Source organism: Staphylococcus massiliensis CCUG 55927, from assembly GCF_000298075.1.
In the GTDB taxonomy this organism is placed as follows: domain Bacteria; phylum Bacillota; class Bacilli; order Staphylococcales; family Staphylococcaceae; genus Staphylococcus; species Staphylococcus massiliensis.
The window spans coordinates 495,371-553,041 of sequence record NZ_JH815593.1; the positions used below are offsets into that span (position 1 = coordinate 495,371).

Consider the following 57,671-nt stretch of genomic DNA (forward strand, 5'->3'; position numbering starts at 1 on the left):
CAAAAAACTAGGGCGATGACACCACCCTAGTTTCGATACACTATTATTATCTACCAATCTTACTGCGAACAGCTTGGTATTTGTTATAAATCCAGTATTTAATCGGTTTAATTGGCTTGTAGAAATCACCAATTAACTCTTCAATTTGAACATTAAAGCCACGTTTAAAGCGGTAAACACCATAATCTTCGCTATCCTCAGTGAAGTCACCTGATAAACCATAGAAATTATAGCGTTCATAGCCGTGCTCGAAACAATAATTAATCATGTGCCAATGCATCATATAAGGGCCCATGTAATTATTGTATTTAGCAGATGAACCACCTGAGAAGTAGTTCACTTCGTAAGCATTCGTAAAGAAGACACCACTTGCTAAGTTTAATACATCGCCGTCTGTTTGACGCAGCTCGCTAGCTGCAAGAAGTTCTTTCTGAGCATGACTAATTTGCTTGTCTAATTCAGCAATCTTCTTAAGTTGTTTATCAGATTTATTTTCTTTCGCCATCATTTGATCACGCTTAGACTCTTGTTCAGTTAATGACTTCTGAAGATTCTCGATATACTCACTTAGATCAATGTACGCTAGTGGCATTAACACTTTATCGCCGTAATTGTGAATAAAGTTCTTGAAATACTCATCGGTCTTAGACGTAAAACCTGTACGCGCTTCTGTTTCACGATACAACTCAAGGAAGATGTCGATTTCATCTTCGTCTAGCATACGAATCTTAACACCATAATTCTTAGCTTTGTTGATATTACGTTTACGCTGACTATCAAATTGCTTCTTAAGTGATTGTGGTGTTTCACCTTTTAGGTTTAATACACCCATCCATCTTACCTGACTTGAATTGTCATATTGCGTCGTAAACCCGTGGTGCGTATAACCATGTGACTTAAATAAATTCACTAACTTATCGTTCTTTTCAAAATCAGGAAACGGATTAATATCCTTATCATAAAGATTGTACATCCAGTAAGGGTCAATCTTTACATAAAGACATTGATGTTGCTTTAGATACTTATCAAGTCCCTTTAGATAGTAATCAACAAGACCTAAATCACTATAATCCATGACTGGACCGCGATTTGAGTAATAAACATAACTTCCAATTGTAGGAATCTTAGAAAATAGACTCGCAGCGATGACGCGATTTGCTTCATCTTTAACCCCGAGTAATACAACCTGGAAACCATCGTCTTCTCTTGTCTTAATACTTTCTTTCATTTGAAAGTAATGACTTTCCAATGTGGAATTTTGAACAAATTGGTCATATTCTTCAACTGTTAATTCTGTAAATTTCATACCAATCGAATTCCCTTCTTCTAGATAATACTATTATAACACTGTGTGAGACATAATAAATTACCTCTTAATTCTATCTTTTGCTTTTTTAAGCAATTTATAAACATTGTATGCCGGTTTGTTTATTGGTTTAACAAAGTCACCAACATATTCTATAACATCAGCATTGAATCCTTTTTTAAATTTAATTACGCCAGCATCTTCTGCCTCTTCTGAAAAGTCACCACTAATGCCATAGAAATTATAACGATCAATACCATGGTCTAGTGCGTAATTAATCATCTCCCATTGAACGGCGTAACTGCCTGCAAAGTGCCTAAACTCATTAGACGTTCCACCTGCGTAATAAACCACTTCAAAAGGATTAATAATAAAGAATGCTGCTGAAATTGGTAGCTCATTACCATGTTTCGCTTGTAAGTCTTTCGCTTCTTTAAGTTTGTTTTGGTTCGCTTCAAGTTGCTGTTCAAGATTCGCTTTTTTATTATGAGATTTCTTGTTATCTGGACGTTTCTCGATATCTTTCTCGGCTTTAGCAATCTCTTTATGGAAACCTGCTTCTTCTTTCGTTAATTCTTCGATATACTCATCGAAATTAATGTAAGCAAGCGGTACCAGTACACGGTCACCGTAATGCTTCATACGGTCGTAGTAGAAATCATCATCTCGGTCGTCGAATGCTTTCGTTTCAGCAGTTTGTTCCATAAACGAACGGAAGATATCTAATTCATCTTCTTTTAAGAAGCGAACTTTAACACCGTTCTTCGCAACTTTCTTAGTATTACGTTTGCGAAGGCTATCCATACCTTTAAGCACGTCTTTATCTGTCTTGTCTTTTAAATCAAGAACCGAGTGGAAACGAACTTGGTAAATTGAACTGAAACCAGTCGTAAATCCATCATGCTCGAAACCTAATTCTTGCATCTTATCAAATAACCAGTCGTTCTCATAATCCTTAATGACTTCACCATCATGATTACGCATCTTATATGGTAAATAAGGATCAACACGTAAATATAAACAGTTATATTGTTTTAAATACTTAGATAATTCGTTAAAAAAGAAGTGCACAAGCTCTTTATTGTCATAATCAATCACAGGTCCGCGATTCGAATAAAAGTACTTGTAAAATTTCATAACTGGTACTGCAGTTAACAGACAGGCTGCAAGTACATGATTATCTTTGTCTTTAATACCTACTAAATGTGTTTCAGTACCTTCAGATACTTTCAACTCATAGTTTTGTTCCATTTGTGTAAAATGGCTATAAGGCATTGCATCCGCAAATTGCCCAAATTCTGCAGTCGTTAAATTCGTAAATTTCATTTTCATTATGCTCCTATATCTCTAAATACGTCATTTACTAAAACTTTAGTGTTTCGAAATATATGACCCTTTAACTTTGGCTATTATACAATAAAGCTTAGCAAAACTAAAAGTGTAAAGAACGTTAAATTCTTAATTTAAAATCGTTTTTGTATGTATGTCATTGATGCAACTTATATGTCTAATTTAAAAATGACTAAGAGGCATCAAAAAAACACCTCAATATTATATTAACATGTATGAAACCGTAAATATAATAATTGAAGTGTTATTAAATGTTTATTTAATTGATAAGATTACCCTTTTAACGCATTTTTTAAAGCAACGCCAACGCCTTCACTTGATTGAGGGTTTTGTCCTGTTATAAAAGGCTTGCTCTCAATAACATGTTCAGAAAAATCATCTTTAGATTCAAATTCTGCACCTTGCTTACGTAATTCAGTTTCAAGCAAGAATGGAACTTTGTCATCAAGCTTCATTGCTTTTTCTTCACTATCCGTAAAGCCTGTTATTTTAATATCTTTCACAAGGTATTCACCATTATCATCTTTCGCACCTACAAATGCACTAGGTCCGTGACAAACAGCTGATACCCATTTATCTTCTTTAATAAATGCTTGAACAAGTGCACTTACTTTCTCATTGTTCGCGTAATCGAATACTGTACCGTGTCCGCCTGGGAAATAAACTGCATCATAATCACTACTATTCACTTCATCAATTGATTTTAATTGCTGAAGTAATTTTGAGAAACCTTCATACTTTTCAAGTTCATTATTTGCTACAGAATTAGGGTCAACAGGTGTGCTACCACCTTTAATTGAACTTAATTCTACTTCAATACCAGCATCATCTAACACATGGTAAACCGCCGCAGCTTCTTCTAACCATAAACCAGTTGGCGTACCATCTTTAAATTCATCCGTACTCGTTAAGACAAATAATACTTTAGTCATGATATATCTCCCTTCTTTATGGTACCTCGTAATCTTATTATATCACATGCGTTATCGAGATTCATTTAAAGCGGCTTGTATTGAAGCCAAATACTGATACGTCGTTTCGTCAGGTCCTTCCTTGAAACGTTTAACAATTTCACTACCGATAACGACACCATCAGCCGTAGCTGCGATTTCTTTGACGTCTTTCGGTGTCTTAATACCAAACCCTGCCATCACAGGTACTTTGGCATGACGCTTAATAAATTCAATTTTTTCTTTTAGCTCAGGGTGAAAGGCCCCGTCCTGCCCTGTAATTGCATTCATCGTTACCGTGTATATAAAGCCCTCAGCTTCTTTCGCAATGTTTTCAATACGTGCTTCATTCGCTGTCATCGAGATTAACGAAATTAACTTTAGCTTACGATTCGGATGGCGTTCTTTAAGTTGCTTCAGTAGTTCATACGGTAAATCAGGTATAATTAATCCATACACCCCTGCTTCCGTACAAGCTTTAAAAAATGCATCTTCACCATACACTTCGATCATATGATAATACGTCATCAAGATATATGGGACCTTAATATGATCACGGTGTTGTTTCAAAGTCTCTAAAATCTTATCCGTAGTTTGTCCTTCGCGAATCGCCTCTTGGCCAGCTTCCATTATAATTGGCCCGTCTGCTACAGGATCTGAAAATGGAATGCCAATTTCAACATAATCCGCACCGTAATGTTCTAAGAGCTTCAAATTTTCAATCATCTTCTGATTACCCATAATATAAGGTACAAATAATTTACCCATCACGACGCACCTCTTCTCCAAAGTAAGTTCGAATCGTGTCCATATCTTTATCACCACGTCCAGATATCGTTACGACAATGATGTCATCTGGATTCATTTCTTGTGCTAAACGCTCGACATAACTTAGCGCATGCGCACTTTCTATTGCCGGGATAATCCCTTCAGCTTCCGTAAAGCGTTTCAATGCTTGCATAGCTTCATCATCAGAAGCCATTTCATATTGAACACGTCCAATATCGTGGTAATAGCAATGTTCCGGGCCAATTCCAGGATAATCCAGTCCAGCAGAAATAGAATGCGCTAAATCAATTTGATTATGTTCATCTTGGATGATATACATCTTCGTACCATGTAACACACCCTTTTTACCTTTATTAATTGCAAGCGCGTGACGTTTCGTATCTGGCCCTTCTCCTGATGCTTCTACACCGTATAACTTAACCGATTCATCTTGTATGAAGGGATAGAATGTTCCTATCGCATTCGAACCACCACCTATACAAGCAACAACCGCATCAGGTAAACGGTTTTCGCGTTTCATTAATTGTGACTTGATTTCCTTACCGATAACACTTTGGAAATCTCTTACCATAGTTGGAGACGGATCTGGCCCTAAAGCTGATCCTAATAAGTAATGCGTGTCATCAACGTTCTCAACCCAGTATTGGAGTGCCTTGTTTACGGCATCAGATAACGTACCTTGCCCATCCGTAACACTCACCACTTTAGCGCCTAACAATTCCATTCGAAACACATTTTGCTTTTGACGACGAATATCTTCCTCACCCATAAATACAATTAAATCCATATCGAATAAAGCTGCAACAGTCGCACTCGCTACACCATGTTGTCCTGCACCCGTTTCAGCGACAAGCTTCTTTTTACCCATTGCTTGAGCAACGAGCGCTTGACCGAGGGCATTATTAATTTTATGCGCACCAGTATGATTCAAATCCTCACGCTTTAAATAAATCTTCGCCCCACCTATCGCCTTCGTATAGGATTCAGCATAAGTCAGCGGTGTTTCACGTCCTACATAGTGCTTCAAATAATCTTGATACTTCTCTTGAAAAGCCACGTCCGTTTTCAATCTTTGATAAACTGTCTTTAACTCTTGAACAGCAGGCATTAACGTTTCAGGTACAAATTGCCCACCATATTCTCCAAAGAAGCCTAATTCATCAGCTTCAGTTTGTATATATGTCATGTTAAACGCTCCTTTTTATTGTATTTATAAAAGCTTCCATTTTTTCTTGAGATTTATAACCATCTACTTCAATACCACTTGATAAATCAAAACCAATAAGACACTGAGATATATGTTTCGCCTGTTCAACATTGTCACTGTTTATACCGCCTGCTAGTAGAAATGGTGTATCTTTAATGGCTTTTACTAAAGACCATTTAAAAGTTTCACCTGTACCACCACGCTGTGAAGACGGTGTATCAATGATAAATACATCTACAAGCGACTCATATAACCTCATGATGCGCGACGTTTTAGTTGAAGCGGGTATCGCTTTAAAAATTTTCACATCAGGATACTTGTCTTTAATGTCCTTGATATAACCCGGTTCCTCATTGCCATGTAATTGAATGGTATTAATAGAAGTTTGCGTTAAAATCTCGTCTATAAGCGCCATTTTTGGATTAACTAACACTGCCACACGGTCGATTTTAGAAGGGATCGCTTGAGATAACGTTTTCATTTCTTCAATCGAAACATGTCGTTTACTTTTCGGATAATGAATAAAACCAATCGCATTAACCCCTAATTCAACAGCTACTTCAACTTCAACTAACCTTTTAAAACCGCAAAATTTGATATACATCGTGATCAGATCCTTTGCCTTAATTGAGGTATCAATGCGTCGAGTCGTTTTGAACGCATTAACGCTTCACCCATCAATACACCAGAAATGCCTGAGTCTATGATTGCTGCAATATCTTCAGGCGACTGAATGCCACTTTCAGATATATAATACGTATGACTGTTCAAGTCTCCATTTAAGATATGTTTCGTATGTTGCACATCCGTTATAAAGGTTTTTAAATCCCTGTTATTCACACCAATTAAACGAGGATTCAATTGATGCGCACGTTCAAGTTCTTGTTTATCGTGTACTTCAACAAGTACCTCTAAATCTTTTTCAAGCGCATAGTTGTATAACAACTCCAATTGTGCATCAGTTAAGATATGAACGATCAGTAGAATGATGTCAGCTCCTGCTTGGTGCGCAACATCAATTTGAGACGTATCAACGATAAAATCTTTGCATAAAATCGGTAAATCGGTATGTTGTCTTAATTGCATGAGACGCTCGAAACTACCTGAAAAGTACTTTTCATCGGTTAAAATAGATATTGCTTTCGCACCGTGCGCTTCATAAACTTTAACCTGTTCAACAAGATTACGCGTTGGAATATCTTTGACGCTCGGACTCTTAGATTTGATTTCAGCTATAACTTCGATGTGATTGCTCGCTTCTAGTGCGCTAATAAATGAGCGCTTAGAATGAGAACGCTCAGACTTAATTTCAGTTAACTTTCGCTTATAATAGCCGTCTTCAATTAATGTGGTCTTATATTCAACAATGTCGTCTAAAATCGTCATACGCTAACACCTCCTAATTGTTGATACAATTTCAAAGCGAATTGTTTGTCTATGATCTTTCGCGCTTGATGTACGCCTTCCTGAATCGATGCTGCTTTTTCGCTTACATACAAAGCAATGCCTGCATTTAATAAAACCACATCACGCTTTGGTCCTTGCTCCGTGCCATTTAAGATACGTAGCGTGATTGCTTTATTGACGTCAACATCCCCACCTATCAACGACGCATTATCCGCATAATTCAAACCGAAGTCCTTAGCATTTATCGTATATTGTTTAATCTCGTTCGGAGTGACTTCATAAATTAAGTTATCTCCGGATAACGTAGCCTCATCCATACCATTCGCACCATGTACGACGATTGCACGCTTACGTCCAAGCGTTTGAATTGTCTTTGCAATCATCGACATCTTACTAGGTTCGTAAACACCCATAACTTGGTAATCTAATTGAAACGGATTAATCATCGGCCCAACAATATTGAAAACAGTGGGCATTGGAATACGTTTTCGAATCGGTTGAATGTACTTAAACACTGGATACGTTTCAGTGGCACTTAAGAATGATATTCCTTTTTCATCAACGTCTTGTGTAGCGTTTTGAACGCTCAACGTTTCAACTTTTAAAGCTTCTAAAAGGTCGACGCTACCTGACTTGGAAGTAATGCTTCTGTTGCCGTGCTTTATAATAGGCACGCCTGCAGCCGCAACTACAAACGACACGGTTGTTGAAATGTTAAAGCTATTCGAGCGATCGCCACCTGTTCCACATACGCACATCGCATTATTGTATGTGGGCTGCGTTTGATACATCGAAGCGATTAATGCTTTTGTTAAAGCTGTTAACTCCTCAGTTGTTTCGCGCTTCATCGTAAAAGCAATTAAAATGTGCAGTTTCTCTTGCTCATCCACATTTTCATCTAAAAAGAAGTCAACCATCCACTGTACTTCAGCCTCTGTTAAGTTTTGAAATTGCATAAGCTTTTTTAAGATTTCCATGGTTTTTGACTCCTTTCTTTTGTTAGGTCAACAAAATTCTTTATGATTTGAGGTCCTACATCACAAGCGAACGATTCTGGATGATACTGAATACCGAAATGTGGTTTACTTTGATGCTCGAAAGACTGAATACAGTCTTTAATAGTGCCAGTGATAACCAACCGATGTGGAAAAGATTCAAACTGACAAACTAATGAGTGGTAACGCATAATGTCGAAATATTCTGATAAACCTTTGTATAATCGAGACGGATAATTAACCTTCATTCGGTCTACTTTTCCATGTAAGACCTTCTCACCTTCCACCACTAAACCGTTGTAGTAACAATTAATAGCTTGAGCGCCTAAGCATACGCCTAAGATTGGTTTATGGTCATATCGAGAAATAATCTTCTCTAAATCATTTGTATCAATCGGATGTCCTGGACCAGGTGAAATGACCACCCCATCGCATTCAATTTGCAGAACATCATTATCATCTGGGTAACGAATAATCACATCGTCGTGCTTAGCTATTAAATCAATCAAGTTGTAGGTAAATGAATCGTAGTTGTCGATGATTAAAATCATGGTGTTACCTCCAATAAACTTTTAGCTTTAAGTTTCGTTTCATTCAATTCATTCTCAACCTTAGAGTCATAGACAACACCACATCCTGCTTCCACACGCACAAACGTGTCATCAATAAGCATCGTGCGAATTGCTAAAGCTAAATCGAGATTCTGATTACAATTGATATAACCAACGCCACCACTATAAACGCCTCGTTTATAAGGATGCGTTTCATAGATACGTTGTATCGCACGTAACTTTGGTGCTCCTGAAACCGTTCCCGTAGGTAGTAAACTCGTTATGACTTCGATTGGCGATATGTCATCCTTCAACTCGCCTTCAACTTCGCTGACGATATGCATGACATGTTCGAAACGCTCAATGTCCATCAACTTTTTAAGTGACACTGAACCAACCTTTGAAACGCGATGGACATCGTTACGCCCTAAATCTACCAACATGCGGTGTTCACTTAATTCCTTCTCATCATTCATGAGTTGCTTGGCATTCTGACAATCTTCATGTTCATCTCGACCTCTTGAAATCGTTCCAGCAATAGGATTCGTGGTAACCTTGTTATTCGTTACCTTCACAAAGCTTTCAGGTGAACTTCCAACAATAATGTCATCCTCTAAGTTAATGTAGTACAAATAAGGACTCGGGTTACGACGCTTTAACTTCCGATAAAGTTGGTAACTTAAACTATCTAACTGATCCTGAAATCCATGCTTATATTGATAAATACGCGATGGAACCACCTGAAACATATCCCCAGCCTTAATGAGCTTCTTGAAGGTATTAACGCGTTCCTTGAACGTTTCTTCATCAATATTCGCCGTGATTGTTTTGTCTTCATTTTGAAAAGCCACATCGTTCTTGAATACGGGTACAGACTGTAATGCCTTTACCATTTGATCAACCCTCATATCAAGTTCATATTCAGAAAATTCAGAAAATAGATTTGATGAAATGACGTATAAAAGCTCTTTATAGTGATCAAATACATAAACACTTTCAATCATATAGAATTTTAAATCCGAACTATCTCCCTCAATAGGTATGTCCATTAATTTAGGAAATGCATGTCTCACTAAGTCGAAACTACATGTACCAATAAATCCTGAAACAAATGGTAAATGTGCAAGCGAAGGATCTTTGATGTCCTCATGATACTGATTGATAAACGTTTTTAACTTTTCATAAGGTGATAACGTCTCTTTAATGATTCTAGAAGGAAACCAAATTCGTAACAACTCATGATTTAACTCCACTCTGCCATATGGCTCGAATGCGACAATTGAATATCGACCTTTTTGTTGGTTATTACTTGAACTCTCCAAAATGATTTTTTTATCTCTCAAATAACCGAGTGCTTCTGGTGTGATATCTGCTGGTAAAACTTTGTAACTTATCTTCAATTTGGTTTCCTCCTTTTTAAAATAAAAACGCGCGTATGCAATCCTTCGAAAAGGACGCTTACGCGCGGTACCACCTTAATTAATTGCATAGATGCAATTCACTCTTACATATTCAATTCGTTGTATCCTTGATAAAACCCAATTCATTATTTGAAGGTGTTAGTTTACATCAACCACTAACTTTCTTATGCTACCGTCTCAAATAACTACTTCATTCTATCTAACAAAAAACACCACAATAACGCGAAAGATAAGGACGCGTTACCGTGGTGCCACCTTAATTAACAATTTCTTGTTCACTTTAATGATTTATTGATTTATGAAACACACTGCCCAATTCACATCCTGATTTGTGCTAATTTCCATCAACCATTAGCTTTCTGATTGCTACAAATACATATGCTACTTATCAATGCGTTATCAACATACGTTTACGTCGTTGAATTAATACATACTATACATCGGTCATTTTAAGATGTCAACAAATTTTTTTAATTTTTAAAAGTTATTTTATGCGTCATCCATTTTTGATAAACAATATACTTTTAATAATTGCATCGTAGCATTTAATGAATCAACATGCGTACGTTCTAAGGCATGTGAGGATTCGATGCCTGCACCGAATAAACCGTGTTTAATATCTGCGCCTGCTTTTAACGCTGCTGATGCGTCTGACACATAATATGGATAGATATCAACTTTATACGGAATCTTATTTAGCTTACATAATTGAATAAGTTGTTCTTTAAGCTTCTTGTGATAAGGACCTGAACTATCTTTCGCACATATAGAAACGGTATATTCATCTGAGTTCTGTCCATCACCTAGAGCCCCCATATCAAATGCAATAAATTCTTCGATCTGATCTGATATATTTGAGTTAGCCCCATAGCCAATTTCCTCATTATTTGAAATATAGAAGTAAGTCTGATGAGGTAACGTGATTGATTCTGAACGAATTTCTTTTAGGAAAGCCATAATCATGGCTACGCTAGCTTTATCATCCAGATGTCTAGACTTAATGAAACCTGATTGAGTCACAACTGTTTTAGGATCGAAACTTACAAAGTCTCCTACTTCGATACCTAAATCTCTAGTTTCTTCTGCTGAGCGAACTTTCTCATCAATTCTCACTTCCATATGAGCTTGGTCACGTGGAATTTTATCATTATCTCGATAGACATGAACACTTGTCTCATGTAAGCAAATCGTGCCCGTGTACATTTCGCCAGTCGCCGTTTCTATTTCGACGTAGTCTCCTTCTACTGCGTTATAGTTAAAACTACCAATAATATCTAAAGCCAAGCGGCCGTCTTCTTTGATTTCTTTAACCATTGCGCCTAACGTATCCACGTGAGCAGTAATACAACGTTGGCGTTCTTGATTATCGCCTTCTACCTCGATAAACAATCCACCTTTAGTCGTTTGATAAGTTTTGAAACCAAGTTCCTTCGCATAGTCTTTAACATATTGGATTGCCTTTTCAGTATGGCCAGATGGACTATTAATAGCCGTTAGAGATTTTATTAAGTCTAAGATCGTATCTTGCATGCAGATTCCTCCTAAAATTTACATGTTTGAATTGTCTCTATACAAATATATCATTAAACAAAATATTTTCATTGATTTTAGCATTTAATCGTTGTAAAATTCAAAATATTATAAATTAAGGTGGGATACGATGACTCATATACTTTTTGTTGGACTTGGTTTAATTGGAGGTAGTTTAGCAAGTAATATTAAACATCATCACAACGATGTGATTATTTCTGCATATGATTATAATGCATCGCAACTTGATAAAGCATATAGCATAGGCATTATAGACCACAAACAATCTCATTATGAACAAGCAGTTGCAAAAGCAGATATCATCTTCTATGCAACGCCTGTTAGCCAAACTGTTACGTATCTCAAAACATTACCTTCTTTAGAAACCAAGCCTGGCTTAATCGTCACTGACACAGGTAGTACTAAGAATTCCATTCTTGCTTTCGAACAAGAACTACTTGAACATGATATTCATTTAGTTGGTGGTCACCCTATGGCTGGTAGTCATAAATCAGGTATATTAAATGCTAAAAAACACTTATTTGAAAATGCTTATTATATGTTTACCTATAATTTAGACGCTAATGCGAACGCAGCTAAGCGTATCGAACATTTATTGCAACACACATTAGCTCAATTTATTACGGTTAACGCAGATGAACACGACTTTGTAACAGGCGTTGTAAGTCACTTTCCACATATCATTGCCGCAAGCCTTGTTCATTTAAACAAACGTTATGCAAATGAATCTCAACTCGTTCCCCTTCTAGCTGCAGGTGGCTTTAGAGATATTACACGAATCGCGAGTAGTAATGCTGAAATGTGGCGTGATATCACGCTTGAAAACAAAAATCACCTGATTAAGCTCATGAAAAATTGGCAACAACAGATGGCTGAAGCAACGCAAATGCTTGAAGATACTGAGCCTGAAGCACTCTACCAATTCTTTGAACAAGCCAAAACTTATCGCGATGCGCTTCCTTCTCAGAAAAAAGGTGCAGTTTTATCGAGTTTTGATCTCTTTGTAGACATCCCTGACCGCCCGGGTATGATTAGCGAAGTTACTAAACTCTTAAGTTTACATAATATTTCTATAAGCAACTTAAGAATACTTGAGACTCGAGAAGACATTTACGGCGCCTTACGGGTTAGCTTTAAATCACCAGAAGACCGTCAAAAAGGGATTGAAGCACTTCACCAATTTGAAACCTACTTACCTTAGTTCTATGTAAATAATTTAATCACTATATACACTTGGATTTATGGCTTTATGCTATTATTTATATCAATTTCCTTACAGCTGACTCCTAGGGGAGTAGCGTGCGTCCTGAGACTACAGGCTCAGGCCACACCCCAGGAAAGCATGCTGTTAAGGAAATTGAGTAATTTGTTCTAGCTTACATTTTATGTCCTGCCATCAGTCCTAAACGATTATGTTTCGTACCAGCATCTGTATACGAAATCGCTTTCGATATAATACCTTTTCCATATTTAAATTGTAATTGGTCGATTGTTTTAGCTAACTTTTCATCTCTTCTACGTTGAAATTCATCTGAGAATAGATTAAGTTGACGTTCAGTATCATTCGAAAATTGCGTTAACGACACACTTAATGTTCGATATAATGCAGACTTATCGCACATCTTATCTGCATGCTTTTCAATAATTTGGAAAATCTCTTCATCAAGGTTAGTACCTTCAGGTATTGTATATTGCTTGTGAACACCCCCACCATCTTTATATCCCATGGAGAAATGAATCGTTTTAGCGAATTGGTTACGCGCACGTAAACGACTCGCAGCATCTTCTATTAATTCACGCATTACGATTTTAGATTCTTCATATTCGTAATCTCTCATCAAGATTTGACTCTTACAGATTGAGGGATTATTCACTTTGTACTTTTCACGCACTAAACTTTGATCGATACCATTAGCATGTAAATGTAAATCAACCCCAATTACACCAAAGTCACGCTTTAGATATTGGTGTGGGTACTTCGCTAACTGCCCCATTGTAAAAATACCGCGTTTATTTAATTTAGCTTCAGTTCGACGGTTAATTCCCCAGAATTCTCTTAAAGGTTCAATAGGCCACAGTTTAGTCGGCACATCATGATAACGCCATTCTGCTATCATGGATGGTTGATGCTTAGCTTCATTATCTAATGCGATTTTACTTAACAACATGTTTGAACCAATACCTATTGCACATGTAATCTTAGTTTCGTCATAAATTTCTTTAATTAAACGTTCGCAAAATGAATGTAGTGTTGTATTAAAACGATGATAACTATTCGTAACATCCATAAAGAATTCATCAATACTGTACTGATGTAAATCCTCAGGCGGAACATATTGCAAAGCGATTTTAGAAATCTGAACAGATACATTTAAATACTTACGCATACTCGGGTTAATAATATAAATATCATTACGGTGAGGTATCTCAAATAAACGTGACCCTGTTTTGATACCTAACTTCTTAAGTGGCGGTGTGGCTGCTAATACAACAGACCCCTGCCTTTTTGTATCTGCCACAACAGCTAATTTCGTCTTCATTGGGTCTAATCCCTTTTCCCTACATGAAACACTCGCAAAGAAACTCTTTTGGTCAATACACAAGACATCCCGATTTTCTAATAAATTGTAATCGTACATGTATATCACACCCTTTCTTAAACTACTAAACTCTCGATCGATTATGTCTCTATTATATACGAACACCTGTTCCTATTCAAGAGTTTTAAGAACGAATGTTCTGTTTTTACATAAAAAAAACGACAAGCCATACGACTTGTCGCCTCGAAATATTTATCTTTCAATTTTAATTGTTTCTTGTCCTTCAGTATCAATACTATTTTCAATATAAACGTGAGTTTTAATTGATATGTCACTAATGTCTGATTTAAATTCGAGTTGCTTAGGTTTGAATTTAAATGGCACATCTCTAACTTCGTGCGCATCAATAATGATGTCATCTTCCATCACAAACTCATCAAGTTCATGTTCGATTGTGTTAATATCACTTGTTTCATCAGTGTTTTCAAATTCTTCCATAAGCTTCAATGACATATGTGTAATCGTTTGCTTGCTTTCTCCTGCTTTTAAAATAATCGTACCGTGAATTTCTTCATCTTTAGCAAAAGAAGTTTTATCAAGCTTTGTTTCAACAGTCATACCCTTGATGCCTAATGAAGTAAGTATTTCTTCAAACATATATGTTCACTCCTCAAATCGGTATAATACGCTTAATCTAAATTTATCATAAGAATCATCATTACGAAATTAAAATATCAAAAGTGATATAATAAATTTACAAACATTAAAGGGGGTCATCACATGCCAATCGTAACGGTTCAACTCATTGAGGGTAGAACGGACGAACAACTTAAAGCAATGGTGTCTGAAGTAACAGACGCGGTTGAGAAGACAACAGGTGCTAACCGAGAAGCAATCCAAGTGGTAATCGAAGAAATGAAGAAAACGCATTATAGCGTAGGTGGCGTTAGAAAGTCAGATCAATAAGTGCTACAAATGAAAAAGGTTGGAACAATCATCGTTCCAACCTTTTAATTGAGTCCGTTAGAATTTAGGGAATGGAATGCGTTTCTTAGAATCATTCGGACCTAAAAATTTACGAACCTTTTCTTTATTTTGTTCTTTATCTATCTGTAAGGCAGAGCCATCGCTTTCAGTTTGAATATCGCTATACGTGCCTTTTGCAGGAACGCTTAACGTATCGATATCTTTACTACCTCTTAAAACGAAACTTAAACCTGTTTGATAAATTGTCGTATCAGGCATATCCGTGTTCACGTAGCCACGCATGATACCAGCAAGTTTTGGTCCTTTATAAATCGTTTTCGGACTAATGAGCTCTTTTTTAAGTGCCTTCATAACTTGTTGCTGTCGACGCACACGACCGAAGTCGCCTTCTTCATCATTTCTAAAACGTGCATAACCTAGAAGTTCTTTACCATTTAGACGATGATGTCCTTTTGTTAAAGAGACACCTATTTTTTCAGACATGTCCTTCTCTACGTCGATAGGAATGCCTTTAGGGCTTAATTCGTCTATCATTTGCTCAAACCCTTTAAAGTCGAGTATCGCATAATATTCAGGATCTATATCTAAATTCTTTTTAAGCGTCTGTCTAAGTAATTCTGGTCCTCCCAGTGAGTATGCTGAATTTATTTTGTGTTCGCCGTAACCTGGTATCTCAGCATAAATGTCTCTCATTACTGAAACGACTTTCATATCTTTATGAATGTAATCATATTGTGCAATCATGATTGAATCGGTTCTTGATATGCCACCGTCTTCACGGTCAGCACCAAGAATCATAACTGTAGCTTTACCATCATTTTTTACTTTACCATTAAATTTTTCAATTTTATGTTCGTAATTATTAGACTTAGCGGCTGATAATCCTTTTTGATATCCTTTAAAGATAAAAGCCATAACCAGTGCTCCTAATATTAATAATGCTAAAATAACAAAAGGCCATTTTTTTAAGCGTTTTCGTTTTTTCTTCCTGCTATAGTTACCATTTTCTATTTCTGTTCGTTCTTGTTCTCTCATGTTAATCAACCTTATATCTTCAAAATTAGGGCTTCTTGTACTATAATAAATACATATTAAAGTTAAAGAAAAACCTTTTAAAAATCAAGCCTTTATATAACAAATCATACAAAGGTCCAATAAAGAGAGGGAAGTTTATGAATATCAATACAGCATACTTTGCTGGCGGGTGCTTTTGGTGCATGACCAAGCCTTTTGACACAAATGAGGGCATCGAATCCGTCACTTCAGGATACATGGGTGGTCATAAACAAAACCCTACATACGAAGACGTTAAGTCCGGTGAAACAGGCCACTTTGAAACCGTACGCATTGAATACGATGTGGCCCTATTCTCGTATAATAAATTACTTGAAATCTTCTTCTCAGTCATTGATCCTACTGATGCTGAAGGTCAATTCCAAGATCGAGGTTCACAATACCGTACAGCCATCTTCTACACAAACGAAGATCAAAAACAGCAGGCAGAGGCTTATATTGAATCACTTAAATCAACGCTTAATCATGACAAAGCAATAGCAACACAGATACTTCCTGCTCAAACGTTTTACGAAGCTGAAGATTATCATCAAAATTTCTATAAGAAAAATCCTGAACGCTACCAAGAAGAAGTTGAAGCGCGTCAAGCTTATAAAACTTCCCACTAAATACTATTATCAGAGTTTAAAGTTCCTCACAGCTTACTCCTAGGGGATAAGCATGAGTCTGGAGACTACAGGCTCCGACCATGCCCCAGGAAAGCATGCTGGGAAGGAACTTTTTTATTTACGATGAATAGCTGAAATCACCTTCAAACAAGCTTGCCAGGACGTATATTCCGCATGATAGATCAGATACCGCGACTCAAACGACGGTTTAAACTTCTCCTTATACTGACGCAGCCCCTTAAAACGATAAATCCCGTTAAAGTGATCATACACGCGACGCGCAAATTTCTCACGACTATACGCATATTTTAAATGTCCTACATTCGATAACGTCGCCATACCCATATTAAATCGCTGAAAGCCCTTTTCTTTATAATAAAGCATACTGTGAATATAAAGCGCATCCATGAATGGTAGCTTTATCTCAGGATTCCATCGTATTAAATCAACTGAAATCGCATCATTATTATTCGACGGCATCTCAGTACAAAACGCCTGAATAACACCCTCTTTATCTCGCAAGACGAGAATGGCTGCTTTAGATACATACATATAAGTGAAATGACCAATCGAAAAGTATTTTTCCTTACGACCTTCCAACCATCTATCACTCACTTTTGTTAACGCTAACCAATCATCGTACGTATATGGTGGCTCTAAATATTCAAATTGATAACCAAGTGCCTCCAGTTTATTTAACGTTGCACGCATGCCACGTTTTTTCTTCCCACTTATTGAAAAGTCATTTAGATTTATAAGCGCTTCCTCACCCAATTTAAAAAATTGATTGCCAAAACTATGTTACAAAGACAAGTACCTTTCCGAAACTTGATAAAACACGATATCATAACCAAGGTACTCCGCATGTGCATAGAATGAACTCAACATCTCTTCAAAAACGTCTCCATTTCCGATTGGGTCTCCTAGTACAACAATCGTATTACGTTTCATTTTATAGATGAGAAACGCCTCTTGATAAATGAATATTTGTTTATCACCTGTAAACATTAAATGACTCAAGTGATGCCCACCATATCGTTCTAACAATGGTTCACATTCCCTTATCGAATGCTTACTCAGTTGCCCTTTATATCTCCTTTCGAAAAGCCAAACCACAATCATAACTAAAAAAGATATAACAACAAACGTTGTTAAAAAGCTATAAGATACCGAATATGTGAACATCTCAATGTTTTGAAGCCTGATCGTTACTAATGCTTCATTAATACTAAGTTGAATCATACCGATAATACATAGTAATGTCGTCATACCTATTACAAAACGTTTTAATCTAAATGTACGCTTTAAGACTTTGGCCTTTTTAAAAAGTTTCAATAATATAAACAAGTTAACCGCTATGATGACAATTTGAAAACTTGTTGCAAACGTCATCAAGGTCGTAAATAATATTGTAGCTTCAGACACAATACTAAATAATATAGCGCGTTTACTCCCTTTAAAGACACCATAAAAGTTCAAGAATAATAACAAACAAGCACTTATGTGAATCGATAATATAATGAGATAAAACTGGCGATCGTTATCATAAATACCATCGATAAAAATTGAAACACTATAGATGAAATAAATGAAAGTACTAAAGCTTAATACAACCATTTGAGCGACGTGAGGCAAGTTTCGTAAAATGTCCTTTTGAAACGAGCGAATAAAAGATGTCGTATCTTTCGCCGGGATATAGTATTTCGAAGCCTCGAGCAAACGCTTCGCAAATTGACCTAATTCAAATGTCATTAGGATAACAGCAACACATAAAGGTGCAATATAATAAACAAATCGGTATAAAAGTAAACCAAGGACAATCAGTTCCTCATCGATGCCTAGAGATTTAAGTCCGAGTACCATCACTAAATCGAAAGCACCAAAGCCACCTGGCACAAAACTAATTAGACCCGAAATAGAAGCAATAATGAATAAACTTAGTAAATCAATTAGGTCTATGTGTACATTTAATACAATAAAGCAAAAATATAATATGAAAAATGCACTTAACCACTCTATGCATGAAATAAGCATACAATACAAGCCTACTCGTCTGCGCCCTTTTATAACAGGTTTGATAAAGGTGTAAATAAGATAAAACGGTAGAAACAAAATGACAATGATATACATCCCTGCTAACCAAGGGCGATCAAATAACAAATATTGATTGTAGAAGAAATGATATATCATGAATAATCCAAGAAAGCTTAAACCGGTCATCATTGAAACTAAAATATAACTTATAAATCGAATGAGTGTAGGTCGATCTTGTACATAAGACTTGTAAAACATCATTCGGACGGATGCACCTATTATACCCCCAAAACCTAATACAGCATTGAACGCATTTATAATGTAACTAAACCTCATCACATTCTGAAGTGGAATCTTAATAGATAAAATTCTTGTTAGTAAAACATCATAGAGACATAAAATAAGGAGTGCTAAACAACCTGCTAGTATAAGAGGTATAAGCGTAAAACGGTCAATTTCAGTAAATAAATGAAGTACTTTGGAGATATTTATATGCTGAAGTTCTTGTTTTAATATGAAAAATACACAAATAAATAACGTAATTCCAAATATCAATTTTGCAAATTTAAGTATGGTCTTCTTCGATTGATAATTCATGTTGCGCCTCTTTATTGAATGATGTTGAAAAAAATATAGCACATATTTCATAAATTTGGTAGAAAATATACTTAGAAATTTATGATAAATTAATACGATTCAACAATTTTAGTAATGATTAGACATAAAATTTGCGTATTGTCGTGGCGTGGCTTTTCAAATAGAAAAAAGCTACCAACCTATACAGGCGGTAGCTTAAATGATCAAAACGCGATATTATTCGTAAGACACATTCTTGCGATCTTCTTCGATTTCATAAGCGCCAGCATCATCGCTGTAATATTTATTGTAACGACGCTTGAATATTAAGAAGAAATGCGTAACAAGTACTTTAATCACTGCGTATGCAGGAATACCGATAATCACACCGATAACACCGAGTAAATTACCTGCAGTTAATAACACGAAGATGATTGTTAATGGATGGATTTGTAATGTTTTACCCATCACATTGGGTGAAATAAAGTGACCTTCGATAAATTGAACCAATGTCCAAACCACAACGAGTTTTAATAACATAATTGGAGACATTGTAATAGATATGATAATAGCTGGCGTTATCGCAATTGTTGGACCGAGATAAGGAACGACGCTTGTCACGGCCGCGATACATGCAAGTACAACTGCGTATTTCAAGCCAATAACGCTATACCCAATAAATAGTAAAATACCGATACATAACGAAACGATAATTTGACCTTGAATGTATGAACCAACTTGATGACTCATCTTCTCAGTTAAATCATGGTAATCTTTACGGTATTTAGGTGGCATTAATTTCGTCGTGTAATCTTTAAACTTATGACCATCTTTAAGTAAGAAGAATAAAACGAATGGTGCCGTTAGAACGATTACCGTAATATTCGAAAGCGTATCAGCTAAGCTCTTAAGTGTTTGGCTAATGCCGCCGCCACCTGAAGATTTTTGAAGCATTTGTGGAATTTTCTTACTGAATTCCGTTGCTTTCGTTTGAACTTCATTATAAATGCTCGCAAACATACCATCGCTAAAGCGGTTATCTAAGAATTGATTGAACTTATCCATTAACTTAGGTACGTTTGTCGCTAAACTTTTAAGTTGATCACTTATTAATGGAATTAAGATATTTACGATAAATCCGAAACCAGCGACGATGAATACGAAGAGTATAATGATCCCCCAAAGTCGCGGTATATGGTAACGTTCCATTAAATTCACTAAAGGATTAAATAAGTAATATAGAATGAGTCCTACAAGAACAGGACCAACGATTGTGTTAAAGATAATCACTAGTGGCGTGAATATAAAGGAAACTTTATCAAAGATAAATATAAAAATTCCGATTAATATGAGCGCTATCAACGCAAATATTAAATTCTTGCCACCGAAGAATTTCATGAAGTGTGTCTCACGCATTGGAATGCGTTTTGAAGGTTTAGTCTCTTTCTCCGACATGCTTACACCTACTTTCTTATCCTTGTTTATCCCCTTATTGATATGGTTCTAAACAACAAATTTTACCAATACCTAGTTTACATAATATAATTATTGTTTTCTCGTTTCCACATAAAAAGACCAACCATATCAAATGGTTGGTCGTTGGAAAGATTATCGTTTCTTAGATTTTGCTTTTCAATTTGAATAATTGATATAAAACCGGTCTTACAGGCTTAATAAAGTCACCGATATACTCTTCTACTTTAGCATCGAAGCCTTTCTTAAACTGTTGAACACCAAAGTCTTCCGCTTCATCTGAAAAGTCTCCTGTAATGCCATAGAAATTATATTTGTTAATACCATGCTTCTTACCAAACTTAATCATTTCCCATTGCAACGCATACGCACCCATAAATTCATTATATTTAGGGTTAGAACCACTTGATAAGTAGTAGACCTCATGGTCATTGTATACATAAAGTGCAGCGGCTAAATCTAGAATCTTACCATCTGTTTGGATCAGTTCTTTAATATGTGCTACTTTCTTCTCTGTACTAGTAACAGTTTGTTCAGTTTGCTTGAACTTATTTTTATTTTTCTTAGAGTTTGGATTTTCACTTAAAACTTCTTCGATTTGTTTAAGTGCCTCTTTACCTTCGCCTAATTTAAACTCTAATTGAACGAGATATTTCTCTAAATCGATATAAGCAAGTTTTAAGAAACCATTATCCTTGTATACCTTTTGCATCTTTTCAAAATAAGGTTCGTCACGGAAGCTGAATCCATGCTTTTCTTCCGCCATTTGAAATAATTTGAAGAAGCGATTCGTTTCTTCAATTGGTAAGGTTTTAACTTTAACGCCCATTTCATCTGTCTTTTTAATATTACGACGCGTTTGGTAGTTCATATTCTTAAGTAATTGCTTTTCACTTTTACCTTCTAGATCCAGCACGGATAACCATCTAATTTGACTAATCTTATCATAACCAATGTCAAAGCCTTGATGAATGTATCCATGACGCTTAAGTTGAGCCATTAAAGGTTTGTTATTGAACGATTGGATAATATGCCCATCTGCGTCACGTAAGTTTTCCATAATATGAGGATCCAAACGCACATATAAACAATTATTAGCTTTTAAGAATTGGTTTAAATTAGAGAAGAAAAAATCGACAAGTTCGACATTATCATAATCCATTACTGGTCCACGATGTGTATAGAAGTAGTTGAAATATTTTAAGGCTCTTGTTTTATTTAATAAACAAGCAGCTAAAACATTGCCGTCTTCATCTTTAACACCTAATAAATAAGCTGTCTTACCTTCATTGTTAAGAAATTCGTAATTTTGAAGAGACTGCGTATAATGTGAAAAGTTCTCTTTCATAAATTGTTCAAACTCATGTAATTCTAACTCTTGAAAAAACATAACAATTACTCCTTATTCATCGTTAATATTAAAAATTTATCCTTATCATCTATAATATCATTATTATTTAAATTAAATATTAAGAACCCTTTAAAATTGTCGTGTACATTTATCTTTGAATATTCTTATTTAAAATAGCGATAACATATAAACCAAGAAACACTTCTACAGGTAAGCTTGCTGCAAAGAATTCGATTTCATGTTTTTCACCACGTTGCTTCGTTAACTTATGCTTACTCATATCTAAGAATGAGCGTCTTGCTTTCATAACAACCTTATCCGCTTCATCTTTAATATCTGTCGTTTGAGACATATAAGGGTTATGTAGGTTGTACGTGAAGTCCTTACCACAAAACTGATAAGGTAGTTGTTGTTTAATACCACTATCCTTACCTATCAATTTCTTCATTTTAAATGTACCGATTTTTTCATCATCTAAGTATACATCGTAGCCATAATGTACGGTGAAAAAGTGTGACTTTAAATATACTTTATGTTGAGGTGACTCAATTTCTAAACTACAACCAACAAATATCGTTGAAAGTGCCGACGCATACTTGTTAAGAATCGTGTCGTATTTGATCTCATAAGACAACGGTGTATGGTCGTTATTAAAGATAGGAATCTTTAAACTATGGAATAAATAAATAGGTGTTTGTAAAAAATACTCATGCTCGCCTAAATTCAAATCAACTTGCGCCTTATCTGTAATACTTTGTTGAAGTTGCTTTAATAACCTTTTACGAATATTTATAAATACGATAATAAAAATAAACAAACCTAATACGATAAGCCACATAACCCACCAGGGACCATCAATTATGAGAGGGGCATCAGTGAAATACAAATATGTATTATAAGTAGCAAAAATAGTCACTGCAATTAATAATATAATTGGGACTACTACTTCCATGAGTCATCCTCCTAAATTAAATTGTATAACTATAGAATAACAAAACTTTTTGAAATTATATATAAGAACTTCTTATTTTGAAAAAGAAAAACACTTAGCATGTTAAAACTAAGTGTTTATAAATAAAAATTAATTTTTAAGTTACCTCATTCGAAGTTTATAATACGTTAATATACCAAAGAAAATGATTAGACCAACTAATTGAATGATCCATACGATATTCATTTCACCAAATGTAATTTGTTGATAGAAATTATAAAACGATAGTGCTATAAAGAAGAATGCTACAGTGAATTTTGAAGCGAGATTAAATTGCAATTTCTCCATTTCATCTTGTTTTCGCATGTAAATCCTCCTCATCATTTATTCATATTTGAAAAGCTCATCTACAGTCACATTAAACTGTTTCGCCAATTTAAAAGCCAATACTAATGTCGGGTCGTACTTATTATTTTCAATCGCATTAATTGTTTGTCTTGAAACACGCACATTCTTACTTAAAGTATCCTGTGACATACCAATCTTTTTACGGTAAGCCCTAATATTATTTTTCATTAATCCTTCATCCTTAGCTATATTTACGGTTTACTTTAATATAGCTTAATACATATATAATGATAAAGATAGGAATATAAAGAATTTCAGGATTATAATAAACCGTTTGTGCCACAACATGCTTATCCGGTTGATATAGACCTATCCATTTAAAGATTAACCATAGCGCTATCGCTCTAAAGCTATAATTAAGCGTATAGGCCAAAGTTTCTAAGCGTATCTTCCTTCCTCGTTCATCTATGCGCCATTTACGTTTCATATTTTTGGTATCGATAGCTAAATATTTATTCTGGAATGTAAATAAGAGTATGATCAGTATCAACGCTGCAAGGTACTTCAACTTCTTTACCTCCTCAAAATGTAAAATACTTTTGACATTTATTACGATAATCGATTTCCATATTTATGTCAAATACTTTTTACATTTTTGTTCATTAAAAAAGCTCGAGCCTAGATAGCTCAAGCTTTTTAACGTTTATTCAATTGACATAAGGTATGCACCTTTTTCAATTTCTTTTGCTGAAGTGGTTTCAATCTTACGTTCACTACTATTTGTAAAGATGATAGGCGTAATATCGCTCTTCGCATGTTCACGTATATATTCAAGATCAACGCGAAGTAACGGTGTACCTACTTCAACCTTAGAACCCGCTTCAACTAATACTTCAAATCCCTTACCTTCAAGCTGCACTGTTTCAAGACCAAAGTGAATTAATAACTCAACGCCACTATCAGACTTTAAACCTATTGCATGTTTTGTTGGAAATACGAGCTCGACAGTACCATTAAATGGAGCAACCACTTCCCCAGTTATTGGTTTAATGGCAATACCTTCACCCATGAGCTTGTCACTAAATACTTGGTCAGGTACGTCACTTAAAGGCACAATTTGACCTTCAATTGGCGACATAACCTCCGTCTTATCTGTGATGTAAGTTGCCTCATCATCGTCAGTTACAGCCGTTTCTTCAGGCGAAGTAATACGTCCAGCAATAATTTCTGCGATATCATGTTTTAATTGATCCGATTTAGTACCAAAAATAGCTTGCATACTATTTCCTACTTCAAGAACGCCAGATGCTCCAAGATCCTTTAACGCTTGTACATTAACTGAAGGTTTATCTTTAATTTCAACTCTTAGTCTCGATATACAAGCATCAAGATGAACAATATTAGTTTTACCACCAAGAGCAGTTAGTATTTTGAACGGTAGATCATTTATTTTAGCATTTGAAGATGATCCACTGTCATCCTCTCTTCCAGGAGTTTTTAAATTAAATTTCTTAATTGCGAACGTAAATACAAAGTAATAAATAACTGAATAACATAAACCTACCGGAATTACGTATAGAGCATTACTTCTATCAAAAGTTAGTAAGCCATATAATATATAGTCAATTAGCCCACCTGAGAACGTCATGCCTATTTTTACATCTAAAAGATGCATGATTAAGAAAGATGATCCAGCAAGTAGAACGTGAATTCCATATAAAATTGGAGCGACAAACAAGAATGTAAATTCGATTGGTTCTGTGATACCTGTCAAGAAAGCCGTTAAGCCAGCTGACAACATTAACCCACCTACAACTTTCTTACGCTCAGGTCTTGCTTGACGATACATTGCATATGCTGCTGCTGGTAAACCGAATATCATAAATGGGTATTTACCTGTCATAAACGCCCCTGCAGTAAATTCAACCATATCTTTACTTTGAGCTTGCCAGATTGCAGTATCTCCGTGTACCACATTTCCAGCTTTTGTCGTATATTCTCCAAATTCAAACCAGAAAGGTGCGTAAAAAATATGATGTAGTCCAAATGGTATTAGTGATCTCTCAATGATGCCAAAAACTAATGTAGTTAATGTTAAGTTTTTATCAATCAAGAAATTTGAAAGTCCATTTAAACCACTTTGTATAGGTGGCCAAACAAAACTCAATGTAATACCTACCAAGATAGCTACAACACTCGTAATGATAGGCACAAATCTCTTACCTGAGAAGAAACCTAAAAATGGTGGTAACTCAATGTTGTAGTATTTGTTATAACACCATGCTGCGAGTGATCCCATTATGATACCACCAAACACCCCACTTTGAAGTGTAGGTATACCTAGAACTAAAGCATAACTTTGCGGTTTATTACCTTGATTCAGTGTTTCTTGACCTTCAGGGTACGAGAAAATATCATCAATCGTAATTCCCAAAATCTTGCTTATAGTTATATTCATAATTAAGTATCCAATTACAGCTGCTAATGCGGCTACACCATCTCCGCCTGCTAAACCTATAGCTTTACCTATAGCGAATAATAATGGTAAGTTACTAAAAATAATATCTCCAGCTGATTCCATTATTGAGGAAATCATCAAAATTATATCATTTTCTAACCATGGCATTATATTCACTAACTTTGGATTATGTAAAGCGTTACCAAGCGCGAGCAATATCCCTGCAGCAGGTAAGATAGCTACTGGTAACATTAATGCTTTACCAATTCTTTGTAATAATGCAAAAGCCTTTTTCCACATATATGTAACCTCCTAAATCTAAGATGACTTTGACAACAAAAAAAGGCATGAGTAAATAACGAGATTGTTTACTCGCTATCACTCATGCCTGATCGAATCAGTTACACGTTTATTGTTGCGTTAGATTATGTATATGTAATGTGAGGTACATAACCTCAGCCTCATAAATGTCAACATTCAATTGTTGTTGCATCATCTTCATTATCTTAACGGCTATATTATAGCACCTCGGATAATGGTTTTGCAATACATTTTCAAATTCGCATTGTTTTTTTACAATATCACCATGACGTAGTCGCTTTATTAAGAAATTGATATGCCTAATGAACCTATGATATGGAATACCGAGTTTATCAACTTCAATTTTAAAGTCACTTTCAATGATTTGAACACAGAGTAGGATGAGCTCATTCGTCTGACTCAATTCTTTTAATGATTCTGATTGCTTATTAGAAGCGATATGTAAAGCAATAAACCCAATTTCATCATCTGGAAAGCGTAGATATAACGACTCACTAAGTTGTTTAATTAATTTATCAGCGATTTGGTAATCATCTGGTTACAATTGCTTAATTTCATTTTGAAAAGGATTATAGATAATCTGCCCTTCTTTAATACGTTTTATAGCGAAGATTAAATGATCGGTTAAAGATAACATAAGCGCATTCATTTTAGATGCATCGCAATAGTCCTTAACTATATTCACCGCATCAATAATAGCGTGAATAATATAATCCTCAGTTATCTCTACCAATGCTTTATAATGCGCTTTGTCACGTTCAGTTTTAAGCGTATAGACTTTTTCAATCAAGGTCGTATCAGATAACACCATGCCCCGTTTCTTATTAAAACCTATGCCTTTACCAATGAGAACCACTTCTTGATCCTTGAAAGTACATATTAAGACATTATTATTGAGCACCTTTTGAATATTATACTTTCTCAAAGCGGTCACCTTCTTTTTAGATATCAAGCAAAATTATATATGGTTTCACACGATAATAAAAGCACTTTTTTAACAAACATGTTCCAATAGATTGACGATTATTAAATTTAAGTGTATTTAGACATTAAATCACTAGTTTTTTATATAAATAAATATATTTAGTGTTATAATACTTAATAATTATATATCTAAGGGGTATGTATATTGAAAAAGTTAAGCATCTTTATTATTATAACTATATTTGTATCAGGATGTTCAAACTTCTCTAAAGAAGACCTAGATGGCTATTGGGAGGAAAAATTCAACACAATGTATCATGAGGAAATAGATGATTTACACTTTGATGCGGAAAATGATAAATATCATCTTATCTCAGAAGCTATGACGATTGATGAAGGCAAATTTGAAATTAAAGGTGAGAAAATCATTCTTAAAAGTCATCGCGGAAAAGAGCGTCAAGTTATCCTTATTAAAGATAATGGTAAGTACCTTCAATTCAAGGATAAAAAATATAAGAAATTTAAATAAGTTAAAAAGCCTAATTTCTACATCCAATGTGTCACTCTAGTATGACACGATATAGAAATTAGGCTTATTATATGAGTTTTATTTTTTCTTCTTGTCTTCATCGCTACCGATAGCTATACCAATTGCTAAACCAGCACCTATTCCAAGCGGGAATGGCATTAGCATACTAAATACAACTGAGAACAGAAATGAAAACGTAATTAAGTTTTGATTGTCTTTAATGAACTGTTTCATTTTGAATCAAAATTATTTCTTTTTATCTTTCTTTTTCTTCTTCTTATCTTTTTTCTTTTGCTTGTCTGGATTTTGATCAATTTCATTTTGTTTTAATCCAGCTAAAGTACCGATAATCGCTGCTAATACAGGAAGAACTAAAATGAATACAACATTAAAAGGAATTGTGTCTTGAATAGGTAATTCATTTTTTCTTCTCATATTAGGATGCGTGTCATTAGAGAAAGCATCTGTGTTCGTATTCGTAGCTGGTCGATTATCTTCCTTATTTAATTCATTATTAAACTTTTTTTCTTCACTCATATATATCGTCCCCTTTTATGTGTTATTTCACCAATACCCACTTTTAAATAAAATGACACGTAAAAAGTAAAAAAAGATGAAATCCATATAGGATTTCATCTCATCGTTTAATGCTTTTTAAGTTTATTTTCGTATTCTTCAACAGTTTTAGCATCTTTACCCCAACATTCAATACCGAATAAATTAATTTCTAATTCTTCTGGTCTAAATATAGGGCGTTTGCCAGCTTTTCGTTGACGTTGATAGTCTTTCATTACTGAAAAAGCAATGTTAGATAGACCAATAATCGCGATAATGTTGACGATTGCCATAAGACCCATGAATAAGTCAGCAGTACTCCATACCGTTTCAGTCTTAACGACTGCACCGACAAATACAAGTACGACAACTAAACAGCGGAATACGAATAGAATCGCTTTATTACGTGATAAAAATTCGATATTAGACTGGCCATAGTAGTAGTTACCTACTAAAGATGAAAATGCGAATAATGTAATCGCAACAGTTAAGAATATGCCACCGAAACTACCTAGATGCGCATTTAAAGCAGTCTGAGTTACTTCAACACCTTGAGGTGCCTTTTCACCAAACTCTAAACCAGAATAAAGTAAAATCATGATTGCAGTAGCTGTACAAACAAGCATCGTATCAAAGAATACGCCTAATGATTGAATTAAGCCTTGTTTAACTGGGTGAGATACGGCTGCTGTAGCGGCTGCGTTTGGAGCAGAACCCATACCTGCTTCGTTTGAGAATAAACCACGTTTAACACCTTGCAGTACCGCAAAGCCAACGCCACCGCCAATGACTTGATTCATACCAAAAGCACTTTGGATAATCATGACTAACATTGGAATGACTTTATCAATATTTAAAATTAAAATGATGAATACGATAGCGATATAAATCAGTGCCATGATAGGTACGATAGTAGAAGACAATTTCGCTATGCTTCTCACACCACCAAAGATAATCACACCTGTAAGTATCGCTAACACAATCCCTGTAATAATAGGACTAATATGATACTGAGTCTTAAGTGATTCAGCAATCGTATTAGATTGCACTGTATTAAATACGAATGCGAAAGTCACGGTAATTAATACCGTAAATACAATACCTAACCACTTTTGATTTAAACCTTTAGTAATGTAATAAGCTGGTCCACCTCTAAAGCCACCGTCTTTATCTGGTACTTTGTAGACTTGCGCTAACGTTGCTTCGACAAAAGCACTTGCTGCACCGATGAATGCAATGATCCACATCCAGAATACAGCACCTGGTCCACCGAGTACGATTGCTGTAGCTACCCCAGCAATGTTTCCAGTACCTACACGTGACCCAGCACTAATCGCAAATGCTTGGAATGGCGAGATACCTTTTTTACCAGTATCTAACGTTTCAGGTTTTTCTGTTAAAGCACGGAACATTTCTTTAAACCATCGGAACTGAACGAATCTTGAACCGATTGTAAAGAAGAAGCCAACAGTTAATAATAAACCTATGAGGTACTGTGACCATATTAATTCATTCCCGACTTCAACAAACGTTTTAAACCAGCCAGGAATGAAATCATCAAAATTTTTCAATGTTGATCCCTCTCATCCATGTAAAATCATACTAAAATTTATCATTTATTATAATATGATATACATTTTATCATCAATTACATAAAGTGACTATTATTTTTTTAATTATGATCACTAATAATCATATATGATATATCACCAAATTCTTTTATATCAACGATAAATGTACCATTTGTATATTGTTCAGATAAATGAATATCTTTATTAGCACCTTCATGGACTTTTCCTGAAGTGGACACGATTTCATAAGATGTATCCGCTTCACGACATGTTTTCGCATCTACAATACGATGCGGTTGTTTCTTCAATTCTTTAAGCAATGTTAAACCACGTTGGGCGCGCTTGGCTTTTGCTAAAGTGTTATAACCAATACGCTTAATTGCACCACGTTGCGTCACCATTAAGATAGTATCCGCTTCACTAACAGCGTCTGTCATTACGACGAAATCCTCGTCCTTAAGGTTAATCGATTTCACACCAGCTGCTCTTAGACCTGTATCAGAGAGCTCAGATGCGTCATAAGTTAACGACATGCCCTTGTGTGTGAGCACTGTTAATGTCTTGTCTGAAGTAATCTTAAAGACGGAAATAACATCATCCTGATCTTTCATACGCATTGCGATGAGTGGCTTCGTATAACGAGATGACTTGAATAAACCGATATTACTCTTCTTAATCATGCCGTTACGCGTCGCAAGCACATAATAACCGTCGTCTTTAAAGTCGTTCTCGGTATACATATTAATCATTTTCTCATCATCATCGATCGGAACAATTTGAGACACGTGTTGACCTAAATCTTTCCACTTGATGTCAGAGAGCTTATGAACAGGAATATTTAGGTAACGCCCTTTATTCGTAAACACAAGTAGTGTTTGTTGCGTGTGACCTTCAATATATTTGAGAAGCGTATCTTCATTCTTAAGGCCAACTTCAGTAACACCACTTGCATTAAAGCTTCGAATTGATGTGCGTTTAATGTAACCGTCGTGCGTTAAGCTTATGATAACGTCCTCTTTCGGCACAAGGACTTCTTTATCGATTTTGATTTCTTCGATTTCAGCCTCAATGACTGATAGACGATCTTCTTTATAAGTTTTTTGAATGTCTTTTAACTCAGACTCAATCACGCTAAGTAATGCGTCGTGGTTATCTAAGATTTCACGTAAGCGACTTATGAGGTTCTCAAGCTCTTCATGTTCATTCTCTAAAGCAACGATATCTGTATTCGTTAAACGGTAAAGTTGTAACATGACGATGGCTTCAGCTTGTGCTTCCGTAAAGTCATAGGTTTCTACAAGATTGTCTTTCGCGTCTTTCTTATTTTTAGAGTTACGGATGAGTTGAATGACTTCATCAAGTATCGATAACGCTTTCATTAAACCTTCAACGATATGCATACGCTTTTCAGCTTGGTTTAAATCGTAACGTGTACGTCGTGTCACAACTTCAATTTGGTGGTTTAAGTAGCTATCAATCATCGCTTTAATACCCATTAACTTAGGACGACCTTCACTGATTGCAACCATATTAAAGTTATAAGCTACTTGTAAATCCGTATTCTTATATAGGAAGTTAAGGACAGAAGATGGATTCACATCTTTCTTAAGTTCAATCGCGACACGTAAACCTGTACGGTCTGTTTCATCACGAACCTCAACAATACCATCGACCTTTTTATCAGCGCGTAATTCGTCAATCTTCTTAACTAACGCACTTTTATTCACTTCAAAAGGTATCTCTGTCACAAGTAATTGCTTACGACCGCTGCGTAACTTGTCCACTTCAACTTTAGAGCGTACAACAATTTTACCTTTACCTGTTTCGTAGGCTTTCTTAATACCGTCTATCCCTTGGATTATACCACCTGTAGGAAAGTCCGGTCCCTTTAACGATTTCATAAGTTGGCTAACCGTAATATCCGGGTTCTTAATATATTTAAGTGTCGCTTGAATAACTTCATTTAAATTATGAGGTGGAATATCCGTCGCATAACCTGATGAAATACCTGTAGAACCATTTACAAGTAGGTTTGGAAATCTTGATGGTAATACCATAGGTTCTTCTTCAGTATCATCATAGTTCGGCATGTAATCGACAGTGTCTTTATTAATATCTCTTAAAAGCTCTTCAGATAGTTTACTTAATTTAGCCTCCGTATAACGCATCGCAGCAGGCGGATCATTATCAATACTACCGTTGTTACCATGCATTTCGATTAAGAGATGACGTAGTTTCCACTCTTGACTTAAACGAACCATCGCGTCATATACGGATGTATCACCATGAGGGTGAAATTGCCCAATTACGTCACCAACTGTCTTGGCACTTTTACGAAAATGTTTATCATACGTGTTACCGCTAGAATACATCGCATATAAAATACGGCGTTGTACCGGCTTTAAGCCGTCTCTAACGTCAGGTAACGCACGTTCTTGAATGATATATTTACTATAACGTCCAAAGCGATCACCAATCACATCTTCAAGAGGTAAGTTTTGAATGATCTCACTCATGAGTTATCCCCCTCTTCATATTCAGTTTTATCCATGATGTGTACTTCATCACTCTCTAGAATGCTTTGTTCTTCTTGTAAGCCAAATTCTACATGACTCTCTATCCATTCGCGACGTGGAGCAACTTTGTCACCCATTAATGTCGATACGCGTTTAGAAGAACGTACTTCGTCTTCAATTTGAACGCTAATTAATGTACGTGTTTCAGGGTTCATTGTTGTTTCCCATAACTGATCAGGATTCATTTCACCAAGACCCTTGTAACGTTGTAAAATGACACCTTTACCAAGTTTCTTTTGTAATTGAGCCAGTTCATCTTCCGTCCACGCATATTCGACTTTCTTCGTTTTACCCTTACCTTTTTCGAGTTTAAATAAAGGAGGTAATGCGATAAATACACGTCCCGCTTTAACGAGCGGTCGCATATATTTAAAGAAGAACGTCAGTAAGAGCACTTGAATGTGTGCTCCATCCGTATCGGCATCAGTCATGATAATCACGCGATTGTAATTACTATCCTCTAACTTAAACTCATTACCGACACCTGCACCGATTGTATGGATAATCGTATTGATTTCTTCATTTTTGAAGATTTCTTCAAGCTTAGCCTTTTCCGTATTAATGACTTTACCACGAAGCGGTAATATCGCTTGGAATTTACGGTCACGGCCTAATTTAGCCGAACCACCTGCTGAGTCACCCTCAACAAGATATAATTCGTTCTTATCCGTATTTTTACTTTGCGCAGGCGTTAATTTACCTGATAATAATGTATCCTTACGTTTATTCTTCTTACCAGAACGTGCGTCTTCACGTGCTTTACGTGCTGCTTCACGCGCTTGTTGGGCCTTAATGGCCTTTTTCACAAGGGCTTTAGATAATTGCCCTTTCTCCTCTAAATAATAAGGCAGTTTCTCAGCCACAATTTGATCCACGGCACCTCTTGCTTCATTCGTACCTAATTTAGATTTCGTTTGACCTTCGAATTGTAAGAGATGTTCAGGAATACGCACTGAAATAATCGCCGTTAAACCTTCGCGAATATCATTACCTTCAAGGTTCTTATCCTTAGCTTTCAGTTCGCCGATACGTCTCGCATAATCGTTAAACATGCGCGTCATCGCCGTTTTAAAGCCAACTTCATGCGTACCACCATCTTTAGTACGTACGTTGTTCACGAAGCTTAGAATACTTTCTGAGTATTGATCATTATATTGAAAAGCCACGTCTACTTCGATTTGATTTGCTGTACCTTGAAACATAGTTACATCGTGCAAGATTTCTTTACCTTCATTAACATATTCAACGAACGCCTTAATACCTTCTTCATAATGATACACTTCTTCGCGTTCCTTACCTTCACGATGATCCGTTAACGTAATTTTAAGGTCTTTTAAAAGGAAAGCCGACTCTTGTAAACGTTCGCTTAACGTTTCGAAATTAAACTGTTGCGCTGATTTGAAGATATTTGGATCAGGTAAGAATGAAACTTTCGTTCCTGTCTTACGTGTTTTACCTTCCTTCTTAAGTCCAGTCGCAGGATGTCCACCGTTCTCAAAACGTTGACGGAAGATCGTGCCATCCCTATGTATCTCAACTTCTAACCATGCACTTAGCGCATTAACAACAGATGCACCTACACCGTGTAAACCACCTGAAGTTTTATAGCCACCTTGGCCAAATTTACCTCCGGCGTGTAGCACTGTGAAAATGACTTCAGCAGTCGGTTTACCAGAAGCATGAATACCTGTAGGCATTCCACGTCCATTATCTTCTATAGATATACTTTCATCTTTATTAATAGATATTTTAATTTCATTTCCAAATCCGTTTAAAACTTCGTCTACAGAATTATCTACAATTTCATACACGAGATGATGTAGACCTCTTTTATCTGTAGAACCGATGTACATACCAGGTCGCTTACGTACGGCCTCTAAGCCTTCTAAGACCTGTATGGAGTCATCGGAGTAATTCATTTGATTGTTTCTTGCCAATCGATTCGCCTCCCACAAACATACGTTCGTTACAAAAACTATACAATAGTTATTTTTATATAAAATCACTTAAAATGCAAGCATCTAACCGAATTCACGTGATGAAAATACTAGATTTTATCTTCAAATTCGTGTATCTTGATTAAGGTATGTTACAATGGTTTTAGGTTAATAAAGGATGTGAGATAATGACGCTTATTTTAACATATGGAATTATGTTTTTGCTCAGTTACCTTATAGGCGCATTTCCAAGTGGTTTTGTAATTGGTAAACTGTTTTTCAAAAAAGACATTAGAGATTATGGAAGCGGTAATACTGGTGCTACCAATAGTTTTAGGGTACTTGGAAAACCTGCTGGATTTGTAGTTACATTTCTAGATATCTTCAAAGGTTATATCGTCGTATTCTTTCCGTTATGGTTTAACGTTGAAGTATCAGGTATAATTGTAGGAATATTTGCCATTTTAGGACATGTTTATCCGATCTTCTTAAAATTTAGAGGTGGTAAAGCTGTTGCTACAAGTGCCGGCGGTCTCTTAGCATTTAACCCAATATTTTTACTTATTTTACTCGCAATTTTCTTTGTAATTTTATATCTTACTAAGTACGTATCTTTATCTAGCATTATCGCGGCTATTTGTTGCGTCATTGGATCTATCATCTTATGGAACTACGCTTTAATCATCGTGAGTTTTATAGTCGCAGCCGTACTCATCTTTAGACATCGCTCTAATATTGTACGTATATTTAAAGGTACTGAACCAAAGATTAAATGGATGTAATTTGAATTCAAAATTAACGCCAGAAATCACGTCATGTGGTTTCTGGTTTTTTAAGTTCGATTACTTTAATATCAAAATAATTCAGTGTTATAATTTACCTATCAAAATAAAAATACCAAATCGGTATGAAAGGATGATTGCATGCAATTTGAACTTACTTCACAAGCAGTTGAATGGTTTAAGAAAGAACTTGAGTTACCAAGCGAAAATAAAGTGCTACTATTTTACGTGCGTTATGGTGGCGAATTTCAATTAAAAGCTGGATTTAGCCCTGCCTTTACAGTAGAACCTAAAGATGACGTTGATGCTGGCTTTGAAGACAAATACGATGATTTAGAAATTGCAATACCTGAAAAAGATGTTTGGTATTTTGAAGATGATCACCTAGTAGTAGACGTTAATGAAAACGACGAAATCACATATAACGTTAAATAATATAATTAAATGGGTCTGAGGACATATTGCCACAATTCCCTTAAACAGCATGCTTTCCTGGGGCATGGCCGGAGCCTGTAGTCTCCGGTCTCATGCTATTCCCCTAGGAGTCAGCTGTTTCGAGAATTGCTTGAAATAAAGCTTAAATGCTCTATTTCACTACTTGTTTCCTCAGACCCATTATTAATATTATTGTTCAATATCAATACCATCTACAACTTCGAAGTCTACGCCTTCTTTATTTTTCTGATTGATATACGCATATACACGATGCCATTCTGGGAAATAACGATCTAAACGAATTGGCTTAAATGAATCTTTTTGAATACAAATATTATCCGTGTACCCTTTCGTAACAACCTCGTCATCCTCGTTATAGATTTCATATTGATAACGTGAACGTATACGTGAATAACTAGATACCCAAGTCTTAACACGTACGACGTTTGGATATGTCACTGATTTTACATAATCAATATGTAAGACTGTGACAGGAGATACCACGCCTGCTTTTTCCATTTCAGTATAATTTAAGCCTAATTTTAATATGTAATCTGTGCGCGCTACTTCAAACCAAGTGGCATAATTACCATGATAAATGACACCCATTTTATCTGTTTCTTGGTATCTTGATGGAATTGTCGTAATACTGTAAATCATTGATTACACCTCATTCACTAAATTTATGATTTTTTATTGATTTTTCTATAACGTGCCAACTTATTGAAGCGGCTATTATAGGCATATACTTTCATTATTTACCCTTTATGTATAGTTTTTAAAGATTAATTAAAATAATAATTGGGTCTGAGACAAGTTTCTTTGTCCCAGACCCCTTATTGATTCTTATACGCTTACATTTCTTTTCAAAAATGATTGATAATGAAACGATGCGAATTAAGCTAATTTCTTACGTAATACTAATTGTAAGATACCACCATGACGGTAGTAGTCAACTTCAACATTTGAGTCGAAACGTGCGATTACTTCAAATTCAACTACTGAACCATCTTGCTTTTTAGCGGTTACTTTAAGAAGATCTTTAGGTTTAACATCTTCAGTGATGTCTACTGAAATTTCTTCAGTTCCATCTAAGCCTAAGCTATCAGCTGATTCACCGTCTTTAAATTGTAGTGGTAACACACCCATCATAACTAAGTTAGAACGGTGGATACGTTCGTAGCTTTGCGCGATTACTGTTTTAACACCTAAAAGGTTTGTACCTTTAGCTGCCCAGTCACGTGATGAGCCCATACCGTAGTCATTACCTGCAAGTACAACTAAGCCAGTACCATCTTGTTTGTACTTCATAGCTGCATCATAGATAGGCATAACTTCATCAGTTGGCCAATAAGTAGTAAAGCCACCTTCTGTACCTGGCGCTAATTGGTTTTTAATACGGATGTTCGCGAATGTACCACGTACCATAACTTCATGGTTACCACGGCGTGAACCATAAGAGTTAAAGTCACGAATATCAACGTTGTTATCTAATAAATATTTACCTGCTGGTGTATCTTTACCGATAGCACCCGCTGGAGAAATGTGGTCAGTTGTAACTGAGTCACCGAATTTACCCATTACGCGTAAGTCTTTAAGAGGCTCGATTGATTCTGGCTCTTTAGAAAGACCTTGGAAAAATGTTGGGTTTTGGATATATGTTGAACTTGGATCGAAGTCGTATAATGGTTTTTCAGTTGTATCGATTTCGTTCCATAATTCGTTATTACTATATACGTTTTCGTATTCTTCTTTGAATAATTCAGGTGTAACAACTTTTTCAACAGTATCAGCAACTTCTTGGATTGAAGGCCAGATATCTTTTAAGAATACATCGTTACCATCGTTATCTTTACCGATTGGGTCGTTTTGAAGGTCGATATCTACAGTACCAGCTAAAGCGTACGCAACTACTAATTGTGGTGAAGCTAAGTAGTTTGCTTTTACTAATGGGTGGATACGTCCTTCGAAGTTACGGTTACCAGAAAGTACTGAAGTAACTAATAAGTCTTCTTTAGCAATTGCTGTTTCGATTTCTTCAAGTAAAGGACCTGAGTTACCGATACAAGTAGTACAACCATAACCAACTAAGTTGAAACCTAAGTGGTCTAAATACTCTTGTAAGCCTGAGTCACGTAAGTAACCAGTTACAACTTTTGAACCTGGCGCTAATGAAGTCTTAACGTATTCAGGTACTTTTAAGCCTTTTTTAACTGCGTTACGAGCGACTAAACCAGCACCTAACATAACGTAAGGGTTAGATGTATTTGTACATGATGTAATTGCTGCAATCGCAATATCACCAGTAGTCATTTTCTTAGTCGTACCATCTTTAAATTCGATAGTAGCTTCTTTATCGAACTCGCTCTTATCTAAGCCATGTCCTTGGTTACCAGCTGGAGCTGTAACTGATTTTTCGAATTCTTCTTTCATATCGCTTAAGAAGATTAAATCTTGAGGACGTTTAGGACCTGATAATGAAGCTTCAACAGTTGATAAGTCTAATTCAACTACATCTGTGTAGTTAGGATCTTCTTTAGAAACGTCATAGAACATTTCGTTTTCTTCTAAATATTTCTTAACTAATTCGATGTGTTCTTCTGAACGACCAGTTAAGCGTAAGTATTTAAGTGATTCTTCATCAACTGGGAAGAAACCACAAGTTGCACCGTATTCAGGCGCCATGTTAGCGATTGTAGCACGGTCAGCTAATGGTAATGAATTTACACCAGGACCAAAGAATTCAACGAATTTACCAACTACGCCTTTTTTACGTAATAATTCAGTTACGCGTAAAGCAAGGTCAGTAGCAGTAGCACCTTGAGGTAATTCATTTGATAAACGAACACCAATAACTTCAGGAATTGGGAAGTATGATGGTTGACCAAGCATACCTGCTTCAGCTTCGATACCACCAACACCCCAGCCTAATACGCCAAGGCCGTTGATCATAGTAGTATGAGAGTCAGTACCTACTAATGTATCTGGGAATAAAACTTGTTCGCCGTCTTCTTCACGTGCGTGCACAACGTTAGCTAAGTATTCTAAGTTAACTTGGTGTACGATACCAGTTGCTGGTGGCACAGCGTTATAGTTATTGAATGCTTTAGTTGCCCAGTTTAAGAATTGGTAACGTTCATAGTTACGTTCGAATTCTAATTTCATGTTACGTTGTAACGCTTCTGGGTTCGCATAGCTATCAACTTGTACAGAGTGGTCAATAACTAAGTCCACTGGTACTTCTGGGTTGATTTTGCTTAAGTCGCCGCCAACATCATCCATGGCTTTACGTAAAGATGCTAAGTCAACTACTGCTGGAACACCAGTGAAGTCTTGTAAAATTACACGAGATGGTTTGAATGGAACTTCACCGTTCGTTTCATTTTTACCAAAATTCGCTAATTTTTCGATATGCTCATCAGTGATAACACTTTCATCATTTTGACGTAATACAGATTCAAGTAACACACGGATTGAGTAAGGTAATTGACTAATCTTAGTTAAACCTTTTTGTTCTAAAGATTTTAGATCATAATATGTATACGATTTACCATTAAGATCTAAACTTTTCTTAGCTTCTTGTTTTAAATTAGAAGTCATAATGAGTTCCCCCCTGAATTTTCTATATGCCTTTATTAACATTGTATCTATTCGCCGTATTGAATACAACACTCATCCCCTATAAACGACGAAAAACGCGTTTTTTATTTCTAATTAGAAACTATAAGTAAATGTTATCACTAAACCTTAGTGTAATAAGTTTACATTATTAATTGAGAATCATTTTCAATCATTTTCTCTAAAAAATAGGAGCCCTTTAAGGCTCCTAGAAAAAGATATATTTAATTATTTTTCATGACTTCTTTTTGCTTTACGTTTCTCAATTAAATCGTCTTCATAATCTTCTTTCGTGTGTTCAACATAATCTTTTAAGCGATTCTTATTAGGAGATAATGTTAGTCCTAAGAATTTACGTTCGTTATTGGCATCCTTATAGAAACTAATCATCATCATTATTATGATGAACGAGAACGGTAATGCACTTATAATAGCAGCACTTTGAATAGCATCTAATGCTTTAGTACCGCCACCACCAGAAAGTAATAAAACGAATGCGATAAGTGATTGTGCAATACCCCAAGTGATTTTAACAAAGTTAGATGGGTTTAAAGAACCATCTGAAGTTTGCATACCAAGTACGAAAGTTGCTGAATCGGCTGAAGTAATAAAGAATGAAGCGATTAATAATAACGCGATAATCGATAATACCATACCCATTGGCATATGGTTGAAGATACCAAATAGTTGCGTATCTGGCGTCATTTCAAAGATTTCTTTGTGTTTTTTAGCTGTTTCGATACCTAATACACCGAATACACTGAACCAGATGAAACTGATAATTGCTGGAACAAGTAAAACACCAAGAATAAATTCACGTACTGTACGTCCTTTAGATACACGGGCAATGAATACACCAACGAATGGACTCCAGCTTAGCCACCAACCCCAATAGTAAAGTGTCCAAGTAGACATCCAATCTTGTTTTTGAGGATTTAAAGCTGCTGTATCAAAACTGTTGAATAAGAATGAGTTTAACAAGTTACCTGTTGCACCAGTCATCATGTTTAAGATAAGGACTGTAGGACCAATCACTAACGCTGCGATTAATAGTAAAGTACCTAAACCGATATTTAAGTTACTTAAGATTTGAATACCTTTACTTAGTCCTGACCAAGCACTCGCAATGAATAATAATGTAACTACAACAATGATAATACCTTGAACAAAGATATTGTTAGGAATATTAAATAAATATTCTAAACCACCGTTGATTTGAATAGCTCCCATACCTAATGAAACTGCTACACCAGTAACCGTAGCAAATACCGCTAGGATATCGATAATCTTTCCAATAGATCCGTCAACTTTATCACCTAATAATGGGCGTAACGTTTTTGAAAGTAAACCAGGTTCACCTTTTCTAAATTGAGCATAAGCTAAGGCTAAAGCAACTACACCATATACAGCCCATGCGTGGAAGCCCCAGTGGAAGAAAGTTGATCGTAGTGATTCAGTGTAAGCTTGGCTTGTTTTAGGATCCGCAGTTGGCGGTGCAGCAAAATGACCAATAGGTTCAGCAGCACCATAGAAAACTAAACCGATACCCATACCAGCACTGAATAACATCGCAAACCAAGATAACGTGTTAAATTCAGGCTTATCTTGAGGTTTACCAAGCTTTAATTTACCGATAGGACTAAAAATTAAAAATACGCAGAAAAACACGATAATCGTAGTAAGAATTAAATAATACCAGCCTAAATTAGTCGTAATCCACGTTTTAATAGCACCTGAAGTACTATCAAATTTAGCTGGCCAAAAAATCCCGATTAAAACCAGGATACCAACTAAAATTGAACTAATTATAAAGACGGGCGTGAACTTCTTACCTTGTGTTTTATTCTCTGAAGAAGTATTCATAATTAAATAACACCCTTTCTACAAAATATTTAGTTTTTCCAAAGATAGAGAGATAGTAAAATTTAAGTTTCTAAAAATTACTTTCTGAGCAGTCATTCTAAAGAATAACAAAATAGAATATTTTAATCAATTCTATTTAAACTTTCTATACCATTTTAGTTCGCAATATTGTATAATATGGAACATATGTTGTGCGAAGGAGAATATTAAATGTCATTAATTAAAGAGTTTAAAGAATTCGCTTTGAAAGGTAATGTATTAGAGTTAGCAATCGCCGTTGTTATGGGTGCTGCTTTTAATAAAATTATCAGTTCATTAGTTGAAAACGTAATCATGCCTTTAATTGGATTAATCTTTGGTGAAGTAGATTTCGCTAAGAACTGGTCTATTATGGGAATTAAATACGGATTATTCATTCAATCAGTAATTGATTTTATTATTATTGCTTTTGCTTTATTCGTATTTATCAAAATTGCGAATACGTTAATGAAACCTAAAGTTGAAGAAGAAAATACGTTACTTTTAACTGAAATTAGAGATTTATTAAGACAACAAAATAAATAATCTTAAATTTTAGATTGATTAAAGTTAACTAAAAAGTCAGAGCCATGAATTTGGCCCTGACTTTTTTTAATGATTAATTTTAAATGTAGTCTTGCTATCAATATTTTCATTGTTAACTTCAAGTATGATAGGCATTCGTTGTTTTAGTTCTTGAACGTGTGAGATAACGCCCACTAAACGTCCTGAAGATTTAAGAGATAATAAAGCATCTAAAGCCTTAGATAACGTTTCTTCATCGAGCGTTCCGAACCCTTCGTCAATAAACATAGCATCAAGACTAATGCCACCTGACTCGTGTTGTATCACTTCGCTTAAACCTAGTGCCAGAGCTAGTGATGCTTGGAAAGTCTCTCCACCTGATAACGAAGAAATATGACGCGTTTTATTTGAATGCGCATCGAAAACTTCTATCTCTAGACCACTTAATCCTTGCGATAAATCTTCACGTCTTACCAATTGATATCTTTGGTTCGTCATTTTCATAAATCGGATATTAGCTTGTTCTAAAATAGACTCTAAAAACTCAATGAGTACAAAGTTTTCTAGAGTTAGCTTTTTAGGATTTTTACCATTAAAGATCTCGGACAATTTAACAGTCATTTCCTGATATTTAAGTTCATCATGTAATTTCTTGATAATGGCGTCTATTTTATCTAATTTAACTATATTTTGGTTTCGTACCAATGCCATCTCATTTAATTGTTTCATTGAAATTTTCTTCTCGTCTTCGCTCGCTTCAAAAGCTGCTTTGACTTCGTTTAAATCTAGCTTAGGTTTATCTTGAACAGACGCTTCTAAATTTGTTTTTGAGTACATTAAATTATTGTAAGCTGTTCGATATTCATTAACCTTACGAAGAACTTGATCTTTGTTAGCTAATTCTTCTTTAATACGACCAATTTCATCTAAAGATTTTATATGTTTTTCTTCCATATCACGACGAATTTGATCATCTAACGTCTTAATTTGTGCTTGAACGTTGGAAAGATTGTTCGTGTAATGTTCAATACTATTATGAGCAATTTCAATATTAGTGCTAATATGTTGTAATTGCCCTTCAATATGTTTCCTCTTAGTTTCATATTCCTCGTTAAAAGCCTTTAGGCTATTATATTCCTCAATAAACGAGTCAACATCATTATGATCCGTATCTTTTTTGAAAGCACTAATATCTTCTTCCATGACTTTTATTTCTGAATTTATATCTTTTAATTCAATTTCTTTATCAAAGGCTTGCTTCTGTTTATCATTTATCTTATTTTTTAATTTTTCCTTTAACTCTTGTTGCTCTAACAACCTAGTTCGTTTTTGGTCACTTTCTAAAATACGTTGCTTTAAATCCTGATCGTTATTCTTTGGTTCTTCTTTAACCGGATTTTCATCTCGTTTTACTTCATATTGTTTTAACTCAATTAATAAATTTGAGTATGTTTGATTAAAATCATCTAACTTGCGCTTCAAGTTATTGTACGTTTTTTCTTTAGAAGCGATCTCATCGTAATTAACATGTGAAGTGATGTTATCTATCTCATGACCGCATACTGGACAAGTATCCCCTTCAGCTAACATTGATTGTAACGACTCAATAAGTGCCTTTTTATTAGATAAATCAAAGGACCTTGAATTGAAAGATTTGAGCTCATCTTCTAAATCGTTAATTTGTTTGCTCACGTCTTCAAGCTGTCTTTGTAAACGATCAATGTTTTGAATCGCATCCATATACTTCTTATAAGCATCTCGATTAGCCTCAATTTGCGCGCTTTCTTGTTTAAGCGCAGAAATATGCTCAAACAGTTGATTTATTTCCTCATGATCAACACGATTTTGAGCGAGTTCTTTCTTTAATTGACCAAGTTCTTGGTTTATTTGAGATTGTGTTTCAATTACTTTTTGAGACGACTGGCGTTTAGATTCGATATTTTCAAAGGCATTTTCATATCTTGAACGATTATTAAAATAGTATCGTGTTTCGTCTAAATAAACTTGACGCTTGGTATACATGCTTTCATGTTTGATTAAACTTTTTAACTCATGGTCGTAATCGTTTTTAGTAGCTTTCAATTCCTTTAATTTAGCTTGAGTCTTTTCTAAATCATTATTAATGACTGTACGCTCTTTTTCAGCTTGGTCAGATTGGTCGATGAAGTTTATTAAGTTCTGAATTTCTTCAAAACGTTTTAATTTTAATTCTAATTCTTTAATTTCGTTTTCTTGCGCTTTCATTTGTTCGATTTCGCGCTGTACTTTTTGAAGTTCATGTATCTTTTCATGAAGTTTCTGTTGTTCATCATAAATAGCTTTTTTATGTTCCATATTTTTTCGGTTACTTTCGTCGATCTGCGTTAATTTATCTACTTTAGCCTGACCTACTTGTTTAAATTCATCTAAAGCGTCTTTAATTTTTTCTGTTTGTCTTGGCGATAACTGCTTTAGTGATATTAAATCTTCTTCACCGAAATCTTCTAAATCTTTAAAAGCCATTTCAAGCATATTATATTCACGCTCTATTTTGTCTTTTTCACCAGCAGCGTCTTCTTTAATGAGTTGTTGTAGCTTCTCAAATTTATCTGTCTTAAATAAGGTTCTTAATATAACCTGCTTTTCACTACTTTTAGAAAGCAAGAATTTCTTAAACTCACCTTGTGGAAGAATGAACAATTGTCGAAATTGCTTCACATCTACACCTAATAGAGACTGAATATAAGCATTACCTTTATTAATTTGGCTTTCCCTAAGTTCATATTCACCATTGATCATTTCATAGACTTCTAATTTACCGTTTGTGTATGATTTTCGACCCTCTTTTAAATACTTTCCTTGTCTAAATATTTTGTATTGAATGTCATTAAGCTTAAACTCAAGGTATACTTGCATAGGCGCATCATCTTTAACAAAATGACTTCTTAAATCAGATTCCTTGCGATCCTCTGTTGAGGCGCTGTTAAACAATGCAAATACAATTGCATCAAAAATCATTGTTTTACCTGAACCAGTTTTACCACTTATTAGGAAGAGTCTCGTATCGTCTACAAAAGAGAAATCAATTTCTTCATTTATAAAAGGACCAAAATTTTTCATTTTCAATTTCAATGGTTTCATCGACTTCTCTCCTCCTCATCTAAAGCTTCAACTAATTGACGTACCTTCTGCTCTTGTAATTTATCTAATTCATCATCCATAACATCCTCATAAAATTGTTGAATAATCGTATTACTATCTAATTGTTTTAAGTTACGTTTAGCGACTTGATGCTGACTGTAAACAGTATCATTTGTTAGCGCTAACGTATTCGGATAAATTTGCTTAATATGATATATAGGATCTTCAATTCTAGCCATATTTGACAATTTGAAATGAAAATAATTTTCTTTGTTTTTTACTTTTACATTTTCGTTAATAACATCTTGATAGTCAGCTTCTATAACCTCAAGTTCCCTTAAAGGCACCATAGGGATGAATTTAGAGGAGATGTCTTGATTTTGCTTAATCGTTACTTCTCTAAAACCTTTGCTTTGACTCGCTTCTGAAAAGGAATATTGTAGTAATGAGCCACTGTAGTACATAAAATCAGAATTGATGCTAAATGGGTGATGCAAGTGTCCTAATAGAACAGTATCAAACATCTTAAAGACATCCTCATCAACACTTTCAATAGTGCCTATAGTAAGGTCACGCTCAGAATCAGTTTTAATACCGCCTGACACCGTAAGATGGCTAAGTAAAACGTTCTTTTCACTAGAATTTAGAGAGGTTTCAATGTCTTTTAACGCATGGCGCATTGCTTCATGATTACTATTTATTTCAACATCTTTATAGTAGTTTTGAAACTCCGCTAAAGTTGCAAATGGCAAGGTATAGAAGTTCACGTCTCTTATTTTAATAGGGTTATAGAGATCTTCTATCTCAGTTCTAATATACAATTGGCTCTGTTCGAACCATGAAGCTCCATAACTTAGGCGTTCTTTACCATCATGATTACCACTTATAATAATTATAGGTATCTGAAGCGATATATTGAGTTGTTTAATCGTATCTTCTAATAATTTAATGGCTGATTTACTTGGAAAGCTTGTATCGTATAAATCACCCGTAATAACAATAAGGTCTGGCTCGATTTCTTTCATATGCTCAACAAATTTATGAAGTATGTATGTTTGATCTTGAATAAGAGCGCGACCATTTAATATTCTTCCAATATGCCAGTCTGCAGTATGTATCACTTTCATAATTAATAACCTCCAAATAGAACGTTTGTTCGTATTTTATTCTAATCTACTTCAAATCAGATTGCAAATAAAAGAAACAGCTAAGGACAATAATGCGTCCCTAACTGCTTATTTATTGCTTAATTTTAAATTTGATTAGATTGAAGTTTGCGCTTAATTTTTTTGTATTTTAAAAGCATCGCAATTCTCCACGGTACAATCATGCTAAATGCGAGTAAGAAAAACATACCTGCTAGCTCACCAGGATCAATTGCGTTACTAAAGATAATCTTGATAATCGTACGAATAATGAGTAAACCAAATAAAATAAACGGGAAGGCCTTAGAAGGTTTCATATAAATTTGGTTGGATTTCACTATAAAGTTAGATGTCAGAATCAACACGGATGAAAATACTATACCTAATATAACAGCTTCTATAATTTCCATACCGGTCAATCTGAAATAAGGTATTACATACATTAAAGCACCCGTTGACATGAATAAAGGTGGTAATATTATCTTCTTTTCATTCACAGGATAGTTTTGCGCTTTGAGCCTAATAAAGATAACTAAAATTCCCATCCCGAGTGCACCGATGATAGATATGATAAAATAAATCAAATTTTCACCTTCTTATAGACAAACTCTTTATCAATCACAGAAAAGTATATCATTTTTTAAAGCGAATTACATTAGTTTGAAATCACTTAAATCAATGAAACTCAATGCTTTTAATATTGATTAAACTGAATAAAAGACACACTATAAAATTGAAAAAAGCTCAAATACGCTTCATACGCATTTGAGCTTTCTTACAATAGATGTTCAATTATTTCATGTTACTATCCATGTTTTTATTCATCATTGTCATCATCTGATTAATTTTCTTTTGAGAAGGCTTCTGACCCATTTGCATCATCATCATTCTTAACATTTCTTCATTGATAGGCGGGTTTTTCTTAAGGTAATCCATCATGTATTTTCTTGCTAAGAAGAAACCACCTACTAATCCAAGAATAAGTGCAGCAATGATAAGAATAATTGCTAACCAAGTTGCCATCATTTCACCCACTTTCTTTATCCTACTGAATTTTACTAAAATTATTTCAAGATTTCAAGATTCATTATCTCGATAGATCAATTTTATAAGTTCTAAGCTAATCGTATAAGGGATTTAATTTATCGTCAAACTAAAATGGTGCACACCCTACATGCACACCGTTCTTTATTTTTTATGAAAAGCACTCTAAAAACATTACGACATTGTCTTAATTTCTTTTAATACATTATCCACATTAAAACCATACTTTTCTACTACAAGATCTCCTGGGGCACTTGCTCCAAATGTATCAACTGAAATCACTTTACCATTTAAGCCGACATATTTATGCCAACCTAATGAAGCAGCCATCTCAATACCAACTCGTTTAGTTATTGAAGGCGGTAAAATTTCTTCTTTATAAGCATCAGTTTGTTGTTCAAACGCGTGCCAGTTAGGCATAGATACTACGCGAGCGCCTTTGCCCTCTTTTTCAAGAGCTTTAGCTGCATCTAATGCTAAATTAACCTCTGAGCCTGAAGCTAACAGTAGATACTCGAAATTATCGGACTCATATACAATATATGCCCCTTTTCTTACACCTTCTTCAAGTTTAGCTTCCGGTACATCAAGTGTCTTAAGATTTTGTCTTGTTAAGACAAGTGCAGTAGGAGTTTGATCACTCTCAAGAGCAACTTTCCATGCAACGCGAGTTTCATTACCATCAGCAGGTCGAATCACATTTAGGTTCGGGATAGCTCTTAACCCTGCTAACTGCTCTACAGGTTCATGTGTAGGACCATCTTCACCAACAGCGATAGAATCATGCGTAAAGACGAATGTAGCATTAACGCCCATTATTGCTGATAGTCTAATGGCTGGTTTTAGATAATCACTAAATACGAAGAATGTAGCACCATATGGGTGAAGTCCACCGTGAGCAGCCATACCATTAATTGCAGCGCCCATTGCAAATTCACGTACACCAAACCAAACGTTTTTACCTTCAGGGTGTGACTTATCGTAGTCAGTAGCTTCTTTAACATTCGATTTATTAGATGAAGCTAAGTCGCTAGATCCGCCAAAGAAAGATGGTACATATTGACTTAGGACTTGAATGATTTCTCCTGAGTCAGCTCGAGTAGCGCCACTATGATCGAGCTCATATTTCGGTAATGTCTTCTCATAACCTTGTGGCAATTTACCAGAAATCGCTAATTCAAGTTCTTCACCTAACTCTTTGTATGCGTTTTTATACTGCGCTAGCTTATCGTTCCATATTTGTTCATTATCGTTAGCGCGAGCTATCATAGTTTCGTTGAAAATTTCATATACTCGCTCTGGTACGTAGAAGCGCTTATCTGGATCTAAACCATAATGTTCAAATGTAGCGCGACGTTCATCTTCACCTAAAGGTGCTCCGTGCGAAGCGTTACTATTAGATTTAGTTGGTGCACCATAGCCAATAATCGTTTTAACTTCAATAATAGATGGTTTTTCACTTGATTTGGCTTTTGCTATCGCAGCATCAATCGCTTCAATATCATTACCTTCTTCAACTAAGATGTGTTCCCATCCATAAGATTCAAAACGCATTTTAATGTCTTCTGAAAAGGCTTTATCTAACTTACCATCTAATGATATATCGTTAGAATCATATAAAACAACGAGTTTATTAAGTCCTGTATGCCCTGCTAAAGAAGCAGCTTCATGAGAAATACCTTCCATTAAGTCTCCGTCTGAAGCAAGCACATACGTATAATGATTAATAATATCGTTGTCAGGTTGATTGAATTTACCAGCTAAGTGATGTTCAGCCATTGCCATACCAACTGACATAGCAAAACCTTGTCCTAATGGACCAGTTGTAACTTCAACACCATCTGTATGTCTAAATTCCGGGTGCCCAGGTGTTTTAGAGTCCCATTGTCTAAATTGCTTTAATTCTTCTAACTCAAGCCCACCTGAAACGTGAAGCAAACTATAAAGCAATGCAGAACCATGACCAGCAGATAGTACAAAGCGGTCTCTATTAAAATAATCTTTAGATTTTGGGTTGAAATTTAAGTGTCTCGTCCATAGTGTATAAGCCATTGGAGCAGCACCCATTGGTAATCCAGGATGTCCTGAATTAGCCTCTTCAATCGCATCTATGCTAAGTGCTCTAATCGTATCAATTGCTAATTGATCTTGTTTGTTCATCATCGTATGACTTCCTTTCTTGTCCAAATACATCCTCATTATTATTATACCTGATTACAAGTTATAATATCTAAGAATTATACTATTAAGTATTTATATTTGAACTACCTACAGCGAACCTTCAAAGTTTACGCTTTGATAAAAGTTCATTTTAGGAAAAATTATTTGTTTTTATCTTCTCGAATACGTTTTACTTTATCAGGGGTAACATCATTTCCTTCAGGATCGATAACTTTTGTATTTTCAATTTGACTCTTGAAACTTTTTCTAAAAGACTCTAAATATTTACTTCTTAATTTAGATTGTTCCTTAGCTTCTTCTTCAGTTAACCCTTCATTCTTCTTTTTCTTAGCAAGTTCATTGATTCGATTAATTTGATCTTTCTCTAACATGCTTACACTCCTTATCGTTCATTTTCTTTACAAGAATATACCAAAAAGTACAAGTTAAACCAAATAGTTCAACTTGTACACGTTATAGTAGAAGTATGAGAATGTAAGATGCGTACGACACGTTCGGTTTAAAGTCTAATTTAAGAATCTACGTTCGGTAATTTATGATCTGTCATTTGATAAACTTGTTCGCTATCCGAAGCATTTACTTCCTCGCTCGCTGTGATAAAATAAGTGAAGAAAAAGCCCATAGATACAACAAAAACCGACATATAAATCATGAAAGAATCTTTTAATTGTTTAAGCATGATAACCTCTCCTTAGAACGTTTGTTTGTGTATTTAATATATCAGAACATATGTTCATAGTCAACACTTTAACGAACAAATGTTTGTAAAGTTTTGTTTATCATGCTATAATTGCCTTAAATAAATCGAAGGAGTGCCTATTATGAAAGAACTAACTAAACGACAAAGTGAAATATACGAGTTCATTAAGCAAATCGTCCAATCAAAAGGGTATCCACCAAGTGTTCGTGAAATAGGTGAAGCTGTAGGTTTAGCATCTAGTTCTACAGTTCACGGTCATTTATCTCGACTTGAAGAAAAAGGTTATATCAGACGCGATCCTACTAAACCACGTGCAATTGAAATTGTTACCGAACAAATAGGCGAACCTATTAATATGGAAGAAACAATTCATGTTCCTGTAATAGGTAAAGTTACAGCTGGTGTTCCAATTACAGCAGTTGAAAACGTAGAAGAGTATTTCCCTCTTCCAGAACACTATACATCAACACATAATAGTGACATTTTTATACTAAACGTTGTCGGTGATAGTATGATAGAAGCTGGAATTCTTGATGGTGACAAAGTGATTGTACGTAGTCAAAATATTGCGGAAAATGGTGATATCATCGTAGCTATGACCGAGGAAAATGAAGCTACAGTTAAACGATTCTTCAAAGAAAAAACACGCTATCGTCTGCAACCAGAAAATAGCGCGTTAGACCCGATTTATTTACAACATGTAACCGTATTAGGTAAAGTCGTAGGATTATATAGAGAAATGTAATAGGTGCAAAAAAAAGAGAACCAATTTAATGGTTCTCTTTTTTAATAATTCATTTTAAGTGAAGCACGATTTAACTGTATAAATGTTTAATTTTTGTCAGATAAAATATCTTTAACTTGTTCTAATATATCTTTGTCATTGTTATGTTCTTTAAATCTCATATCATCATCCTCTACTAACTTGTTCCCATTCTGAGATACTATCAAACCGACTATCCGGTATAATTTTCAGTCCAGTAAGGAGATTTCTCATCATTAAATGAAACACCTACGCCTAGAGATTGATATGAAGGCTCAAGAATATTTTTACGGTGCCCAAGTGAATTCATAAGACCGTGATGCGCTACAATACTATTATTCTGACCATGAGCCAAGTTTTCTCCGGCAGAATTATAATCATGGCCATCGTTTTTAAGTCTATCAAATGGCGATAGACCTTTTAACGAGGTATGATCAAAATAATTATGCTTTGCCATATCTTGGCTATGTTTGCGAGCGGTTTGAGATACACTTCCTGAATAAGATAATGGAGGTAACTCATGTTGAACGCGCTCAGCATTAACTAAATCGAAGTTCTGTAATTCAAAACCTTCTTTTAAGGACTTAGACGGACTACCGTATTGGTCACTTAATTGATGTTCCAATTTTTTACTTACAATCAGCAACCCAGTTAAACTATTACCACGATGCTTATCGTAGAATGCAGAGATATAGGTACCATCCTTAGAAAAAATATCGTGATCGTGGTTTAAGACAATTCGATATTTACCTTTATCAATTTCATCAAGTGGCTTACCTAGTCTTTGTCTTACGACATCCTTAGGTGTCATATATTTAATTTTATTTTTAGAAGATATTATATTTTGGTTCGTATATAAACCGTGTACTTTATTGTCTAAATAACTTACCATTACAAACCCTTGATACTGATTATGATACGTATACCATTTATTTCCATACTCATTACGTGTCTCACGTTGAGGCTTACCTAACTTTTGTTCAACAGTTTGTTTATCCATGTTGAGTTGAATGTTGCGCACGGCAAAGGGTTGTTCTTTAGGGGTCTTTAATGGCTCATCATGGGTGTTTGATGTCATTGATGCTATTTTATGATCAGCTTTTTGATACAAATCTTCCATAAACTTAGGAGAATGAGTAGGAATTGTGATCATAAGTACTAAAAACAAAAGGATATATAATGTTAGTCTTCTAATCGTACTTCACCGCCTATAACGCGTTAGTCTCTATCGCCGTTAAAAATTGAGTTACGCACAATCACATAATCAACTTTGCGTAAAGATTCTAAGTCTTTTCCACCAGCGTAAGAGATAGAACTTTGTAAATCTTGTTCCATTTCCACAAGTGTATCATTTAAAGAACCTTTATGCTCGACAAACATTTTTTTACCTTCAACGTTTTTGTGTTCGCCTTTTTGATACTCTGAAGCACTTCCAAAGTACTCTTTATATAACTTACCTTCGAGTTCTACTGTTTCACCTGGCGATTCTTCATGTGCCGCGAATAATGAGCCAACCATTACCATCGATGCACCAAAGCGAATTGATTTTGCAATGTCACCGTGTGTACGAATGCCACCATCTGCAATGATTGGTTTACGAGCAGCTTTACTACATAAGTTAACAGCAGCTAATTGCCAACCGCCTGTTCCAAAACCTGTCTTAATTTTAGTAATACATACACGACCTGGACCAATACCAACTTTTGTTGCATCGGCACCCGCGTTTTCGAGTTCACGAACGCCTTCAGGTGTACCTACATTACCTGCGATAACGAAAGTATCAGGTAGGTACTTTTTAATATGTTTAATCATATTAATAACAGCATCAGAATGACCGTGTGCGATGTCGATTGTTATATATTCAGGTACAACATTTTCTGCTTTTAGTAATTCAATAAAATCGTATTCGTTTGGTTTTACACCAACTGAGATAGAGGCAAATAGTCCTTTCTCTTGCATACGCTTAGCAAAAGGTATGCGACCCGCTTCGTCAAAACGATGCATAATATAGAAGTAATCGTTTTGTGCAAACCATTCTGCTAAAGATTCATTCATTACCGTTTGCATGTTTGCTGGCACAACCGGTAACTTAAATCTGCGAGAACCAAACTGAATCGTAGTATCACATTGTGAACGACTTGTCACAATACATTTATTAGGAATTAGTTGAATATCTTCATAATCAAATATTTTCATTAAAAAAGCCCCTTACTTATTTTTAGTCCTTAGATAATATACATGGTTTTACTATTAAAGTAAATAAGTAGGCGCTTTGTTCATAAATTTGCTATATTACCAACTCGATTTTTTGACACCAGGAATTTGACCTTTATGCGCATATTCTCTAAATGAAATACGGGACATTTCAAATTTTCGTAATACACCTCTTGGTCTACCCGTAACTTTACATCTACGTGTTAAACGTGTTGGTGATGAATCTCTCGGAAGTTTACGCAACGCTTCATAATCTCCTTTAGCTTTAAGTTCACGTCTTAAATCTGCATATTTTGCTACAAGTTCTTCTCTTTTTCTTTCTTTAGCTATTTTAGATTTTTTAGCCATAAATTATTACTCCTTTTATAAATCGTAATTATTACGTTTTATAATATAACACATTTACGAGTGAAAGCAATAGTTTAATTTTCTTTTTTAAAAGTAAATTTGAATTAAACATTGCAGTCGCGGTATTTATATGCTATTATAATAAATCGTAAACAGTCCTATTCAAGAAAGGAAGTCATATTATGCGTATTAACGTTACTTTAGCATGTACAGAATGTGGCGATCGTAACTACATTACAACTAAAAACAAACGTACGAATCCAGAGCGTATTGAAATGAAAAAATACTGCCCAAGATTAAATCGTCATACATTACATCGCGAAACAAAATAATTTAGCATATAAACCTCATCTCATTTTTCAAACTACGACAAAGAGGTTATTGCATATTAAAAAGCTAAGGCTCTCACATGTATTTGTGTTCATTGAGCCTTAGCTTTTTTAATTGACTATTATATAGTAGAAATACGTCACTTTAGACGTTACTACATAACTATAACGTTGAAATGATGACCATCTATATCTGTGAATACGCCCCCATAGTAGCCATACGACATCTCACCTGCTACCTTAATTTCACCACCACTTTTACTAACGTTTTCCATCAATTGATGAAACGTATGTTTATCATTAACCGAAATAGAAATTAAAGCGTTCGCATGATGCTGAGTAAGTTCACTCTGAGCGAAATGTGCAAACCGTGTTTCATGTATGAGCATGATAACATTACTTGATGATGTTCGAGCAGCAAATAATTCATGTTCATTTTCTGGTTGCGTCTGAATTTCAAAACCAATTGCTTCATAAAATGCCTTACTTTTACCTAGATCTTTTACTGGTAGATTCGTCCACGTGTGATCAATCATCTTCAATTCCCCACCCTTTTAAAGATTAAATTATAACACTTCCACTACTTCTCATTTTCACATTCCTATACTAATAGAAAGTAAACACAAAAGATATGTTGTATTATACCAAATATTACTTAAATTTAGAAAATTGCGTAAATTAATTCATATATTACTCAAAATTGTATTGAATATTAACACTTTAAAGCGTACAATTATAGAAATACTAAAACTTAGATATAGGGAGATAAAGAAATGGAAGAAAATAAAATGCAGAGAGGGTTGAGTTCGCGGCACATATCAATGATTGCTATTGGCGGCGCAATTGGTACTGGACTATTTGTAGCCACTGGTGGCGTCATTTCTCAGGCTGGTCCTGGTGGTGCGATCTTAGCATACCTAATCATAGGGGTCATGTTGTACTTCTTAATGTCATCAATTGGAGAATTAGCTACATTCTATCCAGTATCAGGATCTTTTAGCTCATACTCATCTCGCTTCATCCATCCATCGATGGGGTTTATAATGGGTTGGCTCTACTGGGCCATCTGGTCACTCGTAGCAAGTGTAGATATTATCGTTGCTTCTAGTGTGTTGAATTATTGGTCGACATTCCAATTCATGTCACCTGTTTGGTGGAGTATCATATTTTTATGTTTATTGTTCTTATTAAACATTTTATCTGTAAAAGCATTCGGTGAAGCTGAATTCTGGTTATCACTGATTAAAGTAATCACAATCATCGTCTTTATCGTATTAGGGATTTTAACGATTTTCGGTATTTTAGGTGGTAAAACATATGGATTCGGTCACTTTACAACTGGAGAAGCACCTTTCGTAGGTGGTATTTCAGGATTCCTAAGCGTGCTACTCATTGCAGGATTTTCTGTTGGGGGAACTGAAGTAGTCGCTGTTACAGCTGGAGAATCAAACAATCCTGGTAAATCGATGCCGAAAGCAATTAAACAAGTATTCTGGAGAATTTTATTATTCTATGTGTTATCAATTGCAGTTATCTCAGCAATCATTCCATATACAGATCCAATGCTTTTAAATAAATCAAGTTCTGTTAACCAAAGTCCTTTTACAATCGTGTTTGACCGTGTAGGTATTGCATTTGCAGCGTCGGTCATTAATGCAGTTATTTTAACATCACTATTATCTGCAGCGAACTCAGGTATTTATACGACGAGTCGTATGCTTTTCTCAATGGCTCATGATCGACAAGCACCTAAATTCCTGGGTAACTTAAACGCTAAGACAAAGTTACCTATGTCGGCTTTATTCACAACTTTCATTGTCGTATTAGCTGTCATCGTTTATGCGAATTTTAATGAAAATAGTGTTATGAATTTACTTAATATCATCGGATCACTCGTTATTTTTGTTTGGGCTTCTAGTATTTGGGCGCAAATTAGAGTACGTCGTGCTATAAAGGAACAAGGCAAAGATATTAATAAATTATTGCCATATAAAGCGCCTTTTTATCCAATAGGTCCAATCATAGTTATCTTAACATTAATTTTCCTATTATTTGGTAACTCATTTAATGCAATCATTCATTTAGATTTTTATAAGGTATTCCAGAACTTCTTACCAATTATCATTATGGTTGCAATCTTTTTCATTCATAAGATTGTTAGAAAGACATCTTTTATCAAAATCAAAGATATCGATCTTTCAGAGCATGAAGTTCACAAATAAGTTCATAGAACACTCATTAAGGTAGGTATCAGAAGTCGTGATGGCTTCTTACCTACCTTTTTCATTTTCAAAAAGCATGCGCAGTTTAAATTAAGTTAAAAAGATAATATTTCTCATCTTTTAAAAATATAGTATAATAATAGTAAGGAATATCGTGCAAAGGTGGAGTTGTCATGGTAGGTCAAACGAATTTATTTGATGACGTCATGAAAGAAGAAGAACGTTTTGTAATTGTTGTTCAATCACTTGAAGAGAAACATGGTCAGTTAATTAAACGTACGTTACGAGAATATGGAAGCTTAACGCATGATCAAATGGAACGTTTATTCGACCATTTAAAGGACTTATACTTACACGAACCATTTGCAGAAAAGCAATCGGCGTTTTCGATTACGGTATACACGAACCTAGATTACGCTGCAGACCAAATTTATGCACTTGTCAAAAGACATCGTGGTAAGCATGAATGGACACACACAGCTAAATAAATACTAAAAAGTCGTGAGCATTATATGACTGAGGGTAAATTTCTCAAGTCATTTATTGTCTCACGACTTTATATTTATAATTGGATTAACTTTTCTAAGGCATGTGGAATGCCATCTGAATCATGATCTAGCGTAATATCATCCGCTATGTCCTTTAAAGCTGGAATCGCATTACCCATCGCGATGCCACGGCCTACTACTTGAAGTAACGTTGTGTCATTCGAACTATCACCAAATGCGACGATTTTTTGCATAGGTACATCTAGTTTGGTCGCTAAATGTGTAATAGCTTCACCTTTAGAAACAGACTTAGCCATAAATTCTAAGAAGAATGGCTTACTTGTAGTCACATCAATGTCATCATTAAAGTTACCCTTTAGTGTTTTAAGAACCGTTTCAATGTTCGCCTCATAATCTACGCCCATCGCTTTTGGTACATCTTCATTTATGTACGCTTTAATATCAGCTACCTTCTTAAGCGGCAATCCAGTGATCTCAGATTCAATCTGTTCATATTCATGATCACCTTCAATGATGATTTGACCATCTTTATAAGATAATGGTAAAAAGCCTTTCTCGCGGCAATAATCTACAATTTGATCTAAATTTGGTTTAGAAATAAGATTACTATCAATTTCCTTCTCCGATTTAACTTCAATGGTTTTAGCACCGTTATAACTAATGATGTAACTATTAAACTCATCCATCTTTAGTTCTTTTGCTACAGGTAACATTCCTTCAGTTGGACGACCAGAAGCGAGTACGACTTTGTAACCCTTTTCTTGAAGGTCAATTAAGTACGCTTTCGTTTTAGCGCTGACTTTATTTTCAGATGTCATCAATGTGTCATCCATATCCATAACAATCATTTTATAGGTCATGTGACGAAACTCCTTTCTAATTCAATCTTTATTTTACTAGAAAGTAGCATCTTCGTATACGACTTTGGCTTTAACACCCGCTTCATTAATCGTAACGAACTCTGTCTGACAATCTTTGAACGCTTGTTTAAGTTCTCTTACAAACGCACCACTGTCTTCCTTATTAATTAATGTAAGCATTGTAGGACCTGCACCACTTAGAACTGTTGCATAAGCATGATGGCGCGCACCAATCTCTTTAATTTCAGCCATTTCTTTGACTAAATGACTACGGAATTGCTCATGAAAGCCATCTTGCATCATCAGTTTTCCTGCTAATTTATAATCATGTTGAATTAAAGCACTAATCATCGTGTTACTAATCGCACTATATTGAACAGCTTCTTGATAATTAAACGCGTCTGGTAATACGTTACGGGCATCTTCTGTTCTTAACTCATAAGATGGAATAGTTAAAACTACATCCACTTTTGGCGTATCGATATACGAAATATCCGTCGTATTTTTTTGACTATTATAATACCCCACAACAAGGCCACCATAAATAGTAGGTGCAACGTTATCTGGATGTCCTTCGATTTCAGTTGCGATTTGAAGTAATTCATACTTCGATAATTCAAGCTCTGTGAAGAAGTTTGTAATGTATAAACTTGCTACGAGTGCTGAAGCAGAAGA

53 protein-coding genes and 2 pseudogenes (1 of these 55 cut by a window edge) are annotated in these 57,671 nt (G+C 35.2%); 11 read left to right on the forward strand and 44 right to left on the reverse strand.

Features of this window, described 5'->3' with window-relative positions:
- Positions 1 to 46: 46 nt before the first annotated feature.
- From A33S_RS0102740 to A33S_RS0102790, 11 genes are all read right to left on the reverse strand, one after another.
- The gene (locus A33S_RS0102740; protein ID WP_017176522.1) at positions 47 to 1,306 is read right to left on the reverse strand and encodes an aminoacyltransferase; all 1,260 of its coding nucleotides are present in this window, start codon (positions 1,304 to 1,306) and stop codon (positions 47 to 49) included.
- A 60-nt stretch (positions 1,307 to 1,366) separates the two neighbouring features.
- Complete coding sequence (locus tag A33S_RS0102745; RefSeq protein ID WP_017176523.1) at positions 1,367 to 2,632, reverse strand: aminoacyltransferase; 1,266 nt, start codon at positions 2,630 to 2,632, stop codon at positions 1,367 to 1,369.
- A 296-nt stretch (positions 2,633 to 2,928) separates the two neighbouring features.
- Positions 2,929 to 3,591: a type 1 glutamine amidotransferase domain-containing protein gene (locus A33S_RS0102750; protein ID WP_193765453.1), complete on the reverse strand. Its 663-nt coding sequence runs from the start codon at positions 3,589 to 3,591 to the stop codon at positions 2,929 to 2,931.
- Positions 3,592 to 3,639: 48 nt separating this feature from the next.
- Complete coding sequence (trpA, locus tag A33S_RS0102755; protein WP_009383990.1) at positions 3,640 to 4,374, reverse strand: tryptophan synthase subunit alpha; 735 nt, start codon at positions 4,372 to 4,374, stop codon at positions 3,640 to 3,642.
- A complete protein-coding gene (gene trpB / locus A33S_RS0102760; RefSeq protein WP_009383989.1) occupies positions 4,367 to 5,581 on the reverse strand; it encodes a tryptophan synthase subunit beta in 1,215 nt (404 codons plus the stop codon). Before trpB ends, trpA begins: the two co-directional genes overlap by 8 nt.
- Position 5,582: 1 nt before the next feature.
- On the reverse strand, positions 5,583 to 6,206 hold the full coding sequence (locus A33S_RS0102765; RefSeq protein WP_009383988.1) for a phosphoribosylanthranilate isomerase: 624 nt from the start codon (positions 6,204 to 6,206) through the stop codon (positions 5,583 to 5,585).
- A 5-nt stretch (positions 6,207 to 6,211) separates the two neighbouring features.
- Entirely contained in the window at positions 6,212 to 6,988 is a 777-nt protein-coding gene (gene trpC, locus A33S_RS0102770) for an indole-3-glycerol phosphate synthase TrpC (RefSeq protein ID WP_009383987.1), read from the reverse strand.
- Positions 6,985 to 7,986 (reverse strand): anthranilate phosphoribosyltransferase, encoded by a 1,002-nt coding sequence (gene trpD, locus A33S_RS0102775; protein ID WP_009383986.1) that lies wholly within the window; start codon positions 7,984 to 7,986, stop codon positions 6,985 to 6,987. The genes trpC and trpD overlap by 4 nt, the downstream gene beginning before the upstream one ends.
- On the reverse strand, positions 7,974 to 8,555 hold the full coding sequence (locus A33S_RS0102780; RefSeq protein ID WP_009383985.1) for an anthranilate synthase component II: 582 nt from the start codon (positions 8,553 to 8,555) through the stop codon (positions 7,974 to 7,976). The genes trpD and A33S_RS0102780 overlap by 13 nt, the downstream gene beginning before the upstream one ends.
- Entirely contained in the window at positions 8,552 to 9,955 is a 1,404-nt protein-coding gene (locus A33S_RS0102785; RefSeq protein ID WP_017176524.1) for an anthranilate synthase component I, read from the reverse strand. The genes A33S_RS0102780 and A33S_RS0102785 overlap by 4 nt, the downstream gene beginning before the upstream one ends.
- 510 nt (positions 9,956 to 10,465) lie before the next feature.
- On the reverse strand, positions 10,466 to 11,506 hold the full coding sequence (locus tag A33S_RS0102790) for a M42 family metallopeptidase (RefSeq protein ID WP_009383984.1): 1,041 nt from the start codon (positions 11,504 to 11,506) through the stop codon (positions 10,466 to 10,468).
- 130 nt (positions 11,507 to 11,636) lie between these two features.
- On the opposite strand from A33S_RS0102790, the gene A33S_RS0102795 reads away from it, so the two are divergent.
- Complete coding sequence (locus A33S_RS0102795; RefSeq protein WP_009383983.1) at positions 11,637 to 12,728, forward strand: prephenate dehydrogenase; 1,092 nt, start codon at positions 11,637 to 11,639, stop codon at positions 12,726 to 12,728.
- 175 nt (positions 12,729 to 12,903) lie between these two features.
- On the opposite strand, the gene A33S_RS0102800 is transcribed toward A33S_RS0102795, so the two are convergent.
- Positions 12,904 to 14,166 (reverse strand): Y-family DNA polymerase, encoded by a 1,263-nt coding sequence (locus tag A33S_RS0102800; protein WP_009383982.1) that lies wholly within the window; start codon positions 14,164 to 14,166, stop codon positions 12,904 to 12,906.
- A gap of 153 nt (positions 14,167 to 14,319) precedes the next feature.
- The gene (locus tag A33S_RS0102805; RefSeq protein WP_009383981.1) at positions 14,320 to 14,724 is read right to left on the reverse strand and encodes a sporulation protein; all 405 of its coding nucleotides are present in this window, start codon (positions 14,722 to 14,724) and stop codon (positions 14,320 to 14,322) included.
- 105 nt (positions 14,725 to 14,829) lie between these two features.
- Between A33S_RS0102805 and A33S_RS0102810 the strand changes: the two genes are divergently transcribed.
- Positions 14,830 to 15,033: a 2-hydroxymuconate tautomerase gene (locus tag A33S_RS0102810; RefSeq protein WP_268741336.1), complete on the forward strand. Its 204-nt coding sequence runs from the start codon at positions 14,830 to 14,832 to the stop codon at positions 15,031 to 15,033.
- Positions 15,034 to 15,090: 57 nt separating this feature from the next.
- Here the strand turns inward: A33S_RS0102810 and A33S_RS0102815 are convergent, their stop codons facing one another.
- Positions 15,091 to 16,089 (reverse strand): LCP family protein, encoded by a 999-nt coding sequence (locus A33S_RS0102815; protein WP_009383979.1) that lies wholly within the window; start codon positions 16,087 to 16,089, stop codon positions 15,091 to 15,093.
- A gap of 137 nt (positions 16,090 to 16,226) precedes the next feature.
- On the opposite strand from A33S_RS0102815, the gene msrA reads away from it, so the two are divergent.
- Entirely contained in the window at positions 16,227 to 16,736 is a 510-nt protein-coding gene (msrA, locus tag A33S_RS0102820) for a peptide-methionine (S)-S-oxide reductase MsrA (protein ID WP_009383978.1), read from the forward strand.
- Positions 16,737 to 16,850: 114 nt separating this feature from the next.
- Here msrA and mprF read toward each other — a convergent pair.
- From mprF to A33S_RS11535, 9 genes and pseudogenes are all read right to left on the reverse strand, one after another.
- Positions 16,851 to 19,418, reverse strand: a pseudogene (mprF, locus tag A33S_RS0102830) (bifunctional lysylphosphatidylglycerol flippase/synthetase MprF).
- A gap of 165 nt (positions 19,419 to 19,583) precedes the next feature.
- A complete protein-coding gene (locus A33S_RS0102835; RefSeq protein WP_009383975.1) occupies positions 19,584 to 20,801 on the reverse strand; it encodes an AI-2E family transporter in 1,218 nt (405 codons plus the stop codon).
- A gap of 163 nt (positions 20,802 to 20,964) precedes the next feature.
- Positions 20,965 to 22,209, reverse strand: coding sequence for an aminoacyltransferase (locus A33S_RS0102840; protein WP_017176526.1), 1,245 nt, complete (start codon positions 22,207 to 22,209; stop codon positions 20,965 to 20,967).
- A 109-nt stretch (positions 22,210 to 22,318) separates the two neighbouring features.
- Positions 22,319 to 23,122, reverse strand: a complete 804-nt coding sequence (locus A33S_RS0102845) for a hypothetical protein (RefSeq protein ID WP_009383972.1) — start codon at positions 23,120 to 23,122, stop codon at positions 22,319 to 22,321.
- 141 nt (positions 23,123 to 23,263) lie between these two features.
- Positions 23,264 to 23,467, reverse strand: a complete 204-nt coding sequence (locus tag A33S_RS0102850; protein ID WP_009383971.1) for a hypothetical protein — start codon at positions 23,465 to 23,467, stop codon at positions 23,264 to 23,266.
- Positions 23,468 to 23,485: 18 nt separating this feature from the next.
- On the reverse strand, positions 23,486 to 23,677 hold the full coding sequence (locus A33S_RS0102855) for a helix-turn-helix transcriptional regulator (RefSeq protein ID WP_009383970.1): 192 nt from the start codon (positions 23,675 to 23,677) through the stop codon (positions 23,486 to 23,488).
- 13 nt (positions 23,678 to 23,690) lie between these two features.
- A complete protein-coding gene (locus tag A33S_RS0102860; RefSeq protein ID WP_009383969.1) occupies positions 23,691 to 24,017 on the reverse strand; it encodes a hypothetical protein in 327 nt (108 codons plus the stop codon).
- A 135-nt stretch (positions 24,018 to 24,152) separates the two neighbouring features.
- Positions 24,153 to 26,207: a glucose-specific PTS transporter subunit IIBC gene (gene ptsG / locus A33S_RS0102865; RefSeq protein WP_017176527.1), complete on the reverse strand. Its 2,055-nt coding sequence runs from the start codon at positions 26,205 to 26,207 to the stop codon at positions 24,153 to 24,155.
- Positions 26,208 to 26,316: 109 nt separating this feature from the next.
- Positions 26,317 to 27,153, reverse strand: a pseudogene (locus tag A33S_RS11535) (PRD domain-containing protein).
- 204 nt (positions 27,154 to 27,357) lie between these two features.
- Between A33S_RS11535 and A33S_RS0102875 the strand changes: the two are divergent.
- Positions 27,358 to 27,681 carry a hypothetical protein gene (locus tag A33S_RS0102875; RefSeq protein ID WP_009383967.1) on the forward strand — a complete coding sequence of 108 codons (324 nt, stop codon included), beginning with the start codon at positions 27,358 to 27,360 and terminating at the stop codon, positions 27,679 to 27,681.
- A gap of 78 nt (positions 27,682 to 27,759) precedes the next feature.
- Here the strand turns inward: A33S_RS0102875 and A33S_RS12170 are convergent, their stop codons facing one another.
- The 5 genes from A33S_RS12170 to parE all read right to left on the reverse strand — a co-directional run bounded on the left by A33S_RS12170 (position 27,760) and on the right by parE (position 34,302).
- The gene (locus tag A33S_RS12170; protein ID WP_017176530.1) at positions 27,760 to 27,915 is read right to left on the reverse strand and encodes a hypothetical protein; all 156 of its coding nucleotides are present in this window, start codon (positions 27,913 to 27,915) and stop codon (positions 27,760 to 27,762) included.
- A 12-nt stretch (positions 27,916 to 27,927) separates the two neighbouring features.
- Positions 27,928 to 28,218 (reverse strand): hypothetical protein, encoded by a 291-nt coding sequence (locus A33S_RS0102885; protein ID WP_009383966.1) that lies wholly within the window; start codon positions 28,216 to 28,218, stop codon positions 27,928 to 27,930.
- Positions 28,219 to 28,325: 107 nt separating this feature from the next.
- Positions 28,326 to 29,807, reverse strand: a complete 1,482-nt coding sequence (gene alsT / locus A33S_RS0102890) for a glutamine transporter AlsT (RefSeq protein WP_009383965.1) — start codon at positions 29,805 to 29,807, stop codon at positions 28,326 to 28,328.
- Positions 29,808 to 29,908: 101 nt separating this feature from the next.
- Entirely contained in the window at positions 29,909 to 32,323 is a 2,415-nt protein-coding gene (gene parC, locus A33S_RS0102895) for a DNA topoisomerase IV subunit A (RefSeq protein WP_017176531.1), read from the reverse strand.
- Complete coding sequence (gene parE, locus A33S_RS0102900; protein WP_162129657.1) at positions 32,320 to 34,302, reverse strand: DNA topoisomerase IV subunit B; 1,983 nt, start codon at positions 34,300 to 34,302, stop codon at positions 32,320 to 32,322. Before parE ends, parC begins: the two co-directional genes overlap by 4 nt.
- Before the next feature lie 206 nt (positions 34,303 to 34,508).
- Between parE and plsY the strand changes: the two genes are divergently transcribed.
- Both plsY and A33S_RS0102910 read left to right on the forward strand, forming a co-directional pair.
- Positions 34,509 to 35,102 (forward strand): glycerol-3-phosphate 1-O-acyltransferase PlsY, encoded by a 594-nt coding sequence (plsY, locus tag A33S_RS0102905; protein ID WP_017176533.1) that lies wholly within the window; start codon positions 34,509 to 34,511, stop codon positions 35,100 to 35,102.
- Positions 35,103 to 35,243: 141 nt separating this feature from the next.
- Positions 35,244 to 35,537: a HesB/YadR/YfhF family protein gene (locus tag A33S_RS0102910; RefSeq protein ID WP_009383961.1), complete on the forward strand. Its 294-nt coding sequence runs from the start codon at positions 35,244 to 35,246 to the stop codon at positions 35,535 to 35,537.
- A gap of 189 nt (positions 35,538 to 35,726) precedes the next feature.
- Here A33S_RS0102910 and menI read toward each other — a convergent pair whose 3' ends face one another.
- The 3 genes from menI to A33S_RS0102925 form a co-directional block, all read right to left on the reverse strand.
- The gene (menI, locus tag A33S_RS0102915; RefSeq protein ID WP_009383960.1) at positions 35,727 to 36,197 is read right to left on the reverse strand and encodes a 1,4-dihydroxy-2-naphthoyl-CoA hydrolase MenI; all 471 of its coding nucleotides are present in this window, start codon (positions 36,195 to 36,197) and stop codon (positions 35,727 to 35,729) included.
- A gap of 237 nt (positions 36,198 to 36,434) precedes the next feature.
- Positions 36,435 to 39,137, reverse strand: a complete 2,703-nt coding sequence (gene acnA, locus A33S_RS0102920; protein ID WP_009384413.1) for an aconitate hydratase AcnA — start codon at positions 39,135 to 39,137, stop codon at positions 36,435 to 36,437.
- A 246-nt stretch (positions 39,138 to 39,383) separates the two neighbouring features.
- A complete protein-coding gene (locus A33S_RS0102925) occupies positions 39,384 to 41,018 on the reverse strand; it encodes a BCCT family transporter (protein ID WP_009384412.1) in 1,635 nt (544 codons plus the stop codon).
- Positions 41,019 to 41,228: 210 nt separating this feature from the next.
- On the opposite strand from A33S_RS0102925, the gene mscL reads away from it, so the two are divergent.
- On the forward strand, positions 41,229 to 41,582 hold the full coding sequence (gene mscL, locus A33S_RS0102930) for a large conductance mechanosensitive channel protein MscL (protein WP_009384411.1): 354 nt from the start codon (positions 41,229 to 41,231) through the stop codon (positions 41,580 to 41,582).
- A 66-nt stretch (positions 41,583 to 41,648) separates the two neighbouring features.
- On the opposite strand, the gene sbcC is transcribed toward mscL, so the two are convergent.
- The 7 genes from sbcC to A33S_RS12175 form a co-directional block, all read right to left on the reverse strand.
- Positions 41,649 to 44,681, reverse strand: a complete 3,033-nt coding sequence (gene sbcC / locus A33S_RS0102935) for an exonuclease subunit SbcC (RefSeq protein WP_009384410.1) — start codon at positions 44,679 to 44,681, stop codon at positions 41,649 to 41,651.
- The gene (gene sbcD / locus A33S_RS0102940) at positions 44,678 to 45,808 is read right to left on the reverse strand and encodes an exonuclease subunit SbcD (RefSeq protein ID WP_009384409.1); all 1,131 of its coding nucleotides are present in this window, start codon (positions 45,806 to 45,808) and stop codon (positions 44,678 to 44,680) included. The genes sbcC and sbcD overlap by 4 nt, the downstream gene beginning before the upstream one ends.
- 125 nt (positions 45,809 to 45,933) lie before the next feature.
- Complete coding sequence (locus A33S_RS0102945) at positions 45,934 to 46,410, reverse strand: CcdC family protein (RefSeq protein ID WP_009384408.1); 477 nt, start codon at positions 46,408 to 46,410, stop codon at positions 45,934 to 45,936.
- 208 nt (positions 46,411 to 46,618) lie between these two features.
- Complete coding sequence (locus A33S_RS0102950) at positions 46,619 to 46,849, reverse strand: YneF family protein (protein WP_009384406.1); 231 nt, start codon at positions 46,847 to 46,849, stop codon at positions 46,619 to 46,621.
- A gap of 195 nt (positions 46,850 to 47,044) precedes the next feature.
- A complete protein-coding gene (tkt, locus tag A33S_RS0102955; protein WP_009384404.1) occupies positions 47,045 to 49,033 on the reverse strand; it encodes a transketolase in 1,989 nt (662 codons plus the stop codon).
- A 158-nt stretch (positions 49,034 to 49,191) separates the two neighbouring features.
- Positions 49,192 to 49,422 carry a DUF896 domain-containing protein gene (locus tag A33S_RS0102960; RefSeq protein ID WP_009384402.1) on the reverse strand — a complete coding sequence of 77 codons (231 nt, stop codon included), beginning with the start codon at positions 49,420 to 49,422 and terminating at the stop codon, positions 49,192 to 49,194.
- 140 nt (positions 49,423 to 49,562) lie between these two features.
- Complete coding sequence (locus A33S_RS12175) at positions 49,563 to 49,730, reverse strand: hypothetical protein (RefSeq protein ID WP_017176535.1); 168 nt, start codon at positions 49,728 to 49,730, stop codon at positions 49,563 to 49,565.
- Between the two features lie 142 nt (positions 49,731 to 49,872).
- Here A33S_RS12175 and lexA point away from each other — a divergent pair, with 142 nt between their 5' ends.
- Positions 49,873 to 50,496: a transcriptional repressor LexA gene (lexA, locus tag A33S_RS0102970; RefSeq protein WP_009384400.1), complete on the forward strand. Its 624-nt coding sequence runs from the start codon at positions 49,873 to 49,875 to the stop codon at positions 50,494 to 50,496.
- A gap of 211 nt (positions 50,497 to 50,707) precedes the next feature.
- Here the strand turns inward: lexA and A33S_RS0102975 are convergent, their stop codons facing one another.
- The 3 genes from A33S_RS0102975 to rpsN all read right to left on the reverse strand — a co-directional run bounded on the left by A33S_RS0102975 (position 50,708) and on the right by rpsN (position 53,076).
- The gene (locus A33S_RS0102975; protein WP_017176536.1) at positions 50,708 to 51,667 is read right to left on the reverse strand and encodes a CAP domain-containing protein; all 960 of its coding nucleotides are present in this window, start codon (positions 51,665 to 51,667) and stop codon (positions 50,708 to 50,710) included.
- A gap of 65 nt (positions 51,668 to 51,732) precedes the next feature.
- Positions 51,733 to 52,710, reverse strand: a complete 978-nt coding sequence (gene guaC / locus A33S_RS0102980) for a GMP reductase (protein WP_017176537.1) — start codon at positions 52,708 to 52,710, stop codon at positions 51,733 to 51,735.
- 96 nt (positions 52,711 to 52,806) lie between these two features.
- On the reverse strand, positions 52,807 to 53,076 hold the full coding sequence (gene rpsN, locus A33S_RS0102985) for a 30S ribosomal protein S14 (RefSeq protein ID WP_009384394.1): 270 nt from the start codon (positions 53,074 to 53,076) through the stop codon (positions 52,807 to 52,809).
- Positions 53,077 to 53,258: 182 nt separating this feature from the next.
- Between rpsN and rpmG the strand changes: the two genes are divergently transcribed.
- Positions 53,259 to 53,408 carry a 50S ribosomal protein L33 gene (rpmG, locus tag A33S_RS0102990; protein ID WP_009384392.1) on the forward strand — a complete coding sequence of 50 codons (150 nt, stop codon included), beginning with the start codon at positions 53,259 to 53,261 and terminating at the stop codon, positions 53,406 to 53,408.
- A gap of 152 nt (positions 53,409 to 53,560) precedes the next feature.
- Here the strand turns inward: rpmG and A33S_RS0102995 are convergent, their stop codons facing one another.
- Positions 53,561 to 53,941: a VOC family protein gene (locus A33S_RS0102995; protein ID WP_009384390.1), complete on the reverse strand. Its 381-nt coding sequence runs from the start codon at positions 53,939 to 53,941 to the stop codon at positions 53,561 to 53,563.
- A 237-nt stretch (positions 53,942 to 54,178) separates the two neighbouring features.
- Here A33S_RS0102995 and A33S_RS0103000 point away from each other — a divergent pair, with 237 nt between their 5' ends.
- Together A33S_RS0103000 and A33S_RS0103005 are read left to right on the forward strand one after the other, a co-directional pair.
- The gene (locus tag A33S_RS0103000; RefSeq protein WP_009384389.1) at positions 54,179 to 55,627 is read left to right on the forward strand and encodes an amino acid permease; all 1,449 of its coding nucleotides are present in this window, start codon (positions 54,179 to 54,181) and stop codon (positions 55,625 to 55,627) included.
- Positions 55,628 to 55,800: 173 nt separating this feature from the next.
- The gene (locus A33S_RS0103005) at positions 55,801 to 56,115 is read left to right on the forward strand and encodes a hypothetical protein (RefSeq protein ID WP_009384388.1); all 315 of its coding nucleotides are present in this window, start codon (positions 55,801 to 55,803) and stop codon (positions 56,113 to 56,115) included.
- A gap of 74 nt (positions 56,116 to 56,189) precedes the next feature.
- On the opposite strand, the gene A33S_RS0103010 is transcribed toward A33S_RS0103005, so the two are convergent.
- Positions 56,190 to 56,996, reverse strand: coding sequence for a Cof-type HAD-IIB family hydrolase (locus A33S_RS0103010; RefSeq protein ID WP_017176538.1), 807 nt, complete (start codon positions 56,994 to 56,996; stop codon positions 56,190 to 56,192).
- Between the two features lie 36 nt (positions 56,997 to 57,032).
- Positions 57,033 to 57,671 carry the 3' portion of a homoserine kinase gene (gene thrB, locus A33S_RS0103015; protein ID WP_017176539.1) on the reverse strand. 288 nt of this gene lie beyond the right edge of the window, so the window shows 639 of its 927 coding nt (coding positions 289-927); the start codon falls outside the window, past its right edge; its stop codon occupies positions 57,033 to 57,035.

Coding starts and splice junctions, on each gene's coding strand:
- sbcC (WP_009384410.1), bottom strand. CDS start 44,681: ATGAAACCATTGAAATTGAAAATGAAAAATTTTGGTCCTTTTATAAAT.
- sbcD (WP_009384409.1), bottom strand. CDS start 45,808: ATGAAAGTGATACATACTGCAGACTGGCATATTGGAAGAATATTAAAT.
- plsY (WP_017176533.1), top strand. CDS start 34,509: ATGACGCTTATTTTAACATATGGAATTATGTTTTTGCTCAGTTACCTT.
- mscL (WP_009384411.1), top strand. CDS start 41,229: ATGTCATTAATTAAAGAGTTTAAAGAATTCGCTTTGAAAGGTAATGTA.
- A33S_RS12170 (WP_017176530.1), bottom strand. CDS start 27,915: ATGAAACAGTTCATTAAAGACAATCAAAACTTAATTACGTTTTCATTT.
- A33S_RS0102975 (WP_017176536.1), bottom strand. CDS start 51,667: ATGATCACAATTCCTACTCATTCTCCTAAGTTTATGGAAGATTTGTAT.
- rpmG (WP_009384392.1), top strand. CDS start 53,259: ATGCGTATTAACGTTACTTTAGCATGTACAGAATGTGGCGATCGTAAC.
- A33S_RS0102960 (WP_009384402.1), bottom strand. CDS start 49,422: ATGTTAGAGAAAGATCAAATTAATCGAATCAATGAACTTGCTAAGAAA.
- A33S_RS0102815 (WP_009383979.1), bottom strand. CDS start 16,089: ATGAGAGAACAAGAACGAACAGAAATAGAAAATGGTAACTATAGCAGG.
- A33S_RS0102745 (WP_017176523.1), bottom strand. CDS start 2,632: ATGAAATTTACGAATTTAACGACTGCAGAATTTGGGCAATTTGCGGAT.
- A33S_RS0103005 (WP_009384388.1), top strand. CDS start 55,801: ATGGTAGGTCAAACGAATTTATTTGATGACGTCATGAAAGAAGAAGAA.
- lexA (WP_009384400.1), top strand. CDS start 49,873: ATGAAAGAACTAACTAAACGACAAAGTGAAATATACGAGTTCATTAAG.
- menI (WP_009383960.1), bottom strand. CDS start 36,197: ATGATTTACAGTATTACGACAATTCCATCAAGATACCAAGAAACAGAT.
- A33S_RS0102795 (WP_009383983.1), top strand. CDS start 11,637: ATGACTCATATACTTTTTGTTGGACTTGGTTTAATTGGAGGTAGTTTA.
- A33S_RS0103000 (WP_009384389.1), top strand. CDS start 54,179: ATGGAAGAAAATAAAATGCAGAGAGGGTTGAGTTCGCGGCACATATCA.
- trpB (WP_009383989.1), bottom strand. CDS start 5,581: ATGACATATATACAAACTGAAGCTGATGAATTAGGCTTCTTTGGAGAA.
- A33S_RS0102740 (WP_017176522.1), bottom strand. CDS start 1,306: ATGAAATTTACAGAATTAACAGTTGAAGAATATGACCAATTTGTTCAA.
- rpsN (WP_009384394.1), bottom strand. CDS start 53,076: ATGGCTAAAAAATCTAAAATAGCTAAAGAAAGAAAAAGAGAAGAACTT.
- A33S_RS0102805 (WP_009383981.1), bottom strand. CDS start 14,724: ATGTTTGAAGAAATACTTACTTCATTAGGCATCAAGGGTATGACTGTT.
- A33S_RS0102780 (WP_009383985.1), bottom strand. CDS start 8,555: ATGATTTTAATCATCGACAACTACGATTCATTTACCTACAACTTGATT.
- ptsG (WP_017176527.1), bottom strand. CDS start 26,207: ATGTGGAAAAAGGCTTTTGCATTATTACAAAGAATTGGTAAAGCATTA.
- acnA (WP_009384413.1), bottom strand. CDS start 39,137: ATGACTTCTAATTTAAAACAAGAAGCTAAGAAAAGTTTAGATCTTAAT.
- trpC (WP_009383987.1), bottom strand. CDS start 6,988: ATGACGATTTTAGACGACATTGTTGAATATAAGACCACATTAATTGAA.
- A33S_RS0102800 (WP_009383982.1), bottom strand. CDS start 14,166: ATGTACGATTACAATTTATTAGAAAATCGGGATGTCTTGTGTATTGAC.
- A33S_RS0102840 (WP_017176526.1), bottom strand. CDS start 22,209: ATGTTTTTTCAAGAGTTAGAATTACATGAGTTTGAACAATTTATGAAA.
- trpA (WP_009383990.1), bottom strand. CDS start 4,374: ATGGGTAAATTATTTGTACCTTATATTATGGGTAATCAGAAGATGATT.
- A33S_RS0102855 (WP_009383970.1), bottom strand. CDS start 23,677: ATGAAAAATAATATTAGGGCTTACCGTAAAAAGATTGGTATGTCACAG.
- A33S_RS12175 (WP_017176535.1), bottom strand. CDS start 49,730: ATGCTTAAACAATTAAAAGATTCTTTCATGATTTATATGTCGGTTTTT.
- guaC (WP_017176537.1), bottom strand. CDS start 52,710: ATGAAAATATTTGATTATGAAGATATTCAACTAATTCCTAATAAATGT.
- parC (WP_017176531.1), bottom strand. CDS start 32,323: ATGAGTGAGATCATTCAAAACTTACCTCTTGAAGATGTGATTGGTGAT.
- A33S_RS0102885 (WP_009383966.1), bottom strand. CDS start 28,218: ATGAGTGAAGAAAAAAAGTTTAATAATGAATTAAATAAGGAAGATAAT.
- A33S_RS0102850 (WP_009383971.1), bottom strand. CDS start 23,467: ATGCGAAAACAAGATGAAATGGAGAAATTGCAATTTAATCTCGCTTCA.
- msrA (WP_009383978.1), top strand. CDS start 16,227: ATGAATATCAATACAGCATACTTTGCTGGCGGGTGCTTTTGGTGCATG.
- trpD (WP_009383986.1), bottom strand. CDS start 7,986: ATGGAAATCTTAAAAAAGCTTATGCAATTTCAAAACTTAACAGAGGCT.
- A33S_RS0102950 (WP_009384406.1), bottom strand. CDS start 46,849: ATGGCAACTTGGTTAGCAATTATTCTTATCATTGCTGCACTTATTCTT.
- A33S_RS0103010 (WP_017176538.1), bottom strand. CDS start 56,996: ATGACCTATAAAATGATTGTTATGGATATGGATGACACATTGATGACA.
- A33S_RS0102925 (WP_009384412.1), bottom strand. CDS start 41,018: ATGAATACTTCTTCAGAGAATAAAACACAAGGTAAGAAGTTCACGCCC.
- A33S_RS0102790 (WP_009383984.1), bottom strand. CDS start 11,506: ATGCAAGATACGATCTTAGACTTAATAAAATCTCTAACGGCTATTAAT.
- A33S_RS0102910 (WP_009383961.1), top strand. CDS start 35,244: ATGCAATTTGAACTTACTTCACAAGCAGTTGAATGGTTTAAGAAAGAA.
- A33S_RS0102995 (WP_009384390.1), bottom strand. CDS start 53,941: ATGATTGATCACACGTGGACGAATCTACCAGTAAAAGATCTAGGTAAA.
- A33S_RS0102835 (WP_009383975.1), bottom strand. CDS start 20,801: ATGTCGGAGAAAGAGACTAAACCTTCAAAACGCATTCCAATGCGTGAG.
- A33S_RS0102765 (WP_009383988.1), bottom strand. CDS start 6,206: ATGTATATCAAATTTTGCGGTTTTAAAAGGTTAGTTGAAGTTGAAGTA.
- tkt (WP_009384404.1), bottom strand. CDS start 49,033: ATGATGAACAAACAAGATCAATTAGCAATTGATACGATTAGAGCACTT.
- parE (WP_162129657.1), bottom strand. CDS start 34,302: ATGAATTACTCCGATGACTCCATACAGGTCTTAGAAGGCTTAGAGGCC.
- A33S_RS0102845 (WP_009383972.1), bottom strand. CDS start 23,122: ATGGAAGTAGTAGTCCCAATTATATTATTAATTGCAGTGACTATTTTT.